The 57671-nt window shown below is 48.8% G+C and carries 55 protein-coding genes and 1 pseudogene (1 of these 56 running past the window's edge); 32 read left to right on the top strand and 24 right to left on the bottom strand.

The features are described from left to right. The 4 genes from BMW55_RS16450 to BMW55_RS16435 form a co-directional block, all read left to right on the top strand. Positions 1–324, top strand: the 3' portion of a protein-coding gene (locus tag BMW55_RS16450; protein ID WP_089972095.1) for an ABC transporter permease. The gene continues 426 nt to the left of window position 1, outside the view; the window shows 324 of its 750 coding nt (coding positions 427–750); the start codon falls outside the window, past its left edge; it ends in the stop codon at positions 322–324. 16 nt (positions 325–340) lie between these two features. Next, positions 341–1843: a sensor histidine kinase gene (locus BMW55_RS16445; protein WP_089972093.1), complete on the top strand. Its 1503-nt coding sequence runs from the start codon at positions 341–343 to the stop codon at positions 1841–1843. Next, positions 1821–2513 carry a response regulator transcription factor gene (locus BMW55_RS16440; protein WP_089972090.1) on the top strand — a complete coding sequence of 231 codons (693 nt, stop codon included), beginning with the start codon at positions 1821–1823 and terminating at the stop codon, positions 2511–2513. Before BMW55_RS16445 ends, BMW55_RS16440 begins: the two co-directional genes overlap by 23 nt. Before the next feature lie 72 nt (positions 2514–2585). Beyond that, a complete protein-coding gene (locus BMW55_RS16435; RefSeq protein ID WP_089972086.1) occupies positions 2586–3233 on the top strand; it encodes a DUF2306 domain-containing protein in 648 nt (215 codons plus the stop codon). Positions 3234–3416: 183 nt separating this feature from the next. Here BMW55_RS16435 and BMW55_RS16430 read toward each other — a convergent pair whose 3' ends face one another. From BMW55_RS16430 to BMW55_RS16420, 3 genes are all read right to left on the bottom strand, one after another. Further along, entirely contained in the window at positions 3417–4571 is a 1155-nt protein-coding gene (locus BMW55_RS16430) for an MFS transporter (RefSeq protein ID WP_139179528.1), read from the bottom strand. A gap of 3 nt (positions 4572–4574) precedes the next feature. After that, on the bottom strand, positions 4575–4985 hold the full coding sequence (locus BMW55_RS16425) for a MerR family transcriptional regulator (RefSeq protein WP_089972082.1): 411 nt from the start codon (positions 4983–4985) through the stop codon (positions 4575–4577). A gap of 612 nt (positions 4986–5597) precedes the next feature. Next, the gene (locus BMW55_RS16420) at positions 5598–10100 is read right to left on the bottom strand and encodes a glutamate synthase-related protein (protein ID WP_244527605.1); all 4503 of its coding nucleotides are present in this window, start codon (positions 10098–10100) and stop codon (positions 5598–5600) included. Positions 10101–10558: 458 nt separating this feature from the next. On the opposite strand from BMW55_RS16420, the gene BMW55_RS16415 reads away from it, so the two are divergent. Next, complete coding sequence (locus tag BMW55_RS16415; RefSeq protein ID WP_089972079.1) at positions 10559–10876, top strand: hypothetical protein; 318 nt, start codon at positions 10559–10561, stop codon at positions 10874–10876. Positions 10877–10978: 102 nt separating this feature from the next. On the opposite strand, the gene BMW55_RS16410 is transcribed toward BMW55_RS16415, so the two are convergent. Next, positions 10979–11371 (bottom strand): globin domain-containing protein, encoded by a 393-nt coding sequence (locus tag BMW55_RS16410; protein ID WP_089972074.1) that lies wholly within the window; start codon positions 11369–11371, stop codon positions 10979–10981. Continuing rightward, positions 11364–12683 (bottom strand): glutamate-1-semialdehyde 2,1-aminomutase, encoded by a 1320-nt coding sequence (locus BMW55_RS16405; protein ID WP_089972071.1) that lies wholly within the window; start codon positions 12681–12683, stop codon positions 11364–11366. Before BMW55_RS16405 ends, BMW55_RS16410 begins: the two co-directional genes overlap by 8 nt. A 207-nt stretch (positions 12684–12890) precedes the next feature. Here BMW55_RS16405 and BMW55_RS16400 point away from each other — a divergent pair, with 207 nt between their 5' ends. The 3 genes from BMW55_RS16400 to BMW55_RS16390 all read left to right on the top strand — a co-directional run bounded on the left by BMW55_RS16400 (position 12891) and on the right by BMW55_RS16390 (position 16334). Next, positions 12891–14552, top strand: coding sequence for a CCDC34 family protein (locus BMW55_RS16400; RefSeq protein WP_089972067.1), 1662 nt, complete (start codon positions 12891–12893; stop codon positions 14550–14552). Between the two features lie 263 nt (positions 14553–14815). Then, positions 14816–15556, top strand: coding sequence for a sporulation protein (locus BMW55_RS16395; RefSeq protein WP_089972064.1), 741 nt, complete (start codon positions 14816–14818; stop codon positions 15554–15556). Between the two features lie 22 nt (positions 15557–15578). Further along, positions 15579–16334, top strand: coding sequence for a sporulation protein (locus tag BMW55_RS16390; RefSeq protein WP_170839990.1), 756 nt, complete (start codon positions 15579–15581; stop codon positions 16332–16334). A 226-nt stretch (positions 16335–16560) separates the two neighbouring features. On the opposite strand, the gene BMW55_RS16385 is transcribed toward BMW55_RS16390, so the two are convergent. Beyond that, positions 16561–18258, bottom strand: a complete 1698-nt coding sequence (locus BMW55_RS16385; protein WP_089972057.1) for a pyruvate oxidase — start codon at positions 18256–18258, stop codon at positions 16561–16563. A gap of 174 nt (positions 18259–18432) precedes the next feature. Next, positions 18433–19089 carry an FMN-dependent NADH-azoreductase gene (locus BMW55_RS16380; protein WP_089972053.1) on the bottom strand — a complete coding sequence of 219 codons (657 nt, stop codon included), beginning with the start codon at positions 19087–19089 and terminating at the stop codon, positions 18433–18435. A gap of 396 nt (positions 19090–19485) precedes the next feature. Here BMW55_RS16380 and BMW55_RS16375 point away from each other — a divergent pair, with 396 nt between their 5' ends. Then, positions 19486–19896 carry a hypothetical protein gene (locus BMW55_RS16375; protein ID WP_139179527.1) on the top strand — a complete coding sequence of 137 codons (411 nt, stop codon included), beginning with the start codon at positions 19486–19488 and terminating at the stop codon, positions 19894–19896. Positions 19897–20153: 257 nt separating this feature from the next. On the opposite strand, the gene BMW55_RS16365 is transcribed toward BMW55_RS16375, so the two are convergent. After that, complete coding sequence (locus BMW55_RS16365) at positions 20154–20549, bottom strand: hypothetical protein (RefSeq protein WP_089972046.1); 396 nt, start codon at positions 20547–20549, stop codon at positions 20154–20156. A gap of 192 nt (positions 20550–20741) precedes the next feature. Between BMW55_RS16365 and BMW55_RS16360 the strand changes: the two genes are divergently transcribed. The 4 genes from BMW55_RS16360 to BMW55_RS16345 all read left to right on the top strand — a co-directional run bounded on the left by BMW55_RS16360 (position 20742) and on the right by BMW55_RS16345 (position 24903). Beyond that, positions 20742–22241: a glycosyl hydrolase family 18 protein gene (locus BMW55_RS16360; protein ID WP_170839989.1), complete on the top strand. Its 1500-nt coding sequence runs from the start codon at positions 20742–20744 to the stop codon at positions 22239–22241. A 260-nt stretch (positions 22242–22501) separates the two neighbouring features. Further along, positions 22502–23761, top strand: coding sequence for a tyrosine--tRNA ligase (gene tyrS, locus BMW55_RS16355; RefSeq protein ID WP_089972173.1), 1260 nt, complete (start codon positions 22502–22504; stop codon positions 23759–23761). 329 nt (positions 23762–24090) lie between these two features. Continuing rightward, positions 24091–24525, top strand: coding sequence for an SRPBCC family protein (locus BMW55_RS16350; RefSeq protein ID WP_089972041.1), 435 nt, complete (start codon positions 24091–24093; stop codon positions 24523–24525). Between the two features lie 6 nt (positions 24526–24531). After that, entirely contained in the window at positions 24532–24903 is a 372-nt protein-coding gene (locus BMW55_RS16345; protein WP_089972039.1) for an ArsR/SmtB family transcription factor, read from the top strand. 74 nt (positions 24904–24977) lie between these two features. Here the strand turns inward: BMW55_RS16345 and BMW55_RS16340 are convergent, their stop codons facing one another. Further along, positions 24978–26156 carry a DUF819 family protein gene (locus BMW55_RS16340; RefSeq protein WP_170839988.1) on the bottom strand — a complete coding sequence of 393 codons (1179 nt, stop codon included), beginning with the start codon at positions 26154–26156 and terminating at the stop codon, positions 24978–24980. A gap of 311 nt (positions 26157–26467) precedes the next feature. Here BMW55_RS16340 and BMW55_RS16335 point away from each other — a divergent pair, with 311 nt between their 5' ends. The 4 genes from BMW55_RS16335 to BMW55_RS16320 all read left to right on the top strand — a co-directional run bounded on the left by BMW55_RS16335 (position 26468) and on the right by BMW55_RS16320 (position 30617). After that, positions 26468–27214 (top strand): SIS domain-containing protein, encoded by a 747-nt coding sequence (locus BMW55_RS16335; RefSeq protein ID WP_089972030.1) that lies wholly within the window; start codon positions 26468–26470, stop codon positions 27212–27214. Between the two features lie 819 nt (positions 27215–28033). Further along, on the top strand, positions 28034–29041 hold the full coding sequence (locus BMW55_RS16330) for an ABC transporter ATP-binding protein (protein WP_089972025.1): 1008 nt from the start codon (positions 28034–28036) through the stop codon (positions 29039–29041). Position 29042: 1 nt separating this feature from the next. Next, positions 29043–29828: an ABC transporter permease gene (locus BMW55_RS16325; RefSeq protein WP_089972022.1), complete on the top strand. Its 786-nt coding sequence runs from the start codon at positions 29043–29045 to the stop codon at positions 29826–29828. Positions 29829–29831: 3 nt separating this feature from the next. Next, positions 29832–30617, top strand: a complete 786-nt coding sequence (locus BMW55_RS16320) for an ABC transporter permease (RefSeq protein WP_089972018.1) — start codon at positions 29832–29834, stop codon at positions 30615–30617. Here the strand turns inward: BMW55_RS16320 and crcB are convergent. From crcB to gerPC, 3 genes are all read right to left on the bottom strand, one after another. Then, complete coding sequence (gene crcB / locus BMW55_RS16315) at positions 30614–31000, bottom strand: fluoride efflux transporter CrcB (RefSeq protein WP_089972014.1); 387 nt, start codon at positions 30998–31000, stop codon at positions 30614–30616. The genes BMW55_RS16320 and crcB overlap by 4 nt on opposite strands. Next, a complete protein-coding gene (locus tag BMW55_RS16310) occupies positions 30997–31362 on the bottom strand; it encodes a fluoride efflux transporter FluC (RefSeq protein ID WP_244527604.1) in 366 nt (121 codons plus the stop codon). The genes crcB and BMW55_RS16310 overlap by 4 nt, the downstream gene beginning before the upstream one ends. A gap of 135 nt (positions 31363–31497) precedes the next feature. Beyond that, positions 31498–31821, bottom strand: a complete 324-nt coding sequence (gerPC, locus tag BMW55_RS19530; RefSeq protein WP_170839987.1) for a spore germination protein GerPC — start codon at positions 31819–31821, stop codon at positions 31498–31500. A gap of 144 nt (positions 31822–31965) precedes the next feature. Between gerPC and BMW55_RS16300 the strand changes: the two genes are divergently transcribed. Further along, positions 31966–32394 carry an Hsp20/alpha crystallin family protein gene (locus tag BMW55_RS16300; RefSeq protein ID WP_170839986.1) on the top strand — a complete coding sequence of 143 codons (429 nt, stop codon included), beginning with the start codon at positions 31966–31968 and terminating at the stop codon, positions 32392–32394. 36 nt (positions 32395–32430) lie between these two features. Next, positions 32431–32640, top strand: coding sequence for a spore germination protein (locus BMW55_RS16295; protein WP_089972005.1), 210 nt, complete (start codon positions 32431–32433; stop codon positions 32638–32640). Positions 32641–32680: 40 nt separating this feature from the next. Here the strand turns inward: BMW55_RS16295 and BMW55_RS19525 are convergent, their stop codons facing one another. Continuing rightward, positions 32681–32896 (bottom strand): hypothetical protein, encoded by a 216-nt coding sequence (locus tag BMW55_RS19525; RefSeq protein WP_170839985.1) that lies wholly within the window; start codon positions 32894–32896, stop codon positions 32681–32683. 522 nt (positions 32897–33418) lie between these two features. Here BMW55_RS19525 and bcp point away from each other — a divergent pair. From bcp to BMW55_RS16275, 4 genes are all read left to right on the top strand, one after another. Next, the gene (gene bcp / locus BMW55_RS16290) at positions 33419–33886 is read left to right on the top strand and encodes a thioredoxin-dependent thiol peroxidase (protein WP_089972002.1); all 468 of its coding nucleotides are present in this window, start codon (positions 33419–33421) and stop codon (positions 33884–33886) included. Positions 33887–33914: 28 nt separating this feature from the next. Next, complete coding sequence (locus BMW55_RS16285) at positions 33915–34691, top strand: class I SAM-dependent DNA methyltransferase (RefSeq protein ID WP_244527603.1); 777 nt, start codon at positions 33915–33917, stop codon at positions 34689–34691. A 105-nt stretch (positions 34692–34796) separates the two neighbouring features. Beyond that, positions 34797–35450, top strand: coding sequence for an endonuclease III (nth, locus tag BMW55_RS16280; RefSeq protein ID WP_089971994.1), 654 nt, complete (start codon positions 34797–34799; stop codon positions 35448–35450). Positions 35451–36401: 951 nt separating this feature from the next. Beyond that, on the top strand, positions 36402–36686 hold the full coding sequence (locus BMW55_RS16275; protein WP_089971991.1) for a hypothetical protein: 285 nt from the start codon (positions 36402–36404) through the stop codon (positions 36684–36686). A gap of 604 nt (positions 36687–37290) precedes the next feature. Here BMW55_RS16275 and BMW55_RS16270 read toward each other — a convergent pair. Continuing rightward, positions 37291–38166 (bottom strand): cation diffusion facilitator family transporter, encoded by an 876-nt coding sequence (locus BMW55_RS16270; protein WP_089971987.1) that lies wholly within the window; start codon positions 38164–38166, stop codon positions 37291–37293. A 259-nt stretch (positions 38167–38425) separates the two neighbouring features. On the opposite strand from BMW55_RS16270, the gene BMW55_RS16265 reads away from it, so the two are divergent. Continuing rightward, positions 38426–39187 carry a HEAT repeat domain-containing protein gene (locus BMW55_RS16265; RefSeq protein WP_089971984.1) on the top strand — a complete coding sequence of 254 codons (762 nt, stop codon included), beginning with the start codon at positions 38426–38428 and terminating at the stop codon, positions 39185–39187. Positions 39188–39407: 220 nt separating this feature from the next. After that, positions 39408–40133: an immunity 26/phosphotriesterase HocA family protein gene (locus BMW55_RS16260; protein WP_089971981.1), complete on the top strand. Its 726-nt coding sequence runs from the start codon at positions 39408–39410 to the stop codon at positions 40131–40133. A gap of 488 nt (positions 40134–40621) precedes the next feature. On the opposite strand, the gene BMW55_RS16250 is transcribed toward BMW55_RS16260, so the two are convergent. The 8 genes from BMW55_RS16250 to BMW55_RS16215 all read right to left on the bottom strand — a co-directional run bounded on the left by BMW55_RS16250 (position 40622) and on the right by BMW55_RS16215 (position 49097). Further along, positions 40622–41554, bottom strand: coding sequence for a TolB family protein (locus BMW55_RS16250; protein WP_089971974.1), 933 nt, complete (start codon positions 41552–41554; stop codon positions 40622–40624). Positions 41555–41940: 386 nt separating this feature from the next. Beyond that, entirely contained in the window at positions 41941–42876 is a 936-nt protein-coding gene (locus BMW55_RS16245) for a cation diffusion facilitator family transporter (protein WP_425283877.1), read from the bottom strand. A gap of 17 nt (positions 42877–42893) precedes the next feature. Further along, the gene (locus tag BMW55_RS16240; protein ID WP_089971966.1) at positions 42894–43220 is read right to left on the bottom strand and encodes an ArsR/SmtB family transcription factor; all 327 of its coding nucleotides are present in this window, start codon (positions 43218–43220) and stop codon (positions 42894–42896) included. Positions 43221–43353: 133 nt separating this feature from the next. After that, positions 43354–43746 (bottom strand): VOC family protein, encoded by a 393-nt coding sequence (locus BMW55_RS16235; protein ID WP_089971963.1) that lies wholly within the window; start codon positions 43744–43746, stop codon positions 43354–43356. 159 nt (positions 43747–43905) lie between these two features. Next, on the bottom strand, positions 43906–45090 hold the full coding sequence (locus BMW55_RS16230) for a mannitol-1-phosphate 5-dehydrogenase (protein ID WP_089971959.1): 1185 nt from the start codon (positions 45088–45090) through the stop codon (positions 43906–43908). A gap of 1 nt (position 45091) precedes the next feature. After that, on the bottom strand, positions 45092–45523 hold the full coding sequence (locus BMW55_RS16225; RefSeq protein ID WP_170839983.1) for a PTS mannitol transporter subunit IIA: 432 nt from the start codon (positions 45521–45523) through the stop codon (positions 45092–45094). Then, a complete protein-coding gene (locus BMW55_RS16220; RefSeq protein ID WP_089971952.1) occupies positions 45523–47616 on the bottom strand; it encodes a BglG family transcription antiterminator in 2094 nt (697 codons plus the stop codon). Before BMW55_RS16220 ends, BMW55_RS16225 begins: the two co-directional genes overlap by 1 nt. Positions 47617–47678: 62 nt before the next feature. Further along, entirely contained in the window at positions 47679–49097 is a 1419-nt protein-coding gene (locus BMW55_RS16215; RefSeq protein ID WP_089971947.1) for a PTS mannitol transporter subunit IIBC, read from the bottom strand. A 350-nt stretch (positions 49098–49447) separates the two neighbouring features. On the opposite strand from BMW55_RS16215, the gene perR reads away from it, so the two are divergent. The 3 genes from perR (at position 49448) to BMW55_RS16200 (ending at position 52191) form a co-directional block, all read left to right on the top strand. Further along, a complete protein-coding gene (gene perR / locus BMW55_RS16210; protein WP_089971944.1) occupies positions 49448–49882 on the top strand; it encodes a peroxide-responsive transcriptional repressor PerR in 435 nt (144 codons plus the stop codon). A 348-nt stretch (positions 49883–50230) separates the two neighbouring features. After that, positions 50231–51292: a Gfo/Idh/MocA family protein gene (locus BMW55_RS16205; protein ID WP_089971940.1), complete on the top strand. Its 1062-nt coding sequence runs from the start codon at positions 50231–50233 to the stop codon at positions 51290–51292. A 20-nt stretch (positions 51293–51312) separates the two neighbouring features. Then, positions 51313–52191 carry a sugar phosphate isomerase/epimerase family protein gene (locus BMW55_RS16200; RefSeq protein WP_089971935.1) on the top strand — a complete coding sequence of 293 codons (879 nt, stop codon included), beginning with the start codon at positions 51313–51315 and terminating at the stop codon, positions 52189–52191. A 99-nt stretch (positions 52192–52290) separates the two neighbouring features. On the opposite strand, the gene BMW55_RS16195 is transcribed toward BMW55_RS16200, so the two are convergent. Then, on the bottom strand, positions 52291–53700 hold the full coding sequence (locus tag BMW55_RS16195) for an AMP-dependent synthetase/ligase (protein ID WP_089971931.1): 1410 nt from the start codon (positions 53698–53700) through the stop codon (positions 52291–52293). A 149-nt stretch (positions 53701–53849) separates the two neighbouring features. Further along, positions 53850–54170: a DUF2614 family zinc ribbon-containing protein gene (locus tag BMW55_RS16190; protein WP_089971927.1), complete on the bottom strand. Its 321-nt coding sequence runs from the start codon at positions 54168–54170 to the stop codon at positions 53850–53852. 222 nt (positions 54171–54392) lie between these two features. Here BMW55_RS16190 and BMW55_RS16185 point away from each other — a divergent pair, with 222 nt between their 5' ends. The 4 genes and pseudogenes from BMW55_RS16185 to BMW55_RS16170 all read left to right on the top strand — a co-directional run bounded on the left by BMW55_RS16185 (position 54393) and on the right by BMW55_RS16170 (position 57493). Next, positions 54393–54872 carry a glutathione peroxidase gene (locus BMW55_RS16185; protein WP_089971922.1) on the top strand — a complete coding sequence of 160 codons (480 nt, stop codon included), beginning with the start codon at positions 54393–54395 and terminating at the stop codon, positions 54870–54872. A gap of 10 nt (positions 54873–54882) precedes the next feature. Next, positions 54883–55335, top strand: a complete 453-nt coding sequence (locus BMW55_RS16180) for a MarR family winged helix-turn-helix transcriptional regulator (RefSeq protein ID WP_089971917.1) — start codon at positions 54883–54885, stop codon at positions 55333–55335. Between the two features lie 26 nt (positions 55336–55361). Continuing rightward, positions 55362–55782: pseudogene (locus tag BMW55_RS16175) on the top strand (organic hydroperoxide resistance protein). A 202-nt stretch (positions 55783–55984) separates the two neighbouring features. Further along, positions 55985–57493, top strand: a complete 1509-nt coding sequence (locus tag BMW55_RS16170; RefSeq protein WP_089971914.1) for an MDR family MFS transporter — start codon at positions 55985–55987, stop codon at positions 57491–57493. Positions 57494–57671: the final 178 nt, after the last annotated feature.

Raw genomic sequence — 57671 nt, 5'->3', positions numbered from 1 at the left:
TTGCAAGTATTGCTGGCATATGCGATCGACTTTATACCGATGTTGACGCTGGGAATATTTGCTGTATTTATCGGGCAGTACTTGAATCATACCGGCAGTGCATTTGCCTTGTGTACGATGTTGTTTTTTATTGCTAAAATTGCCGTCATGTTCTTTCCCTCACTTGAGGCTTTCTTATTCACCTCGTATACAGACTGGCATTCGTTATGGATCAACAGCTCAGTGCCCGTAAACGATTTGATCCATATCACTCTCGTCATCTTATCAAGCCTGGTCCTGTTTTTTACAATAGGGCTGTATCAATTTGAGATCAAAGAAGTTTGAACGGCAGGGGATGTATTTGTCGATTCGTGTGAGATTGTTGATTTCTTATATCGCCATGTTGATCGTTCCGGTATTCTTGTTTTTGTTCGCCTTATTTATCATCGGTCTGGCATTTATCGGCGACATAGAAAATATTACCGAAGATTATCAAGTGGATTTTAAGGGGCCCCAATCGATCAAAAACTTGATGAACGCGGATGAGGCTTATTTTACCGAGTTAACGTATGTTGCAAAGTATGCGCCGCAGAAGTTGGAAGATCCTGAGTTTTTGAGGGAGATGGACCGGAAGTTAAGCAGAATCCGATCCGGGCTGATCATCCGCAAAGAAGACCGGTTGGTTTATACATCCCCCTCTTTGAAAGATCCTTCGATCATCCGTGCTCTGTTAGCCGGCAAGAATAACCATGATCGTGAACAGATCAAAATCGGCCAGCGCCGGTATTCTTATAAACAATATCACTTTTTGACGGAAAATCATAAAGAGATGAGCATTTATATTTTACGGGATTTGAGCCCGTTTGCTCATATAGCGAGAAGGTTTTTTCCTGTTATTATTGTCGTTTTACTTCTTGTGTTAGCCTTTACCAACGGATTGCTCACTTATTTGGTCTCCAGAAGTATTCTTAAACCTCTCAACACCTTGAAACGTGCAACCGAACGGATAAAAGAGGGAAATTTAGACTTTCAAATCACCCCCACATCCAACGATGAACTGGGAGAACTGAGCCTGGCCTTTGAAAAAATGCGGCAAAAGCTAAAAGAGTCCATTGATCTGCAACTTCAATACGAAGAGAATCGAAAAGAATTGCTTTCCAATATCTCTCATGATTTAAAAACCCCTATTACTGCGATTAAAGGATATGTAGAGGGAATTAGGGACGGAGTGGCGGATACAGATGAAAAGAGAGAGAAATACCTCTCGATCATCGCCAGAAAAGCGGAGGATATGGATCGATTAATTGATGAGCTGTTCTTGTTTTCCAAGCTGGATTTGAAAAAATTGCCGTTTACCTTTGAACATGTGGAAATCATGGAATATCTGAGCGATAGTATTGAAGAGCTTAAATTTGATTTGGAAAAGCACGGGATTGAGATTCGCCTGACAAAGAACATCGGGCCTGCTTGTGTGATTGCCGACCGCGAAAAATTAAAAAGAGTCATCATGAACGTGATCGGAAACAGCGTCAAATATATGAACAAAACCAATGGCCGCATCTCTGTAAATGTCGCGGATCTGGATGACAAAGTAAGGATTCAGATAGAAGATAACGGGTCCGGAATTGATCCGGAAGCTTTGCCCTATATTTTCGATCGATTTTACCGGACAGACAAATCAAGAAGTACGCTTACCGGGGGAAGCGGTCTGGGGCTTGCCATCGCCAAGCAGATCATCGAAGAGCATGGTGGCGAGATATGGGCAGAAAGTGAACCAAACAAAGGAACGGTGATCTCTTTTACGCTAAAAAAGGTCATTGAATCGAAAAAGGGTGTCACGAATGAAAAAGATTCTGATTATTGAAGATGAACCCAGTATTGCAGAGCTCCAAAGGGATTATTTGGAGGTTAACGGTTTTCGTGTGGATATTGAATGCTCAGGGAAAAGAGGGTTGCAGCAGGCGCTTCAAACTCCCTATGATTTAATCATTTTGGATGTCATGCTTCCGGAAATGGACGGTTTTGAAATATGCAGACAAGTGCGCAGCCAAAAAAACATCCCCATTCTGCTGGTCACCGCCAAAAAAGAAGAGATCGATAAAATCAGGGGACTGGGTCTGGGGGCGGATGATTATATTGTCAAGCCGTTCAGTCCAAGCGAGTTAGTGGCAAGAGTGAAAGCCCACCTTACACGATATGAGCGGTTAACAGGTGTTACAGAGCAGAAGAAAAATGAAGGCCTCCGGATCAGGGGAATTTTCATTGATGTAGCTTCACGCAGAGTTTATGTCAATGACAGAGAAGTAAAGATTACCTCCAAGGAATTTGATTTACTGTACTTTTTGGCTAAAAATCCCAATCGGGTCTTTAGCAAGGAACATTTATTTGAACGCATATGGGGAATGGATGCTGCCGGCGATGTGGCTACAGTAACCGTTCATATCAGGAAATTAAGGGAAAAAATCGAGGTTGATCCGTCTAATCCCCAATATATTGAAACGATCTGGGGCGTTGGTTATCGGTTCAATGTTTAGGCAGTCGTCTTTCAATGAATATTGGAAGGCGTTTAGTCGGTTATCCATGGTAAAAGGAGAATATTTATAATCATGAAGAAGAAAATGAGTTGGTATTTCTTAGTCATGATCTGTCTGGGTGTCGGGATTTTCATCATATCCCCATATGTCACTTTAGATCCCTCAAAGAGCAGAATACAGTTAAATCCATCTTTTTCTCTGCACTATCCTTTGCTGGTTACTCATATCTTCCTGGCATTTATCGCACTCATCACCGGTTTCGTACAATTGATCGAACGTGTTCGGATCCAATATCCCCATATGCACCGATCCCTTGGAAGAATCTATTTTGTCAGCGTATTTCTAAGCGGAATGATCGCTCTGGTCATCACGATATATGCGGATAGTTTTGTTAAAGCCATGGCTTTTCTGACATTAGGATTGTTATGGTTATTTACCGGATGGAAAGGGTATCGTCTGATTCTAAAAAAGCGTTATGAAGAACACAGGATCTGGATGATCAGAAATTATGCCGTTACATTAGCAGCCATCACCGCACGTCTCATCGTTCCTGTTTGTATATTGGCTTATGTAAGCTTCCACGGCTTTACACTTGCCGGCGGACGGGAACAAATGATATCCACCATATTGGAAGTGAATATCTGGATCGGTCTGCTTCTCAATCTGTTATTTGCCGAATGGCTGATCCTCAAAAAGCAGACGAACAGCTCTCCTTCATAAACGTAATCAACGAACCGGGAGAGGATCCGTTTGGGCAAGCTCCGGGCCATCCCGCCAACAATCATAAAAATGACCCCATAAGCTTCCTTCCCTTATACTTGATCGTTCGTACGGAAGCTTATGGGGTCATTCCAGTAGAAGTCAGCTCAAATTTGGAAGGGGGAAGTGTTTGGCTTCAATCTGTTATTTCAGCTCAGAAGCGGGCTGTTTGACGGGAATCAGGATGAACAGAAAGGCGAACAGTCCCACTACAGCGGCAATGAGAAAGGGCATGTGCGGTGACAGGGCATGACCGATCAATCCCGACAGGATCGGAGCGACGGCCGCGCCGATCCAGCGCACAAAATTATATACCCCGGAGGTGACTCCGCGGTCATAGGGGGATACCTCCATCATGTAGCTGGTAAACAGCGCGTTATTCAACCCGGAAATCAAACCGGACAGGACGATTAATGTGATTTGCACCCAGATGACAGAAATCAGGAAAAACAGCACAAGTAAGACGGCAAATGCCAACAGTCCGTAAGGAATCAGGGTTTTGGGCGGATATGCTTTCTCCAGGCGATGCGACAGAACCGCCGAACCGTAGGCGAGCAGAAGTCCCCAACCAAAGAACACCAATCCGATCTGGATCGCGGTTAAATGGATGACCAGCGGGGAATAGGCCAGAACGACAAAGAATCCATAAAAGTAAAGCATGGAAGAGACAGCCCCTTGCAAAAAGGGACGGTAAGAAAGCAGATGCACCAGCTCTCTCCATCCCGCCGTTTTCCGCTGTATTTTTTTTTCCGGACGGGGAACCAGGAAGATCACCAGCAGAAAAGCCGTGAAGATCAAAAGACCGGTGGCAAAAAAGGGATATCGCCAGGAGAAACCTCCCAAAATGCCGCCGACCAGCGGCCCGCCGGCCATTCCAAGCCCGATTGCGGCCTCGTACAGACCGACCGCTTGACTCACTTCACCCGAGAGGGCGATCAGCAGGGTCATGGTTGTGGAGAAAAACATGGAGTTGCCAAGTCCCCAACCCGAACGGAACAGGGAGAGCTGGAAGATGGTATCAGAACTCCCGCACAGAAGGGCGAATACGGTCACAATCCCCAAACCGGCCACCATCAATTTTTTGTCGCCAAATTTTACGGCGGCCAGTCCGGACGGAATCATCATCAGGGCCATCGTGAATATATAGGCCGTAAAAAGCATCTCCACTTCCCAGTGAGAGGCGCCGATCTGTTCTGAAATCACGGGCAGGATGGGATCGACGACACCGATGCCCATGAACGCCAAAAATGTGGCAAAAACCGTGATGTTGCGGCCCCGGCGCATGACCTGATCCGTCATGGGTTATTCCTCCTTTGTTGGGATCGTTTCATGTAAATGGGTTAACAGCTCGTTCAGCTCATTTTTAAACGACTGCATTCGATTGATTTTTTTTTCCAGCATAAGGATTTGTTCTTCCAGACTGCGGGCGATCTCAGTCAATTGACCCGGAGGGATTTCATCCTTGCTTTCGGTATGTTTCCGGATCGTCTCTTTTAAAGCCAGAAATTGTTGCAGCTCTTGCAGGGAGAAACCCAGTACCTCTCTTGCCAGTATGACATTGTGAATCTGGTTGATATCCTCTTCCGAATACAGGCGGAACTTTCCTTCACTCCGCTCCGGGGGTTTGATCAGGCCGATTTCTTCATAAAAGCGGAGAGTGCGTTTGGTCAGCCCTGTCTCCCTGGCTACTTCATCAATCTTGTACCATTTCAAATCCTGTCCCCTCCTGTACTTCATCTCTAGCATAAATAAAGTTTACGTTAACGTCAACGTTTATGTTGGATTGTCTTCCCGTAAAAACGGAAATGGCAGCTTGTCACCACCTTGGATTTAAGCCCGCTCCGGAATTTGTTTTCCGTCTCCGCGTGGGTGCTGTGGCAGAGTCGCTCCACCGGAAAACAAATTCCTTCGCTTACTCGTCGATCCGGCTGAGAAATCGGGCTGACTTGATACATCACTGAAAGAGAAAGGTAAAATCGTGCAGGGAGGCCATGATTGGCCGAAGTGCCTTTGAGGCTGTATTCAGCGGAGGCCTCAAACGGAGGGGAGGGGATCACATGTCCTTAGTGACAGCGAGTTTGATCCGCGCCCGTAGTGAGAGTCCGGAGCGGACAGTTTTTTATTTCTCTGCCGGCCTATAGAGCACGGAGCCCAACACGGCCGACCGCCCCGAAGCACAATCACAAAAACTCTTACTTAATCATCACACATCCACAAGATCCGTCATGGCCTGACGTCCATCACCATGGATGAAAATACGGATTTTGTCATTTTCGTATAAAAAGAATCCCCCTTCTTTGAGTGAGAAGAGGGATTCGGCTAACATTATTCGGTGGCGATGGATTGATCGGCCTGTTGTTTGTTCGGGATGATCTGGATAAAATGTTGATCCGGATGTTGCAAGAGTTTTTCCACCTTATCCGCTTCTTCCAACTGGCCGGAACGAATCAGCTCCTGCAGGTAAGCGCCGAGCAACTCGTTCAGGTCCTGAACGCCTTTTTGGTCCAGCGGCTCCAGCGATACTTTTGCTGCCTTGGCGATCCGGCGCATGATGGCCGCTTCATCCAGACCCATGTCGGGTTGCAGCCGCAGGTAGACGACACCGCCCGTCATGCCGGAACAAATCCACGGGCCGGGATCTCCGAGGACAACGGCACGGCCGTCTGTCATATATTCAAAGGCAAAACCTTTGATATTGGCCCGGTTGGCAATCATGCCCAGTTCGTCGCAGAGCGGCTCTGTTATTTCGCCGGCAATGATCACGTCGGCTCCGGAGAGACGGATTCCCGCGCGGGAATCCGCATTGCCTTGAACGATGAACAGCCCTTTTTGCGCGCCGTAGCAGAATCCTTTTCCAACTGAACCGTTGATGAATTGTCTGTTTCTGCCTGGCGACTTGAGGATGGCGACCCGTCCGCCAAAGGCTGTTTTTCCGACACCGTCCTGCGCTCCGCCATGAACGGTTACGTGGATGCCGTCGGCATGGAAAGCGGCAAACCCGTTACCCGGTACAGAACCTTCCGTGATCGAAAAGTTCATTTCCGGTAATGAGCGGTAGCTGCCATCGAGGCGGTTCCGCACCCGGGCGCCGGAGATATCGCTCAACATGACGCGGTTGGCGCTGTTGATGCCTGAATACGACCGGGAAACCGGCTGGTTAAAGCTGAACGTGTCCGTGGCGTGTTCAGCTCCGGCGGCCACCAGAACGGGAGTGGAATACGCTTCTTGCGAGGCTTCAACCGGCACTTGCGCCCAGTCTGCCGAGGTGACGCGCAGCAGGTCGGTCAGGTCCAATTTCTCCAGTTCCCTCGTTTGTACAAGGAGATCGGAACGGCCGACAAGGTCTTGCGCACGTGTGAAGCCCAGTTTGGCGGTGAGTCGTTTGATCTCTTCGCCGAAGGCGGTAAAGAGCCGCATCAAGCCATCGACAGCCAGATCGAAATCGCGGGGCACGAAGCGGCGTAAACCGTGCTCTTCCGCTTCCTCCACCGATTCGATCTGCGTCGCGATTCCGACGTGACAGGTATCCAGATGGCACCCGCGGCAGGTGGTACAGCCGATTGCGAGCATAGCCAGGGTTCCAAAACCGACCCGGTTGGCCCCGAGCAGCATCAGCTTTACCACGTCGAGACTGCTTCTCACCCCGCCGTCTGCCCAGAGCTCCACCTGATGGCGGATGCCTGCCTCGATCAGAGCGTTATGAGCCGCTTTTACCCCGATTTCCGCTGGCAGGCCGACATGCTGGAGGGCATGGATGCGCGCTGCGCCGGTTCCGCCGTCAAATCCGCTCAAGGTGATGATGTCCGCCCCCGCTTTGGCGATGCCGACCGCGATGGTCCCGATGTTGGGAACGACAGGCACTTTGACGATCACTTTGGCCCGGTTGTTGGCCGTTTTCAATTCCGTGATGATCTGCGCCAGGTCTTCGATCGAGTAAATATCATGGTTATTGGATGGCGAAATCAAATCGCTGCCGGGAGTCGCATTTCTCGCTGCCGCCACTTTAGGGGAAACTTTTTTGCCGGGCAGATGGCCCCCTTCGCCCGGCTTGGCCCCTTGGCCAATTTTGATTTCCAGAATGTTGGCCGAGTTGGCCAGTTCCACATTGACTCCGAAACGGCCGGAAGCCACTTGATGTCCGCGGGTTCTCGGGTATTTGCCAAGCATATCCTTTATTTCGCCGCCTTCGCCGTTCAGGCTGATCATATTGAGGCGATCCGCCGCTTCCGCATACGCCCTGAAGGCCACTTCATTTTGCGATCCGAACGACATGGAACTGATCACCATCGGCAGGTCGTGATCTCCCACACGCAAATCAACTTCGGATGGATCGATCTCAGAGCGGTCGTCCAATCGCAGATCGGCTACATGGCGGATGCTGACCGGGTTTTCCTTTTCGAGACTGTCCAATTTCTCGGCGAACTCTTCGTAACGGATCGAGCCGGCCGCCACTTGCCCGATCGACTTCCAAATCCGCGGCCAGAGATGAAAGAGGCGGGCCGGTTTGGCTTTGGAATCTGAAAAATCCCGATAACGCTCTTCCGCATCTTTTTCAAGGTGCTCCCATGACAAGCCCGCCTTTTCGGAGCCGCAGTAGTTGACAATTCCCAATACATCAGCCACTTCCGGGCTGAGGCCGATTGAGGAAAACAGGCGGGCATAGCCTCGCAGTTCATGGATCCCGATCGTGGAAATGATTTTTTCCAGCCCTTTATTGATGGCAGCGTACAGGTTGACGGCGGTTTTGTTCTCCTTTTCCACGATCGTGCCAAACATCAGATAAGGGGAAACGGCATCGGCTCCAAGTCCCACTGCGACGGCGAGATCGTGCAGGTTTCGCATGGCCCCTGAGCGCACCACGATGCTCGCCTGGCGGCGCAGGTTTTGTCCACTGGAGAAGGACGCCTTTTTCAGTCCCTGGTCCACCATGGAAATGGCCAGATGCGGATCGAGATAGAGCCGGTCGTTTTGGTGACACTCGGAGTCGTCCAGCAACAGCAGGACCTTTCCGTTTTTCACGGCTTCCACGGCTTTGGCTTGCAGCTCGTCAAGAGCGTCAGCCCACCGGATGCCTCTTGCACATGAGAGGGACAGCCGGGTGACTAAACCTTGTTCGGCATAGAGCTGGATCAGCTCCTCCAGCGACAGGGTGGAGAATTCCGCGCAAACATCGGGGGCCAGATGGCCTTCGACCAGAATGGGGGAAGGGAGTTCCACCCGCAGCGGATCCGGGTCGGTCGCCTCACCAGGGGCCGGACGCTTCCCGATCACCACGCGTGTGGAGAAATGCTCCATTTCCCGTTCGCGGTCAATTGCCGGGTTTGTGACAACAGCGACGCTTTCTTTGATGTAATCGGAAATATTTTGCCGCACTTTGGCGAGAGCGGCCAACGGACCGTCATGCCCGAGCGAACGGATGGGATCGGCGCCTGTATCCGCCATTTGCTCTACCATCTGAACTTGTTCCCGTTCCCAGCCAAAAGCGGCATAGGCCTGGTCTGTGGCCGGTTCGGTTTTGACCCCCGGCACGCCGCATCCTTTGGGGGTGGACAAATATTTCCGGTAATCGCTGAAGCAGGTGCGCTCACGCGTCCTTTCCAGAACCAGTTGTTGCAGTTCGTGGTGGGCGAGCACCCGGGCGTGAGGGAGGAGCTGCACACCGATCGTCTCTCCCGGCGCCAGTGGCTTGGGTTCGCTCACCATTTCATGAACGGGCAAAATTCCCTGTTCGGATGAGAAGAAGAGAGCGCGTTCGCTTTCCACCATCCACAGAGGGCGGAGTCCCAATGCATCTACGCTGAAGGCGCACTCATCCCCGTAGCGGGAGACGATTCCGGCAGGCCCCTGGGCAAATGGTCCCCATGTTTGCCGGTAATACATATAGAGGTCCCGGAGTTCCGCAGGAAGGTGCTTGATTTCATGAATAATAGGCGGAAAGACGATTTCAATCGCTTCAAACAAGCTGAAGCCATAATGATGAATCAAGGTTTCGATCAGCCGGTTCAAATCTTGTGAGTCGCTGCTGCCTTCCGCAAGCGGGACGCCGATCATTTCCGCTTCGTCACGCAATTTGCGTATCGTGTTGATTTCCCCGTTATGCCCCAACAACGAGAAAGGCTGGACACGGAAAAAGTTGGACAGGGTATTGGTCGAGTAACGGTTATGTCCAATGGTGACCAGCGATTGAAATGCGGGGTGATTCAAATCGCGGAAATACTTTGGCAACAGGTTGGCGGCTCCCATCAGTTTGTATACGGCGGTCCGATCAGAAAAAGATGCGATCTGTACCGGAAACCGTTTTTCCACTTCAACGACCATATCGAATAAACGCCTTGGTAAATCTTCGGCCGTGTCGGCCAAACAGGCGACCTGCCAGAAGTGGGGTTCATCGGCCCGGCCGTTTTTACCAAGCACGGAACTGTTTACCTGGTCAAGCTTTTCACATAATACTTGCAGCCCGTTTTTCTTGAAACAGGTGATGATCTCAGCCTTGACTCTATCCGCTGCTTCGGAATTTCGTTTCGGCAAAAACACATGAGCGACAACAAAGCGGGGATCAAAAGCCAACTCAGCGGAAACACCTTCACGGGACAATGTTTCTGCCCACAGCTCACGGGGGAGATCCGTCAGGATTCCGCAACCGTCCCCTTCACCGTTGATAAATCCCGAACGATGCTCCATTTTGATCAGCGCTTCAATCGTATCCAACATATTTTGGCGCTTCGGGGTGCCGTCTTTTTCGATCACAGCGATAATACCGCAGCTGTCATGTTCATCGGCTGTGAGATGTTGAAAGCGGCCCAAGTGGTTTTTCATAGGAACGGTCATCGTTGACCTTTCACCTCCGGCAAAGAATTAGAACAGTCGCAAAAGAGGTTTCTTTAAAAAGAAGAAAGATGGGGGCAAGAGCAAATGAATTCATGCGCGGGGAAAAGAAAATGAATCCGAAATAGGAAGTAATAAAAGAATAACACGAATATTGCCAGCAAACAAGGATTGAATAACATGTTTATTCAATTTGTCACGTAATTATGCGGTTTTGTAATGTTGAAGAATCACTTTGTTGATGGAAGAATGCTTAAGAGATAGGAGTTGATTCGTTTCGGATACTGGAAAACGCTTACACAATGAAATGCATATTTATAAATTGCTTTCCGGAGTGAATGAAGAAACACAATGGAAATGATTTTTGTTTTAAATGAAAAATGGACCCTTCTTGACAGAGGAAATCCTACCGCTCCGATCGAAATAATCCTTACAGACAATTTCATCAGGGGTTAAGAGAAATGGAAGAATGGCCGGGGATGCCAAATCATAAAGATGAGCTGGTTCAAAAGTTGGCAGATGAGATTGAAGAGGAATTGAGAGATTTGATCATGAAGGGGCCCCATCCCAGCTTGACAAGTCTGATTGCATTTTGCTCATGCTGTTGGGATTTTAAGCACCGCAAAGAGATCTGCCTGGTACAGGTGGAAGGGGATGAACTTCCCTTTTGCCGCGATTGTATGAAGAAGAAAGGGCGGAAAGAGTCGGATTCGATGGAGGCGATGGAGTACCAGGCGAGGACGATCGCCATCATGAGAATTCGCGGACTCATCAAGTAGTTTCTCCGGGGCGGGATGGCCGGAATGGTCTTGTGGTTGAGTTTGAAATAAATCAATAAGAGAAAGCTTCCCCCACAAGCAGAGAAGGGGGAAGCTTTTTGTTTATTCCGATGCCGGCTCAGGTTGGTTGATCATATGATGGGCAGCGATAACCAGACGGGAAAAGAATTCTTCGCGTTCCTGTCCGGTGATGCCCGCTTCGTCCATCGCCTGATCCATGCACTCCAGCCAGGCGTTGGCGCGGGACGGAGTGATCGGAAAGGGCAGATGTCTGGCGCGCAGCATCGGATGCCCGTATTTCTCCGTATACAGCGGAGGCCCGCCCAGAAACTGGGTGAGAAACATGTACTGTTTTTCCATGACCGGCCGGATCTGTTCCGGAAAAAGGGGCTTTAACAGGGGATGGGCCTGGACTTTTGGATAAAAAGCCTCCACCAGTTGACGTACCTTTTCCGCACCCCCGATTTTTTCGTACAATGTTGTCATTTCATGCATGCGATTCACCTGACTTGTGATGGGGCTTCATCTTTTTAAAAGCTCTTTCCACCGCGCGGATGGTAAACTGGATATCTTCGTCCGTATGGGCGGTGGTGAGGAACCACGCCTCATATTTGGACGGGGCCAAATAGACGCCTTCTTCCAGCAAAAGGCGGAAAAATTGAGCGAACAACTCACCGTCGGCGGCTTGAGCTCCCTGGTAGTCCACCACGGGCTGATCGGTGAAGTAAACGGTAAATGCTCCGCCCACCCGGTTGATGGTAACGGGGATGCCGTATTTTTCAGCCAGCATTGAGATGGCATCGCATAATTCTTTTCCCATTTGATCCAACCGCTCGTAAGTCCCAGGCAGCGAGAGAGTCTGAATGCAAGCCATTCCGGCGGAGATGGAGAGCGGATTTCCCGCCATGGTTCCCGCCTGGTACATCGGACCTGTGGGAGCGACCTTTTCCATGATCTCCCGTTTGCCGCCGTAAGCGCCGATGGGCAGTCCGCCCCCGATAATTTTGCCAAGTGCCGTTATATCGGGTTCCACGTTAAACAATGTTTGGACACCGCCATAGTGGAAGCGGAACGCGGTGATCACCTCATCATAGATGACCAGGGCCCCTGCCTGATGAGCCCATTCATTCACTTGCTCCAGGAAACCGGGAGCAGGCGGAACGATGCCGAAGTTACCGACCAGCGGTTCCACCAGAACGGCAGCAACCTGATCACCCCAGGCGTCGATGGCCTCTTTCAACGCATCCGGATGATTGTAAGGAACGGTGATTACTTCCTGGGCGATGCTGGCCGGAATTCCTGCGCTGTCCGGGATGCCCAGGGTCGACGGCCCTGATCCTGCCGCCACCAGGACGAGGTCGGAATGGCCGTGGTAACACCCGGCAAATTTAATGATTTTGTCGCGTCCTGTGTAGGCACGGGCCAATCGGATCGCGGTCATGACAGCTTCTGTTCCGCTGTTTGTAAAGCGGATTTGCTCCATGGAGGGGATTAACCGGCGAAGCAGTTGGGCAAAGCGTACTTCTTTCTCTGTCGGCGTTCCATACAGAACACCGTTCACCGCCGTCTCCATGATGGCGGAAGTCACAGCCGGATGGGCATGGCCTAAAATGATGGGACCGAATGCGGCGAGATAGTCGATATATCTGTTGCCGTCTTCGTCCCAGAAATAGGCTCCCCGGGCTTTTTTCATAAATATGGGGGCGCCTCCTCCGACAGCGCGGAAAGAACGCGAAGGGCTGTTTACGCCCCCGACGATCACATCTAACGCTTCTTTATACAAGTGTTCCGATCGATGAATATTCAACAGGAATCCTCCCTCTACTTACTCTATACAATTTTACCTTTGGCGCGGAGAAATGCCTAGGGAATTTGCATGGTTTGTCTGTTGTCGGTTTATTTCGGATTGTGATATTCTGAAACTGGCAACTTCTGCGTTTTCCTGGATACGATGAAAGTAACAGATGAAATAGAAACGGCGATCTGGAAGTGAAACATTTGGAGGCGAGGAACTTTGGCTTTTTTTCATGTGGGTGAACGTTACAGGGACTCTTATTATATTGAACATGCAGTGCCGTTTTTTGACGGCGAACTGGCGATCGCACAGTCTGACTCGCAGCGGTACTATCTCCAATCTGCCCACTTGCAGAAGCAAGCCCCTGCGCGGGCGATCCAACAATACCGTTCATTGAACCATCCATTGGTCATTCCGTTTCTGGAGGTATATACCGAAGAGCGCTCACTCGTGTTTATCCGTCCTTATGTATCGATTCAGCCTTTGAGTGAGGCGATTTCCACCGGGCAGGTGGATGAAGATCAGGTTGTGGAGTGGGGAAAACAATTGCTCCAATTGGCCTCGCAACTCCAGTCCATGCCGATTCCCATGTATTTGCTCTTAGATCCCCGCAATATCGGGCTTACCGATGACGGGGACTTAAAAGTGTTTTTTTGTGGGTTGCAGAGAATCACTTCCCAGAAACTCACATTGGATTGGGGGACCTTTTTTTACTGCCTTTTATCCGGACAATATCTGGAAGAGCCGATTGACAAGGTGCCCGAAGATTTACCCGTGTCCAAGCATATGATCCGTTTAATCCAAAAAAGCTTGAAGAACAGCTCAGTCGACTCGGTCCGGTCACAAATTGACGCGTATGAAAAAAGAAAACATGGGAAAAGTTTGTTCAGCCGCCTTTTTGGCGGAGAGAAGAAAGAAGAGCCTCGACCCCAGAGTTCGTCATCCGGACAAAAGGTAATTCCACCCGTGCAAAGGTCTGAATCTCCCTCCGATCGCATTCAAGCAGCCCAGCCGACCGTCTCCAAAGAAGAAACACCAAACGAGTTGGAACAGCAGCATCTGGAACAAATACGCTTGGAATATGAACGCCGTCAACAAGAATTGCTGGAGCAACTAAGAAGGCAACAGGAAGAACTGGAGCGACTGGAAAGAGAACGACGCGAAAAGGAGCGTTTAGAGAAGGAATTGCAGCGGGCGCGTGAAGAGCGCGAACGGCTGGAACGCGAGCGCCGGGAACAGGAAGAACGAGAACGGCTGGAACGCGAGCGCCGGGAACAGGAAGAACGAGAACGGCTGGAACGCGAGCGCCGGGAACAGGAAGAACGAGAACGGCTGGAGCGTGAGCGCCGGGAACAGGAAGAACGTGAACGGCTGGAACGCGAGCGCCGGGAACGAGAAGAGCGTGAACGGCTGGAGCGTGAGCGCCGGGAACAGGAAGAACGAGAACGGCTGGAACGCGAGCGCCGGGAACGAGAAGAGCGTGAACGTGCCCTTCAGGAGCTGGAAAGGCTGAAACGGGAGCGCATGGAGTGGGAACGGAAAGAACGCGAACGCCTGGAGAAAGAACGGCAAGAGTTTGAACGCAAGGAACGTGAATTGCGTAAAAAATTGCAAGAAGACCTCAAGCAGCTCGAGTTACAGAACAGCGATCAGGATAGGAATCGCGGCCGATCCGCCGGTCCGGACGATCCGCAACCCGAACGGGTCGATTCGAAATCCATCGAGAGACAACGTCAGGAACTGGAACGTGTGCAGAAAGAAAAGGAAGAGCGTGAGCGACTGCTGAGGGAAAGGATTTACCGGGAAAGCGAGGAGCATGCCCAACTGGCCAGACAATTTGAGGAATACATGAAACAAATGTTGAACAAGAAAAAAATTTGATATGAGAGCCGGCCATCATCACTCTGACATGAGTGAGAAATCATGCCGCAACGAACGAAGCTGCTTCACCCTCTCGCCACTCCGGCCGCTTCGTGTTAAACTGATTGCGGACAGTTCTTCGGGTCGGATGTGGCCGGCTGTTCGCCTTAAAGTTATACGTGAAGCAGTCAAAGAGTGTAAACCGCACAGGTGGACGAGCGGTTTGCACTTCTGTTGTCTTTTCGGGTAGACAAAGGGTTTTTAGTGGTGAGGAGAGGATACATATGGTGCTATTTAAATCGTTGGCGAGTTTAGGTGTGGGTGCCGCCCGGGTGGATACCCGGCTTACGGAAAGCCAGTTTTACCCGGGGGATGTGGTTCGGGGAGAAGTTCTTGTCCGGGGCGGAAACAGCGAACAACACATCGATGATATCTACCTTTATTTGGTTGTGGATGTATCCAGTAACGGCAAAAAAAGCCCTTGTGTGATCAAAAAATACCAGTTGTCAGAATCCTTCACCATCCAGCCCGGGGAAGCGAAACAAATTCCGTTTCAGGTGAAGTTGCCGATGTCCTTGCCCATGTCCAGCGGAAGTTTCCCCATCTACTTGAAAACAGGTTTGGATATCAAATTGGGGATCGACCCGACCGATACCGATAAAATCGAGGTATTTCCCACCCCGCTGGTACAAAAAGTTCTGAAGGAAATTGAAGATGCCGGCTTTATTCTCTATAAAATTCACAATGAACATGATCCGGACCAAAAGCCGTATCCATTTTTTCAAATGTTTCAGTTTCGTCCCACCGGCCGCTATCACGGGTATCTGGATGCACTTAACGTGATTTTTCACGTTTCGGAGGAAGATATTTCAATGGATGTGGAGCTGGTCCGCTCCGAAAAGGTGTTAACCAGCAGTTTCCACTGGCGGTATGACGACCCGAACGGAACCCTGTCCGTCAATGATCAGAAGATGTCTGCAGATCCGATTCTCAAAATCCAAGAGATGTTAAACAGAAAAATATGATATGAAAAGAGGAGTGCAAAAAATGTCAGTCTTCGGAAAAGCCTTGGCCAGTTTTGGAGTCGGCGCGGCGAAAGTGGATACCCGCTTGGAGAAAGCAACCTACCGTCAAGGAGAAACCGTTCGCGGGGAAGTGTTCATTCAAGGCGGACAAACCGAACAATGGATCGACGAGATTTATCTCTTTTTAGTGGTTGCATATCATCATGAGGGAACCCAGGATGAGTACGTGATCAGTGAGTTCCGAATCACGGACGCTTTTGAGATTACGCCGAGAGAGACCAAAGTGATCCCGTTTGAGTTCCAGCTCCCTTACGACACACCCGTCACCACCGCCGGATGCCCGGTCTATCTCAAGACGGGACTGGACATCAAGATGGCTGTCGATCCCAGCGACACCGACGGAATCGAGGTATTGCCCCATCCTTTGATTGATGAGGTTCTCCATGTTGTGGAGAAAATCGGTTTCCAGCTCTACCGGGTAGAGTACGAATTTGACAAATTTTATTCCCGTCACCCGTTCGTTCAGGAGTATAAGTTTCGGCCGATGGGGCGTTTCGAAGGTGTTTTGGATGAGCTGAAACTAATCTTTTTCCCGCAGGCTCGCGAACTGGATGCGATCCTGCTCGTGGACCGCAAGGCCGTTGATCTGATGAGCTCCATGGAAGAAGCGCTCGATCTGGATGAACGGATGGCGCGTTTTCACGTTTCCGCCAAAGAAGCAGAGCACGGTTCACAACTTGCAAAGAAGATCGAACAGCTCATCGAAGCGCAAATCTAATCGGCGAAACGACGGACCGGGGACGAATCCCGGTCCGTCGTTGTTATCAAGGTTTGCAGGAAAAATAAATCCCCATCGTTCCTGTATTACTTACGGCTGCTCCATTCAAATACGTGTCTTAGCTTGTTCCTGAAAGATCACGGTATCTATCCAAGCCACTCAAGAAAAAAGCCGATTCCCTGTCCTTTGGCCCAAGGGAATTGGCTTTTTTTCAACAGAGCCATTTTCAACGGGGCAAATCCACTTTTCCTTCCTCAAACAGCTCTTTCAGCATGTGTTTGGCATATCCCGCAGCCTGGGCAAACGTGATCTTCGGCGGCATGGGAGCTTCATCGGCATCGACAACTACGTCGATGATGCAGGGTTTGTTTTGAGCGACCGCTTTTTCGAAAGCCGGCATCAATTCATCAGGGTGCTCCACCCGGTAACCCACTCCGCCGCAAGTTTCCGCGTATTGAGCAAAATTGGGATTGGTGAGATCGGTGCCAAATTCCACATTGCCCATGACCTCCTGTTCAAACTTGATCATGGCGATTTTATGATTGTTCAAGACGACCACCACGATGGGCAGGCGATATTTGACGGCAGTCACAAAATCATTCATGGTCATTCCAAATCCGCCATCTCCGCAGATGGCGAAAACCTGTTGTTCGGGAAAGGCGATTTTCCCGGCAATCGCCCCGGGCAATCCGCAGCCGAGCGTGGCCAGCCAGCTGGAAATGATAAACTGCTGATCCGTCATGCGGAAATGGCGGGCCATCCAGACCGTCACATTTCCCACATCGACAGACAGGATGGCATCATCGCGGGCGATCTTTTGCAGGGCTTGAATCACCCGCTGCGGCTTGATCGGAATGGACTCGTCCGCTTCTTGTCTGTTGAGACGTTCCCACCACTGGTTCATTCGCTCCTGCTGGCGTTCCAGGAAGGAACGGTCTTTTTTCTTCTCCAGCCGATCTGTCAGCAGGCGGAGGGTTTGACCGGCGTCCCCCGCCAGTCCGACATCGACCCGGTTGCGTTTTCCGATTTGTGATGCGTCGGTATCGATATGGATCGTTTTCGCTTCTTCCGGTAAAAATCCGGTAAATGGGTAGGATGTACCGACCATGATCAGTGTATCTGCTTCTCTCATCGCTTCATAGGCCGGTTTGGTGCCGATCAACCCCAAGCCTCCCAGGCAAAGAGGATGCTCATCGGGAATGACGCCTTTTCCGGGCAGGGTCAGCACGATGGGAGCAGCGATTTTCTCGGCAAAGGAGATCAGGGATGCCCTGGCAGCTTTCGCCCCCTTACCGGCGAGAATAACCGGTCTGTGGGCTTGCTCCAGCAATTGCCGGGCTCTTTCCACATCCGATTCCCGGGGGAGGATTTCGGGAACGGCAAACAACGAACTGGTCAGACGGGCTTCTTTGTTCACTTCAAATTTAGGAATATCATCCGGAATCGTGAGCACTGATACCCCTTTTTTGGTATAGGCTTCCCGGATCGCCTGGTTCACCACGGCCGGCAATTGTTCCGCCGACATGATCCGCTGATTGTAGACGGCGACGTCATCAAACATTCGCTCCAAATTGACCTCTTGGAAAAAATCAGTCCCCAACAAATCGGATTCCACTTGTCCGGTGATGGCCAAAACGGGCACTTTGTCCAGTTTGGCATCGTAAAGTCCGTTTAGCAAATGGATCGCCCCCGGACCGGCGATGGACATGCAGACCCCGATCTTTCCGGTTAATTTGGCATAGGCTGCGGCGGCCAGAGCCCCGGCCTCTTCATGGCGTACCTGGATAAACTTGATTTTGTCCTGAGCTTTCCGCAGAGGTTCGATAATCGAGTTGATCGAATCCCCCGGCATCCCGTAAATATGGTCGACTCCCCATTCGATTAACAAGTCGATCAGCACTTCACCTGCTGTTTTACCAAACATCGTTTCCTTCTCTCCTTTAGCCCGTCATTGCCATCATTATTTTGTGCAGGTTTGAAAAAATAAAACGTGTGCTGATTGGACTTGAAACAGATAAAAAGGAGCCCTTTTTAGAGGCTCCCACATCATGTTGCACAAAACAGGTGATATCGGTTTTCTGCGAATGGCCGGGAAGGGTTAAACGGTAACTTCTGTTTGGGCAAACTTTTCAGCGACTTGACGGGCACGCTCGATGGCTTTTGCTTTAATATTTTCCGCCTCCGTCGGCATTTGGGCCATCCCTTCGACAATGACCGACTCAATGGACGGAACGCCAAGGAAAGTTAAGACAGCCCTGATGTAACGATCGCCAAATTCAAACTCCCGGGAGGGTCCTTCCGAATACACCCCGCCGCGTGCCTGAATGTGAACGGCGGCTTTGTCGGTCAACAGACCGACCGGACCTTGTTCGGTATATTTAAATGTTTTACCCGCGATACAAATGGTATCGATATAAGCTTTCATTTTGGGCGGGAAGCTGAAGTTCCACATGGGAGTGACAAAGATATATTTGTCCGCAGCGATGAATTGATCGGTCAATTCGTTGATGCGTCCCACTTTTGCTCTTTCTTCCGCAGTCAGCTCTTCGAATGCCGTCCCCTGCTGCAATTTGCCCCATCCGTTGAATACATCCGTATCGATATAGGGAATGTCGATTTTATACAGGTCGAGTTCGATAATTTCATCCTCCGGCTTCACTTGCCGGTAAGTATTTAAAAATTCCCTTGCAACCGACAAACTGTAGGAATCTGCTTCCGCTTTGGGATTTGCCGTGATATAAAGTACTTTTGCCACGTTGGATCGTTCCTTTCCGGTTTTAGATGATGTTCCTTAAACAAGCACAAGCCTGCTACCTTATATGCTGTTTGACAAAATCCGTTGTTATTCGGGGTGATCCATCAGATCGATTCTGCTCACCACCATTCAAGATGTAATGAACTAATCCTTGTATAGTATATTATGTTAGTCGCTTACTTTTGTCAAGTTTATTACACTAATAAATGATTCAGCGACAGATACCGGCTTTATGCAGACTCCCCGTTTCACACTGAAATAACAAACAGCTTTATAACTCTTTGATATCTGAAATCTGACGTCCGATTCATGTTTTTCAGATAAAAAATTCTTGGCTGCTGCATGAAAAACAGACATAATGAAAAAGGTTTCAACACTGCACAGGAGCCGGAAGGAGTGAAGAAAATGATCGTCATCACCCAACAAGCGCAGGAAGTATTGCAGGGGCATGGTTTAGTCATCGGGGAATTTGTCAACCGCCGAGTGCTGATTCAACAGTGGATGGAAATGGTGTACTGGATGGGAGCCAACTTTCACTATTTTCCTCAGCACCAGCGGTTTGCAGGGGAGATCGTGGCTAAGCTTTGTCAGGAAATAACTCGCGGGGATTGGGGCGAACAAGAAATATATCTTTTTTTGGAAAACGTTCATGAGTTTGAAAGAGTGGATGAATTGGCCGAACTGATTCGAAAAGGCAAGAAAAAAAGCGTTCATGTGATTGGTCTGACACAGGATTTGGAATGGCTTCATCCAACCGTTCGCCGGGCGTTCGAAGAACATGCGCGGATTGTTCGGCTGGATCAATGAATGGGAAACCGGAAGATAAAGAACCGGCGGTGGCTTTCCCGTCCTTCCGGGCGGAAGCGGATCGCCGGTTTTCATTGCCCCGCTGCGGATTCCTTCCCTCTCCTCCCTGGTCATCAAATTGGCCTGAAAAAGAAATTTATCTGCTATGCAATTATTTGATTTTTATCATCATGAACCGATTTTTTGAACCGATCGCCAGCCGCTATTTATCCTCGTAACGCTGTCAACAAGTCCGCCGGAAAGGGCCCGTGCCCGGATTATTCATCAACCTCAAAACCGGCTTTGCTGAGATAGTCGTCCAATTTTTCCGATCCCCGGTTCAGATTGCGAGCGATCCAGTAATCCGGAAGCGCAATCTTTCCTGAAAATTGAGGGTGCGGGGTGGGCAGGTAGACGTCCCCCACCTGATAGCACTTTAATTCTTCAATCGCTATCCCCCGGTATAGAAACAAAAACCGAGTCTCCCAGGCAGATTCTTGAAACGCCTCCAACCAAGGGTGGTGGACACGGCTGAGCTCTTTTCTCGCCGTCGGATCTTCTTCCACCGTTATGGAGATGTCCGGGGCGTAGATGAACTTTCTTAAATGGGAAGAGTAGATCCAGTCTTGAGGTTGCGATTCATAGAGTGCTTGCTGAAACTTTTCAAATTCCATGAACGGTTCCCCTCCTCTGTTTTAATTATTCGAAAGGACTGGCAATTTTTTGGTCACTCCGGGGCTTGTCCGTTTCATTTAGAATTTATAATTGAATTCCGAAGTTTTTATTTTATGTATTTACACATTTATTTATATAATGTAAGATTTATTCTGTATTTTCCTCCATTTTTTACGAAAAGGGGTCTTTTGATGAAACCTTCGCGGCTTCTTGGGTTCAGAACTTTTTCTGTTATTCTCTCAAGTTTCCTGTTTATTGCTGTCTTGAGCGGCTGTACGGATTCTTCTTCCCCGGCTGAAGCGGGACAGAACAAACCGCCGGTGGTTGAAGACGGTTCCTCCAACACGGTAGAAGATCAATTTTCCTCCATTGAAACGGATGAAACACCGATCGATGACCCCACAGAGGATGAAGCACGTACTCCGGCAGAAAAAAAGAAGCAACAATACGTGGAACGTCTGATCGCGGCACATAACAAAAACACACCCCGGAGGGTAAGGTCCACTCCGCCGGTCAAGCCTTCCACCCCGCCGATAAAACCGCCTGCCAAGGAAAAGCCTGATTCGGAATCAGGTAAAAACACAAAACCGGCGACTCCGCCATCCGATCAACCTAAACCAAGCCCGACACCATCGCCCAACCAGCCGGATCGGCCAAAGCAACCGCCATCTCAGCCCGAAACACCCAAGCCGGTGCCTCAACCCAAACCTCCGTCTCCCGCCCCGGACCAAGGGTTCAAATTTAACGCCTGGCTGCCGTTCTGGCAACAAGAGAAAGCCATTCAGGCCATGGAACAGCATCCGTCTACTCTCTCGTCCGTCAACCTTTTCTGGTATCAATTGAAGGCCGACGGGCAAGTGGGACTGATGCAATATGCTGAACACAACGCGAAAGTGATCAGCACGGCAGGGAAAAAGGGAATCGATGTGATGGCCACTGTCGCCAATACAGACGACTGGGCGGATTACGACAAAGGAGCCCAGGCCTTCCATCAGCTGATTGATACCAAAGCAGACCGGGCAAAACTGTCGGACGATCTGGTCAAGTGGGTAGTCCAAAATAAATTTGCCGGTATCGATATCAATATTGAAGTGATTTACGGCAGTGACCGTGAGAACTTCTCTTTGTTCATGGAAGAGTTATCCGGAAAACTGCATCGCCAAAACAAGAAACTGTCCGTGTCCGTCTATCCCAAGACCTCAGAACCGGGCGGCTGGGACGGACCGATGGCGCAAGATTGGAAGCGATTGGGACAAGCCGTAGATGAGTTTAAAATCATGGCCTACAATTACAGCATGCCATCGCCGGGCCCCGGAGCCCCGCTCCACTGGATTGACGAGATCACCCGCTTCGCCAAGTCGCAAATGCCCGCGCACAAAGTGTTTATCGGATTGCCTTCGTACGGATATCTGTGGTCCCAGGAGGGCAGGGTTTCTTCCCTGACCTATGCAAAAGCGATGGATCTCATTAAAACGAACCAAGCGAAAGTAAACAGGGACCCCAATGGGGAACCTTTCTTCACCTATGAAAAAGACGGCAAAAAGTATACCGGCTACTATCAAGACAGTTCCAGCTGGCAGAAGAAATTGGAGCTGCTGAAGAAAAACCACCCCGACATCGGCGGTGTCACAGAGTGGTATTTGGGCAGTGAAGACCCGGCCGTTTGGAGCGAACTGGATAAGTTGAAATAAGATGAAAGAAGCCTGTTGGACCTTCCTGATGGAGAAGGAAACAGGCTTCTTTCATTGGACGTGCCCGTTCCCGATTTGATGTTATGAGCGGATACGAAAATTTGAACCGGACATCAGGAACCGTTTGCTTGGGATGGCCGGTCGAGGATCTGTTGAACGGAATGCGGCCGATGGACATCATGCTGTCCAAATCTGTTTTGATAACCGCCGCAATTTGTGTTAAATTTAATGCCAATGATATGCAAGAAGGAGATTTGCGTATGGATATCATACAGGATCTGGAAAAGAGAGGCCTTATCTATCAACATACGGATCTGGATGCGTTGCGTGAGAGACTGAGCCGGGGGCCGATCACTTTATATTGCGGGTTTGACCCGACGGCTGACAGTTTGCACATTGGCAGCCTGGTTCCCATCCTGACGCTGAGAAGATTTCAATTGGCCGGCCATCAGCCGATCGCCCTGGTAGGCGGGGGAACGGGCTTAATCGGAGACCCCAGCGGGCGTTCGACGGAAAGAACGCTGAACTCCCGGGAAGTGGTGGAGGAGTGGTCCCAAAAGCTGAGAAAACAACTGGAACGTTTCCTCGATTTTGATACCAAGGAAAACTCGGCTCTCCTTGTCAATAACTATGATTGGCTTTCCGCTTTAAGTGCGATTGAATTTTTGCGGGATATCGGGAAAAGTTTTTCCGTCAACAGCATGCTCGCCAAAGAATCCGTCAGCTCCCGCCTGGAAAAAGGGATTTCGTTTACCGAGTTCAGCTACATGATTTTGCAGGCCTATGATTTCATGAAGCTGCATGAACTGTACAAGTGTGAACTCCAAATTGGCGGAAGCGACCAGTGGGGAAATATCACCGCGGGCACGGACTTGATCCGCAGAAACTACGGGGAGAAAGCGGAGGTTCATGGTTTAACCCTGCCGCTCGTCACCAAAAGCGACGGCAGCAAGTTTGGCAAAACAGAATCGGGAGCCATCTGGCTTGATGCCGATAAAACTTCGCCTTACCAGTTCTATCAATTCTGGATTAACACCGATGATGCCGATGTGATCCGCTTTATGAAATATTTTACTTTCCTGAGTCTGGAAGAAATCGACGAATACGCGGCACTGGTTGAAACCGAACCGGAAAAACGGGAAGCACAGCGCCGGCTGGCTGAGGAAGTGACCACACTGGTTCACGGGAAAGAAGCTTGTGAGAGGGCGGTCCGGATCTCGCAAGCGCTGTTCCGGGGTGATTTGAAATCTCTGTCTGCGGATGAGATCGCCGAAGGCTTCCAGGATGTCCCGTCAGCCAAAATCGAAGGTCCCGAGGTTCCCTTGGTGGATGCCCTGGTACAAGTTGGCGCGGCCAAATCCAAACGCGAAGCGCGTGAATTTATCACCAACGGAGCCATTACGGTCAATGACGAAAAAGTGACCTGCCTTGACACCAAAGCAGGCGAGATTCCGGCTTTGGACGGAAAATATCTGGTCATCCGCCGGGGCAAGAAAAAGTACTATCTGTGTGAAGTATAAATCAGCGAAAAAAGACGCAGGGATCATCCACAGCATGAAACGCGTAGGGATGATCCTTTTTCTTTTTTCTTCCATCAAGATCGGAAACATGGGTCAGCGGAACAGATGATTTGGGAGTTGCCATGCATCTCCCCGAACATAAATGTGGGCTGGAATCTATTGCAGGAAGGCTTTTGCCCGCTTTTCATCCCATCTTCAAGAATCCTCCTATGTTGAATAAGAACAGCAGGATGGAGAGAAACTAGGATTGACATGAAACCAAAAGGTGTTATATTATCGAAATGAAACCAAATGGTTTTATATTTATCCGATGAAAGAGGTAAAAACAGATGGAAACGAATCATAAAAACACACTGGAAGATATCAGGCAGACAGTGATTTTGAACGCACCCATTCAAAAAGTATGGGAAGTCGTATCCACTTCGGAAGGCATCGCTTCGTGGTTCATGCCCAATGATTTTCAGGCGAAATTAGGGCATGAATTCCATTTGCAAACTCCTTTTGGTCCATCTCCGTGCAAGGTCTTGGAAATGGATCCGCCGCACCGGCTTTCCTTTTCATGGGATACAGATGGCTGGGTGGTTACGTTTATTTTAAAAGAGTCAGGTGACAAAACGGAGTTTACGCTCATCCATGGAGGATGGAAACAAGCGGATGTGGTCCTTCCGAAAGCCAACGAGAAAAGTTCCGTTATTCGCGACAGAATGGACCATGGTTGGGCAGGGATTGTCAAAGAACGGCTGAAAAAGGTTGTTGAGGGGTAGGGGTACATGTCATCATCAGCGGAAAAGCATGATGTATTTCAAGCCATTGCTGATCCGACCCGCAGAAAAATCCTTCGATTACTGGCCGAAAAAGAATTGCCCATTTCTGAAATCACTTCTCACTTTTCGATCAGTCGGACAGCCATTGCCAAACATCTTCATATTCTTTCTGAAGCGGAATTAGTGCGTGGGCGAAAGGCTGGCAGAGAAAAACTTTATCGGCTGCAACCGGAGCCGTTAACAGAATTAAAACGATGGCTTTCGTTTTATGAACGCTTTTGGAATAACAAGTTGTCAAAGCTTAAGCATGTGGTTGAACATAATGGGGAAGTGGAGATAAAAGTCATTGAAACAGATGTTGAGGAACGGGATCCATAAGGGTTGAACCGATACTCCCTGTTGAGAATGGCAATCCCCCCGCCCGTTTATGAGCGGGATCGGGGGGATTGCTGTTAAGAAAGCAGCAGCTTCGTCAAGTGTCCCACCAGGATGCCAACGTAGTTGCCGATGGCATACCCGAGCACTCCCATCAACACCCCGGGAGTAATCAGCGAAAACCACCGCTTGGAAGAAGCCAGCGCCAAAGCGGTTGAAGGCCCGCCTACCGTAGCCTGGCTGGCGACTGCCAGAATCTCCACATCAATTTGAAACCATTTGCCAAATCCAAACACAATGAGAGCGTGAACACCAACCAGGATAACCAAAAACATGAAGACAACCGGCCCTTTATCGACCAAGGTGCTGAGGATCGTGCCCGCCCCCATCGTGGCAAAGAAAAAGTGCAATAAAAGATTGCCCCACTCTGCGCCGCCATTCAACTTGTGAACCGGTGTGAACAAAGCGAGCAAAATAGCAAAGGTCGTATACCAGACCACGGCGGGGATCTGAAAACCGGTAACATCGTTGATGACGGGGGCCAACAGATCCGACACGGCCACCACCGCGAATGCGACAGCAGCCAGGGTAACCATGTCGTAAATGGAAATTCCCTTTTTCGCCCAAAAGTCCTCGTCCGCTTTTTTCACCAGGCGGTCGGACTGCTGGATGGACGGATAATATTTCACCAGCAAGCTTGGCAAGATCGCTGTCGCCACCATCCACAAGTTGGTCATAATATTATCCGCCGCAGCCCCGGTGGCAAACATCGACTGGGAAGTTTGAAACGCCGCACCCACGGCCGCATAGTTGACTCCTCCGCCAATATAACTGGCTGCAAACTGTCCCGCGATTTTCCACGCTTCCGTCCCGATTCCATCCGCTGTCAACCAGACGCCGATGATCGACCCGATCAGTGTTCCCGCCGATGCCAGGCAGAACGAAAGAAGCGCCGGCTTCCCCAGATAGCGCAAACTTTTAAAATCGGTCGAGATCAACAGCAAAACGATCGACAGCGGAACACAATAGTCATTGGCAAACTGGTAAATCGGATGTAAGTCGTCCGGATTTTCGACAATGGAGGGAGGAATGATCCCCGCATTCACCAAAACCGCGCCACCGGTGATCACCAAAATGGCCGTCCCCAGATAGGAAAAAAACCGAAAGCGCCGATCCAGCCAAAATGAAATGGCGATTAATCCCGCGATGACCGCCGCAACCCCGGTCGGATTTGTAATGAGTGCTTCTGTTGTCACGCGATTCCTCCTCAGTACGGCATTTTTTCTAAAATTCTATAATAAAATTACCGTTATTACAATTATTTTGACAAGTGCTGCAAAGAGATTCTAAATATACTGCAATCACTTTTTCCTTTGCGGACTTCGCGGGATCAGGGTTACATATCATTTCTTTTGGTTTCCTAAAAATGGGCACATTCTTTTTGCATGGATTTAGGATTACAATGTGGGCATAAGAGGATTGGTTTTAAGGTGAAAGATTTATCCGACGCATATGAAGGTACCGGCAACCTGCCGGGAGTGATGCGAGCGATGAAGGAGGAACAGACATGCTGGAAAGTTATTTTCAAAAAGTACAGGAACTGTTGGACCGGGTTCAGTCTCAACAAAGCGGCCGGATGAGAGTAGCGGCGGAAAAAGTGGCTGAGTCGATTCAAAAGGGCGGGATTGTGCAATTGTTTGGCTGCGGCCACTCTCACTTGATGACGGAAGAAGTATTTTACCGGGCGGGCGGGCTTGTCCCCGTCAAACCGATCCTGCACGAGCCGCTGATGCTGCATGAGGGAGCCGTCCGCTCTTCCCGGCTGGAACGAAAAAATCATTATGCGGAAGGTTTTCTCGCTGATCAAGAGGTGCGCGAAGAAGACGTTTGTTTTGTCTTCTCCACTTCAGGAAGAAATCCCGTTCCCGTCGATGCGGCCGAGTATTTCAAGGCGAAAGGAGCTTATGTCATCGGGGTGACCTCCATGCGTTATGCCAGCAGTCAACCCTCCAGGCACCACAGTGGAAAACATCTGTATGAAGCCGTCGATCTGGTGATCGATAATTTTTCCCCTGTCGGCGATGCGGTCTTAACCCACGAACAGGTCAAAGTCCCCTTTGCACCGACATCCACAGTGGTTGGAGCTGCCATCATCAATGCCATATTTGCTGAAGCGATTCAAATCCTGGCCGAAAATGGAGCCGACGTACCGGTTTTTTTGAGCGGCAATATAGACGGGGCGGACGAGCACAATCAGAAGATGATCCACAAGTATGGGAGGCGCATCCCCATGTTGACGTCCGGTCTGGAATGACGCTTCTCACTCCCGTCACAAGTATTCAATGGACTGGATGCTTTTTCGGTCGGGCCGGGTCTCCTTGCAAACGTTGGAAATCGAAATAAGAAGCTCCTTTAGAGAGTTTCTTCAATTTTGTATGGGATCTTCTGTCATCCTATATTTCTTTTTCCTTGGTGCATTGGAACCACTGTTTTAAAGAAAACGGAGTTTTTTATGGGTGCTTTATTTATGCGACTTTTTCGACTTCAACCCTAATGTTCGCCCCAACGCAAAAGCCATCAACGCCGGAAAAACGCCCGCGATCAAAAAGCCTGCAGCATATTGCGGGATGTTTTTCACCGGAAGCGGTCATTGATTTCAAACCCTAAAAAGGAAACTCCGATCCCTTCACCATCAACATCTGTGCCCAGAGTCAGCAGATGTACACCATGAACAAGAAGTAAACCCGCTAAGATTCCCAATACCATAACACTGATTCAACGCATTCATTTACCTCCTTATTAAGGGAAGTCACGGTTCCTCTGAATTTTTCAATCATACTCTATTCTTATTATTTCTTCTATTTTAACGTCTGTTTCAAACAGCTCCAATGTTCCAGACTAAGATCCTCTCGCGTCTGATCTTGACCTGGTTTCATTTCCGAATTTTCATGTACACAGATGGCAATAAAAACAGGATTTAACTTTTTTCCTGCGGGTATTACAATGATAGTGTAAATACGGGTATTCCGAAAATGGGAATACCTTTTTTCTTGAGAAAATGAATTGCGTTTCGAGTCGAATCGTGAAGAGAACAGAGAAATCTGTTTTAAACGGCAGAGGAGATGAAGTCAAGGTGCTGTCGATCGAAGCACATGGTTTGACCAAAGAGTTTAAAGTATATCAAAGCCGGCCCGGTTTAACGGGGGCTTTTCGCGATCTGTTTTCCAGGCAATACCGGATCATCCGGGCAGTGGATTCGATCAACCTGGAGATCAGCGAAGGGGAGATGGTGGGCTATATCGGTGAAAACGGCGCGGGCAAGTCCACCACGATCAAAATGTTGACCGGCATTTTGCAACCGACTGCCGGGCAACTGAAAGTGAACGGATTTGATCCCCATCGGGAGCGGGAGAAATTTGTGAAGACGATCGGAGTGGTGTTCGGACAGCGGAGCCAGCTCTGGTGGGATATCGCCGTTCAGGAATCGTTCCGCTTGTTGCAGAAAGTGTATCAGATTCCGGCAGACCAGTATAAAAAGCATCTGGATCGGATGATCGAGGTGCTGGACATTGGCAGCTTGCTGGATCAGCCAGTGCGCAAATTGAGCCTGGGCCAGCGCATGCGCTGTGAATTGGCCGCATCGCTGATCCATCGTCCGTCACTTTTGTTTCTCGATGAGCCGACGATCGGTCTGGATGTGCTGGTCAAAGAAAACATCCGCCAGTTTTTGAAGGAGATCAACCGCGAATTTGGCACGACGATTCTCTTGACTACCCATGACCTCTCGGATATCGAAGCGCTCTGTTCGCGGGTGGTCATGCTGGACCAGGGAAAAATCATCTATGACGGCAGCCTGACACAACTGCGCACGATGTGGGGCGGGAACAAAAAGGTTCATCTGGAAATGGAACAGGAAGTGATGTTAATCGATCTGGAAGCACGGACAGACGGACTTGGGGTCAGCTGGGAAAAAAGAGGTCCCCGGCAGTATACCGCCCACCTGCGGAATGGTGAGACCACCGTGTCGGAAGTGTTGTCCAGGCTGGTGCAGCATGTCCCCATTCAGGAAATGCAGATCGAAGAAGCATCGACGGAAGAAATCGTGCGCAAGATCTATTCGGAGGGGATGACGGTTGCTTAGTATGTATTGGGAAGTCATCCGCATCCGTTTTTTGATGATGCTGGCTTATCGGGTCAACTATTACAGCGGGATTGTGATCTACAGTTTAAATATCGGTGTTTACTATTTTCTGTGGATGGCCATCTACGGCGGAGAATCCAGTCTGCAAGGTTTAACTTCCCTGCAGATGGCCACTTATATCGCGGTTTCCTGGATGGCCCGCGCTTTCTACTTCAACAATCTGGACCGGGAAATCGCACAGGAAATCCGTGACGGAACGGTGGCGATCCAGTTGATCCGCCCGTACCCGTATTTGTTGGTGAAAGTGTTTCAGGGATTTGGAGAAGGTTTGTTCCGGCTGTTGTTGTTCAGTGTGCCGGGAATGATCGTCGTCTCTTTCATCTTTCCGATTCATTTGCCCGGCTTTTCGGATGTCTGGCTGAAGTTCGCCCTCAGTTTGCTGCTCGGTTTTATCGTCAACGTGCAGGTGAACATCCTGACCGGCGTGTGCGCCTTCTTTATCCTGAACAACCAGGGCTTGATCCGGGCGAAACGGGTGGCAGTCGACCTTTTGTCGGGTCTCATTATCCCCATTCCGTTTTATCCGGAGTGGGCGCAGCTTCTCCTGTCCTATCTGCCGTTTCAAGCGATCAGCTACCTGCCCAGCCTGGTGCTGGTGAAAGGGCTGGCAGGGGAGGAATTTGTCCATGCCATTCTCATTCAGGCAGCCTGGTGTGTGCTGCTCTGGATTCCCATCCGGGTCATTTGGAAAAAAGCGAGAAAAACGTTAATCGTTCAGGGTGGTTAAACTATGTTCCATCTTCGCTTGTTTATCGAGTATTTCAAGCAATATATGAAAACGCGTCTGGAGTATCGCTGGGACTTTGTCGCCCAGTTTGCCACCGACTTTTTGTTTCAGGCGGTAAACCTGGTATTTATTTTGGTTGTGTTTCAACATACCAAAAGTTTAAACGGATGGAATCAGAGTGAAGTGATCTTTATCTACGGATATTTTTTAATTCCGTGGGCAGTTTTCTCAGCCTTTTTCAACCTGTGGGATTTTAATGAGCGATATATTATCAGGGGAGAGCTGGACCGGGTGTTGACGAGACCTGTCCACAGCCTGGTGCAGGTGATCATGGAAACGATGAGCCCTGAATCGCTGCTCGGCGTACTGACCGGACTGATCGTGATGGGTTATGCCATGACCGACCTCCATCTCCACTGGAGCTGGACCGATCCCCTGCTGTTTTTGCTGTTTACGCTGGGGGGAGTGGCCGTCTATGCGGGAATCTATATCGCCCTCACCAGCATCAGCCTGTATACCGATTCCAAAACGGACATTCAGCCGATCATCTTCAATATCGGGTCGTATGGGCGCTATCCGGTCAATATTTATCATCGCGTGATTCAATTCGCATTGACATGGGTGTTGCCGTTTGCTTTTGTCGGCTTTTATCCGGCCAGCTTTCTGTTGGATCAGGAGCAGTGGAAGGGTTACGCTTTGATCACGCCGCTTGTGGGAGCCGTTTATCTGGCGATCGGCATCACCTGTTGGAACAGGGGCATCCGGCATTATCGCGGTGCCGGAAACTAGCGGACGATCCGCCAGCCGAGAAAAGTGGCACCGAGACTGAGGGATACGCTGAGCAAGATGTAAAGCATAGCGGTCCCCCAGTCTTTTTTTTGTATCAGCCCTGCACATTCAACCCCGAAGGTGGAAAACGTCGTGTAACCGCCCAAAAAACCGGTGGTGAGCAGGACGATCGCGTGAGGCCAGGATTCCTGAAACGGAGCGGGCGGGTTCCACCCCCAAACGATTCCGAACAAAAAGCTGCCGGAACCATTAATAAGAAAGGTAGCCAAAGGAAACGTGCGCGTGGTGAGCGATCGGACCCACTCACTCAGCATATATCTGGCCACTGCTCCCAAACTTCCGGCGAATCCGGTCATGGCCCAAATCCAAACGTCCGGCTTCATGCGGTTCCTTTCTCCTTTCCAAGAACGTCTCCAAGCATCGCGAGCAAGATCCCGCCAATCACCGATGCCGTAACATAGAGGGCTTGCAGACTCCAACCTTCGAGGCGGAGAGTTTCTGCGCTAAAGGTGGAAAATGTGGTGTAAGAGCCGATCAGCCCGGTTCCGAGGCCGGTCCTCCATTCGGGCGGGAATCGCTTGCTTCCGGAGGCGAAAGAGAACAACCACCCCAGAAAAAAGCAGCCTGTCCAATTGACCAAAAGTGTTCCCCAAGGGAAACCCTGGCCATTCAACAGAGATGAAACGGAAAATCTGAGGAGAGTCCCCGCAAATCCTCCGACTGCCACATACCAGATCTGCTTCAAGCGCCGGTCTGCCTCCTTCGTCATACGGTTTTAAGATAGAAGAAAGCCCTGTCTCATTTTCGGGATAGGGCTGTTTTCATCAGGATAGCCTATTTTGCTGATATTTTCATCCTGTACCCGGCATACCGCTCCTGCTTATGGGGAAACGCCGGAAGATTCTGCATCTGCTTCCGGGCGATCCTCTTCTGTTATGATGTTGGAACGATGTTCTTCCACGATCTTTTCGATCACTTCTCCCATACAAGTATCTTCCCCGTTGGCAGTCAACCCTACATTTAATGTTCCGCTCAGTGTTTGAATCTGAAGTTCATGGATTTTATATTCAATCTTGTCGATTTGAACCGGACGCATTTGGGCGATTTTATCTCTCAATTCCGCATTTTCTTGTTTGAGTGTGTCGATTTGCTGTTGCAACTGTTGCAGTTGTTCATACAAATAATGGTAGGGATGAATATACACAAATGACTCCTCCCCTTTGCTTAGGTTGCTAAAGTATATGGAAATGCCGCCTGTTTTCATTCCATGGGTAACCAAACAAGCCCACACGGAATAAACTATGGGCACTTGGGTGTATGCCCTGGTTTTTGTAAGGAGGTTTTCCCCTTGAAAAACCACATTCCTGATAATAAAAAATGGAATCAACTGGCACGCCAGTTTTTGGGAGAAGATTTTTTTGCCGACGTCCTGGAGGCTGCCCGGGGCACGTATCCTTGTATAGATGTGTATCATGGGAAAAATGAAGTAATCGTGGTCATTGATCTGCCCGGCATCGAAGACATCAACTCGCTGGATCTGGGGGTAGACGGGGATACATTTTACATTAAAGGGTATTTTTCTACTCCTTACCAGGCTTATTCATCGGCGATGATCGAAAGAAAAAGAGGCGAATTTCAAAGGACCGTTTCCCTTGGGGTCCAGGTATCCCCCAAATGTACCAGTGCCCGCTACCGGAAAGGAGTGCTGGAGCTCCGCTTTCCGAAAGCGGGAACTCGAAAAAACCTGAAAAAAATCCGGATTCATTCGGAAGATTAGAGAGAGACAAGAGCGAAAAAAGCGAGGAGGGGAATTGTGGCTACCATTAACAACATTTTTAGTATCAAGATCAACAACGTGTCCAGTGCCTCTTCGATCAATTTTGGAAATACGATCAATATCGGACCTGAAGCCAATACCAAATCCCTGGGCGGCTCTTCGCCGATCGGTGATTTTCCGCGGAACATAGACTTTGAGCGCAATGTTTACCTGGACCCCGATATTGTTGATTCTCAGGGTAGGTGATGATGGTTATGATGAAGGTGACGATCCGCTGCATCCGCATTCAGGCGGTGTACAATGCGGCTTCCGTAAATATTGGTTCCACGCTCAACCTTACCCTGGGCAGACCCGCTGAAGAGCCTTCTCCGGAAACTCCTCCTGCCCAGCCGCCTCCTGTTCCGCCCCCAGCCCCGGCTCCGGCACCAGCACCTGCACCGGCTCCCACACCGGGGCAGCCGTCACCACCGTCACCACCATAACCACGGTAAGAACCGGACATCGGGCAAAAAAACTCCTTGGATCCATTCAGCAACAAATAGACGAGCCTTAAAAAAAGTGGTAAATTATAGATACACAGCATGTGCTTCTCTTATGAACGTACATCCATCAACAGAAAATACTGAAGTAAAGGACGAAGCCCACTGATCCGTGAAAAAGGGGTTGAGTCAGATGAAACTGTTGGCTGAGGCCGTTCTGCTGGTTGTGGTGGTACCCGTGTGGGGATTGAAAGCAATCTGCTCGATCCAAAGCTTAAGTGGGTTTTTCAAATCTTTACTTTAAGTAAAAGGAACGTTTTTGGAGCTCAGGGAAGCAACCTGGGCTTTCTTGTTATATACATAAGACCACCGGATTTTATCGGTCCCATGCTGCTACCCAATGCCGCTTCATACGGGTGTATTCGAATTGGGGGTTTGCCGAAGTTTTCATCGAGTGGTTGATTTCCCGGCAGTGGTGAATCAAACCAAGGGGGACGTGTTAGAATGGGAGTAACCCCTTTTAACTTATACGGAGGTGTTTGGTGATGGTAAAAGAAGGCGATATGGCCATTGACTTCACCCTGGAAGCGTCAAATGGAGAAAAGGTTTCTTTGTCCGATTTTCGCGGCAAAAATGTAGTCTTGTATTTTTATCCGAAAGATAATACCCCGGGATGTACACAACAAGCGTGTGATTTCCGTGACCGCGCCGGTGAATTTAAAGATTTGGACACGGTGATTCTGGGTGTCAGCCGGGACTCCGTCGCATCCCATCAAAAATTTATCGACAAATATGAGCTTCCTTTTTTGCTTTTAAGCGATCCCGATGCGGAAGTATGCAAAAAGTACGATGTCTTTAAAGAGAAAACGATGTTCGGCAAGAAAGCGATGGGCATCGAGCGATCCACGTTCATCATCGACCGCGAGGGAAAAATCGCCAAAGTATACCGGAAAGTGAAAGTAAAAGATCATGTGGAAGAAGCGCTGAAATATATCCGGGAACAATTGCAATAAATGAATCGATCCATGAGGAGGGATGAATTTGTCCGATCGCTCCCTTTACGATTGGCCGGAATACTATGACTGGACTTCGACGGGGCTGGATCGTGATGTCACTTATTACTCGGAATTGGCCAAGCAGTCGGGCGGCCCTGTCCTGGAGCTGGGATGCGGGACGGGACGCTGCAGTCTGGCGATTGCAAGGCTTGGGATTCCGGTTGTCGGGCTGGATCTCTCCTCCTCCATGTTGCAGAGGGCCAGACAAAAGGGGGAGGAAATGGGTTTAACGGATTATGTCCGCTGGATTGAAGCCGATATGACCCAGTTCACCCTGAACGAAAAATTTCCGCTTATCATCATTCCGTACCGTTCATTTTTGCATCTGCTCTCGGTTCGTGAACAAATCGCGGCTTTGAAGCGGGTCCGGCAGCACCTGACGGAGGATGGTTTGTTCGCTTTTAATATTTTTGTCCCGCATATCCGGGATTTTTGTGAGTTGGACGGCAAATACTCGTTCCGTGGCACGTTTCCGGTTCCCGGCACCGATGAACGGGTGGATTTGTATGACCTGACCGAGTTTGACCACTTTAATCAGGTGGCTCATGTCATTCGATATGTGGAGCGTTTTGACGGAGCGGGTCGTTCAGTTGATCGCATCCGCACGTTTTTCCGGCTTCGTTACATATATCCTACTGAACTTTACCATCTGTTAACCTTGTGCGGGTTTAAAATCGTCAACCGGTATGGTTCTTTTCACCGGACGCCGTTTGACGGACGCAGCAAGGAATTGATCATTGAAGCGGTGAAGCGCCCGGTTTAATGAGAAAAGTTTCCGGAGGCTGGCAAAAATGTACGGGTTTTCTTTCATCCAAAACAGCGTTATAAATAGAAGGATGGGATGGTCAGTGAATGGGAGTGAAAGAAGTTGAAGTCCAAACCGAAACGCGTTCCTACCCGCAAAATTCTGGACACGCTTCGGGAGATGTACCCGGATGCTCACTGCGAGCTGGAATTTCGCAATCCTTTTGAATTGTTGATTGCCACGATTTTGTCTGCCCAGTCCACCGACCGCCAGGTAAACAAGGTGACCAAGAACCTGTTTGCCCGGTATCCGACTCCGGAAGCTTTTCTCCAACTGACGGAAGATGAGCTGGCTGAACACATCCGCGGGTTAGGTCTGTTTCGCAACAAAAGCAAGAACATCCTGCAGACCTGCCGCATTCTGGTCGAAAAGTATGGCGGGCAGGTTCCGGACAAAAGGGAGGATTTGGAGCAGCTGCCGGGAGTCGGCAGGAAAACTGCCAATGTCGTCCTCAGCAATGCTTTCGGAATTCCGGCCCTTGCGGTGGATACCCACGTCCAGCGGGTTTCCAACCGTTTGGCTCTGGCTGATAGCGACAATCCGCTCGAAACGGAACGACAATTGATGAGAAAAGTGCCGCGCCAAGAGTGGAGCGATACTCACCATCGCATTATCTGGCATGGCCGGCGGGTATGCAGCGCCAGAAATCCCAAGTGTTCGGTCTGTGACCTGCTTTCGTACTGTTGGTACGGGAAAACGATGCTGAGAGAAAAATAACCGGGTTTTTATCGACATGGTGGATCGATCCGCATGTTGAAACGTAAAGATCAAATGGATTCCCTGCCGGATCAAAAAGGCTGTCTCTTAACGAGGCAGCCTTTTGTATGTCTTGTTCCGGTTCTTGCGGTCGTTTTAATCTGAATCATACAAAAAACCTAGCGAATCAAGCTTGTTGACTCACTAGGTTGATAATCTCACTGTCTCGCCGAATGTGGAGACATCATGCAAAGAATTAGCAACCGTAACCAAATCCAACGCCTGCAAAGACGAAGATGGTGGCGATAACGAGCAGGAAGATCAGGAGACGACGCAGGCCGATGCCGAAGCCGTAACCACCGTAACCACTCATTGATCTCACCTCCTTTCAGGATCGCTTGATGAAAGGAGAGAATGAATCAGCAACCAAATCCTACGCCTGCAAAGACGAAGATGGTTGCAATCACCAGCAAAAAGATCAGCAGGCGCCTCCACCAACCAAAGTAGCCGTAGTAGTCTTTATGACTCATGTTACGCCCTCCTTGTGAGTGTCACTGGGATGAAAGAAGCCGTTTCGGTTTGGGGATCGGATAGAAGCTGATCGGCTTCTCTCATCATCCGCCTGCTTTACTGTATGCCTTGGGTGCATGGATGGTACAGGCGAATACCTGTATCTCAAAAAATAGGTCAAAGACTAGATGCTTAGGACCATCCGGTTCACCATCAAGAAGAGAAAAAATCCCTTCCCATGGATGTAAAAAATGTGATGACCGGAATGAATCAGTGAGTGAGCTTTTCTCCTACTCATTCCCATCCCTGACTCTTTATTCATATTCATGACAAGGTACGGAAAGTGATAGGCCGGTTCCCCAATTCCCGCTATTTAGACGGACGATCTGGGCATCTGATACTGACATTTGTTTTTTATTTACATAAGGTATAAAGAGTTTTTTCGAAGAAGGAGGGAGTTGCATGTCCGGAACCGGTCCGTCCATGAGGGATTTAGCCCAGATGATCAATAGCGTGATGGGACATAAGGTTCTTACAGAACAACAATTAGAGCAAATCATGCGGGGTGCCAAAAGAGCTCACGATCAAGGGGGCATGAATGCCGTTTTAGCATATTTGATGAAGGTGACACAGGCAGATGTGGATCTCAAAGAGCTCAAACAATTTGCAAACAATGTGAAATCCAATCCTGATCTCGGGAAGGATATATTGCAAGGGAAAAAAGGAATCCCGCGAAAGAGAAAATAAAGCTAGTTCTCAAAAAAGGGTATGAAAAAAGGGTTGACGGCTGCCAACCCTTTTTTATCTCATCCCTTATCATCTTGACTCTCGGTTAAAGTTCCTGCTCCAATATCGTCATGATACGATCCGAACCCTAATATTTGACTCAGTATAAAGCACATTTTTGGTAAAGCTAGATCGCTGACTATCACCATTGGAAATAACCATGAATAGGATAATAGTGATTTAGGGCAAAGGAGGTTACACGAATGTCCGGAATCGGAGGTTCAGGTGGTTATGTCGGAATCGGTTTTCGCCGTCTTCTCATCTTCCTGCTAGTCATCGCAACGATTTTCGTATTTGCAGGCGTGGGATTTGGCTGTTAAGCGCTATTTTTAGAGAAGCGGGCCGGGAATTCCCCGTTTCAAGGGTGATGAACCTTACCATTGCCTTGAAACTTCATAAAGGTCAGCCAAAAATCCCAGGTACCAGGCTTCCATGCGCCCCTCTGGGGGCCCATGGAAGTTGGAATAGAGCGGGGTCGGCTTTTTTTTGTGAAACCCAAGAGTTGGCCGTTTACGGATGGTATGCTTGCTACTCAACCCCATTCCTCCGGGCGATTCGGTTGTGTTCAGCGGATTTCAAGTTCGTCGGGTTCTACATGGACTTGAACATGCATAATATTAAATTCTTTCCGCACTTTCTCTTCGATCTCCTCAGTAATCGAGTGACTCTCTGCCACATTCAGCTGAGGGTTCACTTTGATATCCACATCCACCAATATCTCGTTTCCGTGAAACCGGCCTTTTAGATCGGCAATCCTTTTGACGCCATTCACTTCTTCAATGGATCGGCCCAACCGCGACAGCAAGTCGGCATCGATCCCATCCGTCAGCTTGTGGGTGGCTTCCCGAAAAATATCCCAGGCTGTTTTGCAAATCATGATTCCCACAATGACAGCGGCTGCGGGGTCCAACCAGGCCAACTGAATTTGAGCACCCGCAATTCCGATCGCCGCTCCCATGCTGACCCAGGCATCGGATCGATTGTCTTTGGCGGCAGCCATCACTGCATGGCTGCCGGTTTTCTTCGCAACGGCCAAATTAAACCGGTACACCAGGTACATAACCACCGCGCAAAACAGGGAAACCCCGGCAGCCTTCCAGTCCGGCTTCTCCGCTTGCCCGGTCCATAAGACGGTTCCCGCATTGGCAAAGACTTCCAAACCCACAGCCATCATGATAAAAGAAGCCACCAGCGAGGCGATCGTTTCCGCCCGGCGATGTCCGTAAGGATGATCCGAATCGGCCGGCTTTCTGGAAAGTCTCAGTCCGATGAGAACCGCCACCGATGCCAGGATATCCGTGCCGTTGTTTAATCCGTCTGCGGTCAACGCTTTGGAATGGGCAATAGATCCCGCCAGGAGCTTCAATATCGATAAAGCGATATAGGCGGCAATGCTGACCCATGCCGCTTTCTCGCTGAGCTTTGTCAGGTCTTTCTCCATCGTGCACAAGATCCCCCTCCGTCGGACTCTGCCTAACAAAGCTTAACAGCTGAAGGTCGTGTGGGTCTAGAGAAACGTTTTTGGTCCCCGCCTACAATCAAGTGCCAGGCAAAAAGTATAACGTTTGTCTAAATAAATTGGGCTGTATCAACAACTTTGCCGGAATGAAATCCTTGCGGGCATAACCCATCCTATTCCCTACAATATTCAATTGAAAGATAATATAGTAAACGCAACGATCAAACAGAGAGGTAGTCATATGGAAAAATATAATACTTTCATTCAACGATTGATCGATAATGATTCAGATGGAAATGAAGCAAAAGAAACTATACGGGCACTATCACCATACAGAAAGGAAATTATTCCTTTGATTATTGAAAATTATAATAAAGCCGGTCCTTCTGGAAAATGCGGACTGATTGAAGCTCTTATTTATATCAGTGATCCATCTGCAATCCCATTTTTGGAAAAGATTGTCGAAGATGATCGTGAAATCTTTTTTGTGAAGGCTTATGCCGAAGGAGCACTGGAAAAACTGGAATCAAACAAGAAGCGGTTGGTTCGTATCATTAAAAGATTGCCTAAGCAAAGAGGAATCGATCTTCGTTTGGATATTGCTACATTGGGAGCATATGGAGACTCATCTGTTTTATCTGTGTTGGATCAAGTTCAAACGACGAATAAAAAAGTACGTGAGCAAATAGAAGTAGCTAAACTTCAAATTCATTCAGGAATACAAGCCGTTATTGACGAATATAAAAAAGAAAAGCCTGAATATAGCGAAGACGTACTCGCTGAGGCTATATATAACTCCCCACCTGGTAAATATTTAGAACAGATTATCGTTCAAGATCTCTTTTCATCCAAATTTTTAAGGTTACATGCCGCCATAAATCATGTAGATCTACTATCTCACGTAGATGAAAAAATAATAGAAAGACTATTTGAGATTCTGGAAGGGAATTTCCCGTTTCTATGTAGGATGGGAGCCTCTCTGAAGCGCTTGGAAAAGTATTGACAAAAGATGATTATCAACACATCCAGAGGCTACAGCAATTTCTGGATCGAAAACTTTACAGACGCCCCATCTGGAAGTTTTGGCATTGGATGGCCGGATTATCTGAAGACGTAGAAGAGACAATAAAAAAAGATCAAAAATAAAAAGGTGTAAAAAACCTATTGGCAAATAGAAACTTCTGGGATTGATATTTAAGCCCATCTTGAATAGGTGATTGTTAATGGGATTTTGGGAAGAAGAAAGACAGGGTGAAAAAATACTGATTGGGGATGAACCCCTGGATATCCTAACAGATGCATTTCAGCAAATCGCAAATCATTATCAAACAGATGTGGGAAGAAAGCCAACTATATTAGAATTGGAAAAATTGATAGAGCTGGCACTCGAAGGCCAAGAAGGTTACCAGGCTGACATGGGCGGATTCCTAATTAGTGAATGTAAGCTAAAGAAAAAGAAAAAGTCTAAAAGAATCCAGTGGAAACCTGGAGATGTGTTTGCGATTCCTCTAAATGAAGGTGAAGTGTACGGATATGGTATGGTTGTAAAAGGAAAAAGTCAAACGGATGATCTTTACATAGAATATTATCGGCTGTTTACTGAAAATGTGTTATCGATCACGGAAATTAAAAGAAAAGAGAAGCCTTATTTATTTACTGCCAATACAGGATTTACTTATATCCTTTCAGGTCTATGGAAAAAGATTGGTACTCTGCCTTTTAATGAAGGTGAGTATCAGCTTCCTGATTTTTATGGAGTTGATGAAACACCTTTCAGTAACAAGAAGGTATATTATATCGTTAAAGGAAGTTCAGATGACCCAGATGCTAGAGTTTATGGGGTTTCTAAAGCAGAAGCTGAAGCTGTTAAAAATCCTGCTGGGATTATAGGAACTGGAATTATCGCAGAGTGGTTATATGAAGAATATATCAAAACAAAGAAGGATTAAATTTTAGTGTGAAAATGGTTCAACTTTTTTGTTGCCTGATCCATACTTCTCAATACTTTGTGGTTTCTGATATCAAATGAAAACCATAATAATTGAGGATCGGAAATCACCCTATTAGACAGAGATACTGAACACGAAGGACTATGCAAACACACAGATAAAAAACCCATAGATACCCTTTTTATCAAATATACTTACGCGTTTAATTGTTATCGTACCAAGTGTTGGGAGGGTCAGGAGGAGGATCGCTTAAACGATGGGTTCCATCAGAAGTTCCCGTATATTTGGCATCGTGACTCTTCTCAAAGCCGGATCTCTTGTCTTTCTTATGCGAACGGAGTGCGGAAATCGACATCCACTGATATACCGATACGTCGGCAAAGCAGTCATTATACTCAAGACTCGTCATGTTGCCATACACGTGAGAAACCTTGGCACGGAAGCAAAGAAGCCTGACTCCTAATGATGGAATCAGACTTTTTTTTCATTTATCGGATCATCGCCCTGGACCAGTTCCCGACGTAACTGGTTTGATTGGTGATTTTCTGTAAATTGGTTCCATCGCTATTGATGGTGTAGACGTTATATGGAGCGTTGAAGGCGATTCTTTTCCCATCTGGAGACCAAGTCGGATCGGACAGATTAATCAAATTACCTACAGAGATTTTCTGTACATTTTGACCGTCAGCATCCATCGTAATGACCGCGCCTTCATAGTAGCTGTCCAAAGTTACAACGAGACGGTTACCAATTGGTGAAAATTCAGGGTCACGGCCGCCCGTATAAATCTGTTTCACCTCTTTGGTATTCATGTCCATCACATAAACGTGACCCCAGTTTTCAAAGGCGAGCTTGCTTCCATCTGGTGAGAGTGTTGCATGAGTGGCCCGACCTTCATATCGATCCGTCAAGTTGACCCGATTTGATCCATCCTCTTCCATCAGGAAAATGTCGGTTCCGTTGTCATAAAGAATTTTTCCGTCTTTGGTCCAGCTTGCATTATTCTCTACTTCATCCGATTGATAGGGAATGAGTTTTTCTTCTCCTGTCAGGATGTTTACTATGTAAAGATCACGCTCTATACGGTACATCACTTTCATTCCCATTGGATGAATCCGGGGTTCAACTGCGTATTCTCCATATCTGTTCGTAAGTTGCTTCTCATCGGTCCCGTCCGGCTTGGAAATGTAGATATTGTATCCTTCATCCCATTTTGCATAAACAATGCTGTTGACAAATTGTCGATGCCATCGAACAATGCGGCTGAGACTTTCGCGATTCCATTCAACTATGGCATTGAAACCTGCTCGGTCTAATCCAGATCCCCTGGTACTTGCATCGGCACTTGCATAGGTGAATGGGGGAAGGGATAGAGAGAAAATAATAGCGAGCGCCCCCATGGCAGCTTTCCATCGAATCATGTATGAACTTCACCTCTTGATCAGAACCTGCGTCCTGTGATGGTAACAATCAATAATTCGTACCCAAAAATATATTTTGAGTCCCCATACTGGCTCCGTGCGCAAAAATTAAATTCGAAAAACCATCTTGACAACGTTCTTTTTCCTTCTCTCTACCTTGAAAATCCGATAAATAATTATAACTGGCCATAATAAATGACAAGGATCATGGCATCACGGTAGGGTCGATAATTCGGCCCTTTCGGTAGCCGCCGAAAGTCATTCCTTATCCCTGCTCTACGATTGATTGGTTTGATTGGAGAAGATAGCGATAAACAGGGCTTGCCATCTTCCTGCCAAGAAAAAGAAGACCGGCTCTCCATGGGAAGAAAGCCGGTCGTTCATTTTTAATGCAATACTTGATGCTCATGGTGTTGGAAGTCGGAGGTCTCCACTTGGATGGTCGTATGCTGGATGGAGAAATGGTCTTCGATCGCTTGAATGGCGGTTTGCAAGATTTGCTGGGTGTCGGCTTCATCCTTGACGAGCAAGTGGCAGGATAAGGAATCGAGCCCGGAGGTTATGGTCCAGATATGCAAGTCATGGACATTGATCACGCCGGGAATATTCAACAGGACTTTTTCCACTTGAAAGCGGTCGATGGTAACCGGTGTGCCTTCCATCAAAATATGGATTGAATGGGAAACCACTCCCCAGGCGCTCTTTAAAATCAGCAGAGCCACGATGACACTGATGATCGGATCAGCCACATACCAGGAGAATAAAAACATGAGCAGACCGGCGAGGATCGCTCCCACCGATCCCAGGGCGTCTCCCAGCACATGCAGATACGCGCTCCGCAAGTTTACGTTTTCCTTGACATCACCTTTGCGGATTAAAACCCAGGCGCTGACAAGATTGGCGAGAAGACCGATGGCAGCAATCATCATCATCGTTCCGCCGGAAACAGCCGGCGGATTCATGAAGCGTTCGACCGCTTCCCAGATGATCAATCCGGCAATGGCAAACAAGGTGACTCCGTTAAATAAAGCAGCCAGGATTTCAAACCGGTAATATCCGTAAGTTTTGCGGGGAGAAGGAGGTCGCACCGCGAACCACATGGCGATCAGGCTGAGTGCCAGGGAGCCTGCATCGCTTAACATATGACCTGAATCGGATAATAGCGCCAGACTTCCGGTGATCCATCCGCCGATCCATTCAAACAGCATAATCCCTGTAGTGATCAGTAAAGCAATGGTTAAACTTTTTTTATTATTGGTTCTCTGGTGGCTGTGACCCTGATGTTCATGGCAATGGCCGTGATGGTGATGATGGGAATGCACACTAATCCCCCTTTTCATTAATCATGTTGAACATGATCCATCGTTTGGTGCAACAACCTGACCACATGTTCGTCCTGGCAGGTGTAAAAGACGGTCCGTCCTTGCCGGCGGGCTTTAACCAGGCGCAGCGAGCGAAGCAACGCCAGTTGGTGGGAGACGGCTGATTGAGACAGTTCCAATACTTCAGCGATGTGCCCGACTGAACACTCTTCTTCAGCCAATAAATACAGGATGCGGAGCCGGGTGGGATCGGCAAGGGCTTTAAAGATGGAAACCGCTTCTTCCACCACGCGATCCGGTAAATGGATATGTTTGTCTTTATTCAAAACTGAAACCTCCGTCATTATTTTATTGGCTCATATGATCAATTATTCATATATATGGTACTCCTTTTTCCGCCCCTAAGCAAGTTCAACGGCCCGGATCAGCAGCCCGGGCCGTTGGAAAATCAGAGTGGATTTTTTCATTTGAAGGATTTTATCCCTGCTTCACCGGCTGGAAAAATTCGATCCATTCCCGATCCGGTCCGTAAAAGAAAAAGTATTTGCTTCCGTTGGGAAGGGTGGTGATCTCTTCGTCGATGAACGAGATATCGAGCTGTTTCAACCGTTTCCATTCGGCTTCAATGTCAACCGTAAAAGCGAGATGGTGCACTTTCCCCTCTTCCGGAAGCTGGTCATTATATCCCTGGATCAATTCAACCTGGGTTTCTGTTGCACCCGGAAAAGTTAAAAAAGCCAGTTGGATGACTCCGTTGGTGTGGGTTAAGGTTCCTGCCAATTCCAATCCGATGACTTCACGGTAAAAAGCGATCGATCTGTCCAGATCTTTCACCATGACACCGACATGTTCCAACTTGTGAACCGCCATCCCCCGCTGCCTCCTTCATACCGGTAAAGACCGATGTAGATGGTTCATTGTTTCCATTTTTTCATAGAACATGGGCGGAGTCTACATTTTTCATCTCAACCTGAGACCGGGTTATCCCTTCCTCTTTCCCGGTCATCCGGAGCATCAATCAGCTGAGGGTCAGAGACGGCCGGATGGTTTGGATGATGGGGAGGATTTCATTTCTTTTAACAGTTCCAGCTTTTCGCTGATGAATTGAAACAACGAAGAATGGGGTTCAATGTTCGTGTAATGGCGAATGGTTTCTGCCAGTCCTCTTTCCCGGATCTCCGCCTGAATCTTGACAGCTTCGGCGTCCTGATCGTAATCAAACAGAAAAGCCGCAGCAATCCCGGTACACAGATGTTCCGGAATGATCCCGTATTGTTCGGCTTGCACGGCTGGGCCGACCAGACGATCGTTGGGTCCGAGTTTTCGTATCGGTGAACGGCCGATTCTCGTCACCTCATCCGAAAGATAGGGGTTGGAAAAGCGTTCCATAATCTGATGGATATATTGTTCCTGCCGGTCAGGATCGAATCGGTGTTTGGCAACAAGCAACCGGCCGGTTTCCATGATGGCTTGTCCGGTTACATGCCGGATATATTCGTCCCGCAGAGCTTCGTCAATGGTTTTGTATCCAAAATGATAGCCAAGATAAGCGGCGGTCGCGTGACCGGTGTTCACGGTGTATAATTTTCGCTCGATATAAGGTTGCAGATTCCGGACATAAGTGATTCCTTCGATTCGAGGAAGTTCTCCCACGATCTTATCCTGATCCACCACCCACTCGTAGAAAGGCTCCACGGTGACCCGAAGTTTGTCTTCATGATTTTGCAGCGGAACGATCCGGTCCACTGCCGCATCCGGAAAGCCGGCGATTTGCGCCGCTTTTTGCCGGTCCGCTTCGTTTAAATGGGAGTGGATGTATTCTTTTAGCAGAGTGCTTCCTCCCACGACATTTTCACAGGCAATGATATTGAGCGGCTGTGCATGCTGGTTGATCCGTTCGGCCAGGCCATTGGCGATGGCAGGGGCAATCTGCTTTAAAACGTTGGGGCCGACTGCCGTAGTAACCAGGTCGGCTTCTATCATTTCTTTTGTCACGGCATCCTGATCCAGACCGTTGATGGCTCTGACTCCGCTCACCTTGATGTTTTCATGGCCGGGGCCGGCAATTTCTACGATATATTCTCCCCTCTGATTGATCTCATCTACCAACTCCTGAACCACATCGACAAAACAAACTTCATATCCCGCCTGATTCAGCAGCGCGCCGATAAAACCTCTGCCGATATTCCCTGCGCCGAAGTGTAGGGCCTTCATCTTACATTCCCCCTTGCAAAATGGCGATCAATTCTTCGGCTGAGTTGGATTGCACCATTTTCTTCACGTTTTCTTCCTCGGAGCAGATCACGGCAAGATTGGATAGGATCCCCAAATGTTCATCGCCTAGTGCGGCAATCCCGAACAGCAGGTAAGCTCTGTTGCCGTCCCCAAAATCGACGCCGCCGGGGATTTGGACGATGGAGATTCCGGTTGAGCGAATCCATTGTTTGGAGTCGTTCGTGCCGTGGGGGATGGCAACTCCATTGCCGATATACGTGGTCAGCGATTCTTCGCGCTCGAGCATTTTGCCAATATATTCTTTTGTCACATGATTTCCTTGAACCAACAATGTTCCTGCCAATTGGATGGCTTCTTTTTTGTCTGCTACTTTTGCGTTGATCATGACTTTATCTTTCGATAAGATGCTCATCACAATCTCTCCCTGTGATTGATCTTTTCTGAACAGAATCGGTATAAATGCTGAATGAAATATTGCCGGATGTCGGACGGATCGTCGGAAGCAAGAATCCTGGCCGTTTCCGGTTCAATGAATAAGGCGCTGATCTCGCTCAGTATTTCGGCGGCTTCACGAGGGATGGAAACCGGAGTTAACATCAGCAGAATTTTGTCGATCTCGACGGTTCCTTCATCCATCGATCGGATCGGAAGCGGATCACGGAGCGCATACATGGTAAAAGAGGGCTTGGTCACTTGCTCGCTCCGGCAATGAAACAATCCCGCTTTCGCTTCCGGGATCCCCAAGCCTCCCTGCTTCTCCCTTTCGAGCAACTGGTGTACCACCGGTTCACTTTGTTTTACAATCCCTTGGTTTACAAGCGTTTCACAGGCTTGGAAAAGGATTTCGGGTAAGTTCATGTCCTGATTTTCGATGGTTACCAAATGAAAGTTTTTCATCAAATCAACCGCATACCCCAGCGAAGCGTGCAGGGATTCAAGCTGCCCCAGGCTGGATGCTTCAGGTGGCTGCCCCGTTTTGACTGTGGAAGAAGGTTGATTTTTTCTTAAAACAGAGCGGATCTTCTCTATCTCTTTTTCAGTCAGCATCGGGCTGACGACAATATAATCTTCAGGGTTTTTGGAGGGAATGGGGATCGTCGACACAATCAAGTCGTATTCCTTGTCATCGATGTCGTTGATTTCAAACACGGATGCATTCCGCAGCACCCGGATTTCGGGAACTGCACTTTTCAAACGGGCCGCCAACATTTTTGAAGAGCCGATTCCGCTTGAACAGACGATCAAGACCCGAAAATGCTTCCTTCCTCTGTCCGTTTTCTCCAAGGATGAGCCGATATGCATCACCAGATATCCGATTTCTTCATCCGGTACCCGCAAGCGGGGGAAAACTTCGCTCACCGCTTCCTGAACCACTTGGAACAGTTCGGAGTAATCCGCTTTTATTTTTTTGAGCAGGGGATTCCGTATTTTCAGGTTCCGTTTCAATCTGTGAACGGCCGGCTCCAGGTGGGTAATGAGACCTTGCAGCAATGAGCGGTCATCGCTTAAATCGGCTCCCAACTTTTCTTCACAGATGCGAATCAGTTTTTTCGCGCTCGCCGTCAATTCTGCGCGGGGATCTTCCAGGAACTGCGAACCCCTCAGCTTGGCTCCTCTTAAATGCATGGTGACATATCCGATCTCATCCACGGGAAACGGAAGGCGGAAATAAGATTCCAATCGCTCAACGATTTGTTTTGCCGCTTGAAACTCCGGTGTACCCTCAAGTTCATGTAAATAGACGGGATCGATCTCGATCTGTTCCCCTTTGGCAATCCGTTCAATGACCAGGGACAGGTGAACGACCAGACCGATATAGGCACTGTCGGCCAGGGGATAAGGAAGAAGCCCGCTCAGATCCGCGAGCGCATGTTCAACGGCGACCAGCCTTTCTTTCGGGATCAGATGGAACAATCTCTGTGAGGCGGTATCCAAGGCTTGGACAGGCTTATGTTGAATATTGTCTTTCAACAGCCTGATGAATTCGGATTCGTCCACATTCTCGGCGATTAACGCGCTGATGGCTTTTCTTTTGGACTCTTCGGTTCCGGTGATTTCCACTCCGTACCCGCGCCGCCGAATGATTTGAAGATTAAATTGCGCAGCCCAGTCGCTGATTTCATCGAGGTCGTGGCTGATGGTAGCGGGCGTAACTTTTAAATCATAGGCTAAGCCAATGAGTTTGACCGGCTCCGTTGCTTCCAGCAAGGTGCACAAAATAAAGGTTTTTCGTTCATCCGGTGTGTATTCATTTGGGATCATCCGGAGCAGCGCCTGCTTCAGCTCTTCCAATTTTTCCTGGTCTCCCTGAATCAGAAGCCCTGTTCCGGCCTTTTTCTTCAGTTTCAATTCATACCTGTTTAACAGCTTTTCAACATCGTTCAATTCGCGGTGAACGGTGCGGGAGCTGATTTGAACTTCTTCTGCAATCTCACGGACGGTGATTCCGTCCCGCTCTCTGAGCAAAATTTCAAGGATTTGACGCTGTCTGGAAGAAATATTCATCTTCTCACCTTCATGCTGCAAAAGAGATAAACACTAGCTTGCACTAGTGTTTATCCCGTAGTTTACTCGCTCAGGCGTCTGGTCAATTCGTCGTATTTGAGGCTGTTGAGGAAATTGTCCACGGAAATGTGTTCGGCTTGGGGAGCTTTCGCTCTGGCGCGGTCGGTCAATGTTTTCTGAGTGACCACAATATCCGCGTCTTCGGGAATATCATTAATCGCGGTGTTGATGACTTCAACGTGAAGATTGGCGTCTTTGAATTTCTTCCTTAAAATCGAAGCCCCCATTGCACTGGATCCCATTCCTGCATCACACGCAAACACAACTTTTTGAACAGCGGTACGATCTTTTTGACCGACAATGCCCGGATCGGCCACGGTTTTGTTTCCTTTCATTTCTTGCAACTTCTCAGTCGCTTTTGCCATGTCTTTTTCATCAACCTGCCGGGTTCGGAGGAAAAGGGCAGAGATCAGGAAAGAAACAACCGTACTTACGGCAACACCAGCCAGTACCGGCAACTGGACACCTTTGGGAGCCATCGCGATCAGGGCGAAGATGCTTCCCGGAGACGGAACGGCCACGAGCCCGGCATTCAGCGTTTGGAAGATGAAGACACCGCTCATTCCGCCTGCGATCACTGCAATGAGCAAGCGTGGATTCATCAGGATATACGGGAAATATATCTCGTGAATCCCTCCCAGGAAGTGAATAATGGCGGCTCCGGGAGCGGATTGTTTTACCGATCCTTTTCCGAATAACCAGTAGGCGAGCAGAATGCCCAGTCCGGGCCCCGGGTTCGGTTCGAGCAGGAAAAAGATGGACTTGCCCGCTTCAGACGCTTCTTTTAATCCAAGCGGGCTCAGGACTCCATGGTTGATCGCGTTATTGAGGAACAATACTTTCCCCGGCTCGATCAATATGCTTGCCAGTGGCAGCAAGCCCGCCTGTACGATCCACTCCACACCCGCTGCCAATCCTTGAGTTAAAGCAGCCACTACCGGACCGACGCCAATGAAACCCAAAATGGTTAAAAGCGCACCGACAATTCCCGCCGAAAAGTTGTTGACCAGCATTTCAAAACCCGCAGGGATTCGTCCTTTAAAAATTCCGTCCACCCACTTGATCACAAAGCCGGCCAGAGGGCCCATGATCATGGCTCCCAAAAACATGGGGATGTCCGTGCCGATGATAATTCCCATTGTCGCCAGGGCGCCGGTCACTCCTCCCCGGACATCGTAAACCATCTTGCCGCCGGTATACCCGATCAGCAGGGGCAATAAGTATTTGATGATCGGACCGACCAACTCAGCCAGCTGTTCATTGGGAATCCATCCGGTGGGAATAAACAATGCGGTAATCAATCCCCATGCGATAAAAGCTCCTATATTCGGCATAACCATGCCGCTTAAAAATCTCCCGAATCTTTGAATGCCAACCCGGAGATTGGAGTTCTTATCCACCTGTTCAATCGGGTGCTCCATCATAAATCTCCTTTCTGCATGTATTTGATAAAAACAGGAAATCAGTCCTTTGTTCATATAGTAAAGCGGTATCATACGCGGTTCAACAAAATGAAAATGCAGCTTCGTCAAGGTGAATGTTGACAAAATTAAAATGGGGTTGAACACGCTGGTTTTCAGTACCATAGACTGATAATAAACCAAAAAATTCCAAATAAAGATGTTTTTACTGAGGATCATACGGGCGGATGGGTCGGGAAAGCTTAAAGATACATTGACAAACAATAGAGGAGAGCAGTAGACTATTTATATATATTATTAACTGATAATCAGTTTTTGTTAGATGGCGGACTTCAGTGAGGTGGAAGACAATGGCTAACAACCGCCTGACCGAGGCTGTTGAGACATTGAAAGCAATCGGCGTTCGCATGACACCGCAACGACATGCCATTCTCAACTATTTGCTTTCAGCTATGAATCACCCGACAGCCGATGAAATATATAAAGCTTTGGAAGGCAGCTTTCCCAACATGAGTGTGGCAACCGTATATAATAATTTGCGTGTGTTTAAAGAGGCGGGGTTAGTCCGGGAACTGACCTACGGTGACGCATCCAGCCGATTTGATGCCAACATGGATGAACATTACCACGTGATCTGCCGCAAGTGCGGGAAAATCACGGATTTTGAATACCCGTCTCTGGTTGATGTGGAACGGGAAGCATCCCGTGCAACCGGCTATCACGTCGATTCGCATCGGATGGAAATCTACGGCACTTGTCCAACATGCCAACAACGCAAACAATAATCAGACTCTGCAAAAGATCGGCAGAGTCATTTTTATTTATGCGGATCTGTTGTTTGATCCGAAAGGAGTGCTTATAATAGAAAATGAATGTTTAAACTAGTGGGAAAATACATTTCATCCAGCCTTGTTATCTAAAAGGGGAAGATAAACCGTTTATGCTGAAATAGCCCTCCAAATTTACAAATATTACGGAAAATACCGGCTTGCAAAAGCAAACATCTCCCCAACTAAGCTTCACCCATTGAAAGAACGAAATGTGAAGGACACTCCGAATTTTTGGTTCACTCATTTTCCGACTGGCTTCCGTAATCCCGGATGACGATTCCATCATCAACAAGAGGTGTAAAAATGGAAAGATTAAAAATTGGTGTCATCGGCACTGGTTCCATCTCCGATCTGCATCTTGGGGCTTACCAGAAAAATGAACATGCGACGATTCTCGCCGTCTGTGATCTCAATGAACAAAGAGCCAAAGAAAAAGCCGAAAAATACGGGGCAAGCCGCGTTTACACCGATTACCGGGCGCTCTTGGCCGATCCCGAGATTGATGCCGTAAGCATTTGTACTTGGAATCACTCTCACGCCGAGATTTCCATCGCCGCACTCAACGCGGGCAAACACGTTCTGGTGGAAAAACCGCTGAGTGTGACGGTGGAGGAAGCCATACGGGTGGAAGAAGCTGTGGAGAAAACAGGCAGGCTGCTCCAAGTGGGCTTTGTCCGCCGCTATGCCGCCAATACCCGGATCTTGAAACAATTCATCGATGCCGGTGATTTGGGTGAAATCTATTATGCCAAAGCTTCCTGTTTGCGCCGGCTGGGAAATCCGGGAGGCTGGTTTGCCGACAAAGTGCGTTCCGGCGGAGGGCCGGTTCTGGACTTGGGCGTTCACATGATCGATATCTGCTGGTACCTGATGGGTTGCCCGAAAGTGAAATCGGTTACAGGAAACACTTATCACAAGCTGGGGAACCGGGCGAATGTGCAAAACCTGTCTTTCTACAGGGCGGCTGATTATGATGCGTCGAAGAATACGGTGGAGGACCTGGCCAATGCCCTGATCCGGTTTGACAACGGAGCTTCCCTCATGGTGGATGTCAGCTTTACGTTACATGCCAAGCAAGATGAAATTTCGGTCAAGCTGTACGGTGAGAAGGGCGGGGCGGAAATCGAACCGGAACTCTTTCTCGTATCGGAAAAGCACAATACCATCCTGAATATGACCCCGCAAGTGGACAATCTCAAATTTGATTTTGTCGAAGCGTTCGAAAGTGAAATCGATCATTTTGTCGACTGTTGTCTGAACGGACGTGAACCGCTGAGCCCGGTCCAACATGGCGTTGAATTGATGAAAATGCTGTGCGGAATCTACGAATCGAGCGAAAAAGGCAAGGAAATCTGCTTTGATTGATGATAAAGGGGAGAAGCGGCATGGTAAAAATCCAAAATAAAATCGGCGTCATTGTGGACAGTTTTGGGGTCGGCATCCGGGAAGGCTTAAAAAAAGCAAAGGATGTGGGCGCGGATGGGGTACAGATTTGGGCTGTCAGAGGCGAGATGGACCCCGTCAACCTCACCCCCGCCGCGCGCAGAGAATTGAATGATATCATCGATTCTCTGGGGCTTGAAATTTCGGCGCTTTGCGGGGATTTGGGCGGTCATGGTTTTCAGGATAAAGAGGCGAATCCGGAAAAACTGGAGAAATCAAAGAGGATTCTGGAGTTGGCGAAAGATCTGGGAACCAGGATTGTGACGACCCATATCGGAATTGTGCCTGAGGATGAGCACAACCCCGTCTATGAAGAAATGCTCAGGGCTTGTTCGGAGCTGGGCCGCTTTGCGGAGAGCATGGATGCTTATTTTGCCATCGAGACGGGACCCGAAACCGCCAGCCATCTGAAAAGCTTTTTGGATCAGCTTGGAACCAAAGGGGTTGCCGTCAATTTCGACCCTGCCAACATGGTGATGGTGACCGGGGATGATCCCGTCCAAGGCGTATACACCTTAAAGGATTATATTGTGCATACGCATGTCAAGGATGGAATCCGCTTCCGTGAGGTCGATCCGCGGGCGGTTTATGGTGCGGTCGGTTATGAACCGATGGATCACGACCATATTAAGCAAATGGTAGCAAATGGCGAGATATTTAAAGAAGTGCCCCTCGGAGAAGGCAACGTCGACTTTGATGCCTATTTTGCGGCATTAAATGAGATCGGTTATACCGGCTACCTGACGATTGAGCGCGAAGCGGGTGACCGGCCCGAGGAAGACATCCGAAAAGCGGTGGAGTTCATTCAACGTTACAGATAAAAAGGGATCGTCCGGACAATCTGTTCATCGGATTGTCCGTTTTTTGCTTGTGAGCGGCCCATTTTGTTGAAATGAGTATGCAGAATATCATTGTCCGGGTTATTGGGATGTAGCGGCCGCCGCATCGGGTTCAGCGATGACGTTTTTCTTGCGATCGATGATGCGAATATGGCCGTTCTCGTCGATCTCGGCGATATCCCCGGTATGAAGCCAGCCGTTGATTACCGTTTTCGCCGTCAGGTCCGGTTGTTTGTAATATCCCAACATCACACTCGGACTTTTGACCAGGAGTTCCCCGTCGGACAATAACCTGATTTCCGTGCCGGGCAACGGTTTTCCCGCCGTGCCCGGCCGGACCTGATCCGGCCGGTTGGAGCTGACGAGGGAAGAACATTCGGTCAATCCATATGTTTCGACGACAGGAATGCCCAGGGTATGAAAAAAACGATGGATTTCCGGGGCGAGAGCCCCTCCGCCCGCAATCATAAACCGAAGGTGTCCGCCTAATCTTTCGCGAATGCTGGAAAAAACGAGCACATGACTCAGCGCATGCTTCAGCAGGAGATGGTTAGGGACCGGCCAATTGAAACCCCTGGAAGAAATTTGTGCATATTCGTTCAGAAGCTTCGCCGCCAGGTCAAACAAGTACTTTTTCATCCGGGAGCCGTTCATTTCCGACCGGATTTGCCTGTAGATGTTTTCGAAGCTTCGCGGCACCCCGACGAGAATGGTAGGACGCACTTCGCGGATGTTTTCCGTGACGGTCTCTTCATTTTCCGCATAAGCGATGGCAGCGCCGAAGTACAGCGGCAACATCTGTCCGGCCATGCGTTCAAAGATCCCGGACGACGGGAAGACGGACAGAAAACGGTCGAAAGAGGTGCAGGGAACAGAGTGTTGAGCAGCATCCAGGCTGCTCAGGAGATTTCCGTGTGACAACAGGACACCCTTGGGGTCTCCGGTTGTTCCGGAAGTATGTACGATGGTTGCCGGATCGGACGATTGGATGGCCGGATAGGCCCAGTCAGAATCCTCCATGCCGACGGATTGCCCGATTTGCATCACCGTTTCAAATTGAAGAGCTTTCATGTCACCTGCGGCTGTTCCATACATCAGGATCGAATGCCTGACGCAGCCGGGAAGCTCCGGCACACGGGCGAGGGTTTCGCTGTCCTTGGCAATCATGGCCTCCACATCGGCATGTTGCAGGATCTGCGTGATTTGTTCGTCCTCCAATTTTGGCGGGATGGGGACAGAGACAGCCCCCAGGCTCAAAACGGCAAAGTCACTGATCAACCAGCGCGGGTTATGTTCGGCAAGAATAGCCACTTTTGTCCCCTGGTGAATTCCCAACCGCTCCAGCCCAAAGGCGAAGTCACGGATCATGCTCCACAGTTTTTGATAACTCATTTGTTGATATTTTCCGTCTTCTTTCCACATGAGAGCCGTTTTGTCCGGAGCCCGCTTCACCGTCCGTGAAAGCATCTCCACCAGATTGTGAGGCTTCATCTCAGCATCGGTGCCTCCTTCAAGACGTCAGTTTGCGGATGGTTCAATCAGGATGGAATAATTAACCATATTATATAGACAATTCAAAAAAAAGGGAATACGCCCGGTGCGGACAAAAAAACGCCTTCCATCCGGAAAGGCGCAAGATCTCATGCGTTTGTTTGTTGCCCGGCATCTTTGGGGTCGAGCGATAGAATGGCTTTGCAATACATACATTCATCTCTCTTGCCCAGCAATTTCGTTTCTTTCTTGCACACAGGACAGACCACTTTGGCTGCTTGGGTGGAGAGCATTCCGATCCAGAAATAGATGCCGACACTGGCCAGAACGAACAACATTCCCAAAATAAAGAACAATGCCATCCAGCTCGGCCAGACAAAACCGATATACATAATCCCCATGCCGATGAAAATCAGGAGCAGGGCGAATGTACGAATCTTGTTTAACTTTCCGGAAAGCAGCATACGCATGCTCCTCCTTATTGAAATAAGTGATATCCACAATTCCCCGAAAGTCCGGAAATCAGGTTGATTGTATCACGAACGGCGGGAGACAGGCAATTGATGATTTGTGTACAACTTCCCGTGGCGAACCGGACACAAAAGTGATTGACATCCAGGTGGCTGCGGCGCTATATTTATTTTAGGAAATTAAATTGTACACAATTAAATTTGACAAAATGGAGGGTGCGGATGAGTATTTATACTTTTTCGGCGAGAACCATTTCAGGGGAAGAAAAATCGCTATCCGACTACAAAGGAAAAGTTGTTCTGGTTGTAAATACTGCCAGCAAATGCGGCTTTACTCCACAGTACAAAGAACTGCAAAAACTCTATGAAACTTATCATGCACAGGGGTTTGAGGTTTTAGGATTTCCCTGTGACCAGTTTGCCAATCAAGAGTTTGAAAGCAATGAGGAAATCCAACACTTCTGCAAGCTCAATTATGGTGTGACTTTTCCCTTATTCAGTAAGGTGGATGTGAAGGGGGAAAATGCACATCCTCTGTTCAAGTATCTCACCGCAAATGCGCCGGGTTTTCTCTCTAAGGAGATTAAGTGGAACTTTACGAAATTCCTGGTGAATAAACAGGGAGAAGTTGTTAAACGCTATTCTCCGACTACGAAACCGGAGAAACTGCAAAAGGAGATTGAAAAATTATTAGCAGAATAGGTGTTTGCCAATGGATGAACAAACGCTGCTTAAACTGGATAATCAGCTTTGTTTCACGATCTATGCCTGTTCAAGGGAAATCTCCCGCTTGTATCGCCCTTTGCTCGATAAACTGGGACTCACGTATCCGCAATATCTGGTTCTTCTCATCTTATGGGAGCAGCAGGAAAGTACAGTCAAAGAGTTGGGAGAACTTTTGTACCTGGATTCCGGTACCTTAACCCCCATGCTCAAACGGATGGAAGCAGCCGGTCTCATCATCCGCGAGCGGTCCTCTGAGGATGAGCGAAAGGTGATCATCCGCCTGACTGAACAGGGACGTGACCTGAGAGAGAAGGCCACCTGTATTCCCAAAGCCCTGCTGACACAAAGCGGAATTTCAAGAGAAGAGTTTATTCGTCTTTTGAACCAGTGCAAGCAACTGTTGGAACGCGTCCATCAGTTGAACGAGAAGTTTAGATAAATGAATCAAGCGGGAGGAGATCATCTATGCAACCTTTATATACAGCGACTGCAACGGCCCGAGGCGGGAGAAATGGAAAAGTCGTTTCTGATGATGGTACCTTGAATCTGGATGTTAGAATGCCTAAAGCGTTAGGCGGTGCGGGCGGAAATGCGACCAATCCGGAACAGCTTTTTGCCGCAGGATATGCGGCCTGCTTTGACAGTGCATTAAACCTGATGATCAGAATGAAACGGATCCAGGTTACAAGGGACGGAAGTAACGGCACATGTATCCATTGGAAAAGGGGAAGACGGGGGCTATCAGCTGGCGGCAAAACTGGATGTAAAAGTACATGGTGCAGAATCAGCCGTTGCAAGAGAGCTGGCTGAGGCTGCCCATCAAGTTTGTCCTTATTCCAAAGCAACCAGAGGAAATATGGAAGTCATCCTTAACGTCGTGGAGTAAGTACGGAACGAATTTTCAACATAAAAAAGAAAAAGCCGTATCAGGGAATCCATTGTGGAGGAGTAACTCATTCAATGGGTTTCTTTTTTTGTATGAGAAGGGGCTCCTTATTTCACTCACTAAGCTGCGCAAGATCATGATAAGATATATTTGATATGCAAAAATTTAATAAGGTGAAATAGGCGTTGCGGAGGACGAAATCATGCAGACCAATCGAAAACAAGTCACGCTTGCGACGATGATTGCCACTTTTTTGGCGGCGATTGAAGTGACGATCGTAAGTACGGCCATGCCCCGGATTGTGAGTGAATTGGGCGGATTGCAATTGATCAGCTGGGTATTTGCCGTTTATCTGCTTACATCAACTGTCACCACCCCCATCTACGGGAAGCTGGCCGACCTTTTCGGAAGAAAAGTGGTTTTTACATTTGGAGCCGTTTTATTTCTCCTGGGCTCCATGTTATCCGGCTTGTCACAAAATATGCATCAATTGATCTGGTTTCGCGCACTGCAAGGGATCGGAGCCGGAGCGATAATGCCCGTCACATTTACGATCATCGGGGATATCTATCCCTATGAAGAGCGGGCAAAAGTACAGGGATTATTCAGCTCCATCTGGGGCTTGTCTGGGATCATCGGGCCGCTGGTAGGTGGTTTTCTGGTCGATTATGTGTCCTGGAGATGGATTTTTTACTTGAATGTTCCGTTCGGATTGGTTTCTGTCGCCCTGTTGTGGATGTTTTTAAAAGAAGAAAATGCCTCTCGTGAGAAGCGCAACATTGATTACTGGGGTGCCCTGACCTTTACCATCGCTGTCACCTCGATCCTGTATGCTTTGTTGACCGGCGGTACGGCTCATCCCTGGAACTCGCCTTTCATCCTCGGTCTGTTTACGGTCGGATTCGTATTTCTGGCCTCTTTCTGGATCATTGAATCTAAATGTGCCGAGCCGATCTTGCCTCCTTCCTTATTGAAAAACCCGGTCATTTTTATTTCCAATGCAGCAGGATTTTTAGCCAGTGCCATCCTGATCGGGATCAATGCTTATCTTCCTTTGTGGGTACAGGGGGTTGAGGGAAAGGGGGCTACCGGTTCAGGCTTGGCTTTGCTGCCCATGTCGATCGGCTGGCCGATCGGAGCGACTTTAGGAGGACGGGTCATGCTTAAGATCGGCCCGCGCAAGACCGCAGCCGCCGGCTTCCTCTTGATTCTGCTTGGCACTGTATGGCTGGCGGTTTTGCAGCCCGCTTCGCCTCATTGGTTCCTGATTGCCATCATGTTCATCATAGGCTTTGGGTTTGGTTTTGCCATGACCGTGATGACTGTGATGGTTCAATCTTCTGTAGGCTGGCAAATGAGGGGAGTGGCGACGGCATCTAATACTTTTTTGCGATCGCTCGGACAAACGATCGGAGTGGCTTTCTTTGGCACCTTGTTCAACCATCTGGTTATGAGCTATGCGATGAGGCATAACCAGGGACACGGCCCGATCGCGTCTTCTGACTTCAATCAGTTGCTCAACCCGCATGGCCTGTCAGATCTATCCGCTTCTGCCATGCAGATGATGCGGGAGGCATTAGTCTACGGGCTGCACAACATTTATCTGGTGTTTGTTATCCTGTCCGTCTGCGCTTGGATTACCACGTTCTGGTTTCCGAAACAGAAACCCGAGACAAGCATGGCGCCCCAAGGAGGTTTAAAACAGGCATAAAAAATATAATCCATCGCTTTAGTTATCTTGATGGTTCTCTGGAAACGGAGAACCATTTTTTATCCGTCTTTATTATTTTTTATAAAAAAGTGTTGACAGCTAAAATAAATGGTGTTAATATCTTATTTGTCGCCGCGAGATGCAAGGCGGCAACGAAACAGAAGAAAGTGTTCCTTGA

This window comes from Lihuaxuella thermophila, assembly GCF_900110165.1.
Classification (GTDB): Bacteria; Bacillota; Bacilli; order Thermoactinomycetales; family Thermoactinomycetaceae; genus Lihuaxuella; species Lihuaxuella thermophila.
Note: the sequence above shows the minus strand (reverse complement) of the source record. Positions and strands in the feature narration are given on the sequence as shown.

Excerpts from the sequence above, each read along its gene's own strand:
- BMW55_RS16440 (WP_089972090.1), top strand. The coding sequence starts at position 1,821 with ATGAAAAAGATTCTGATTATTGAAGATGAACCCAGTATTGCAGAGCTC.
- BMW55_RS16435 (WP_089972086.1), top strand. The coding sequence starts at position 2,586 with ATGAAGAAGAAAATGAGTTGGTATTTCTTAGTCATGATCTGTCTGGGT.
- BMW55_RS16430 (WP_139179528.1), bottom strand. The coding sequence starts at position 4,571 with ATGACGGATCAGGTCATGCGCCGGGGCCGCAACATCACGGTTTTTGCC.
- BMW55_RS16420 (WP_244527605.1), bottom strand. The coding sequence starts at position 10,100 with ATGACCGTTCCTATGAAAAACCACTTGGGCCGCTTTCAACATCTCACA.
- BMW55_RS16415 (WP_089972079.1), top strand. The coding sequence starts at position 10,559 with ATGGAAGAATGGCCGGGGATGCCAAATCATAAAGATGAGCTGGTTCAA.
- BMW55_RS16410 (WP_089972074.1), bottom strand. The coding sequence starts at position 11,371 with ATGCATGAAATGACAACATTGTACGAAAAAATCGGGGGTGCGGAAAAG.
- BMW55_RS16395 (WP_089972064.1), top strand. The coding sequence starts at position 14,816 with ATGGTGCTATTTAAATCGTTGGCGAGTTTAGGTGTGGGTGCCGCCCGG.
- BMW55_RS16390 (WP_170839990.1), top strand. The coding sequence starts at position 15,579 with ATGTCAGTCTTCGGAAAAGCCTTGGCCAGTTTTGGAGTCGGCGCGGCG.
- BMW55_RS16385 (WP_089972057.1), bottom strand. The coding sequence starts at position 18,258 with ATGTTTGGTAAAACAGCAGGTGAAGTGCTGATCGACTTGTTAATCGAA.
- BMW55_RS16365 (WP_089972046.1), bottom strand. The coding sequence starts at position 20,549 with ATGGAATTTGAAAAGTTTCAGCAAGCACTCTATGAATCGCAACCTCAA.
- BMW55_RS16360 (WP_170839989.1), top strand. The coding sequence starts at position 20,742 with ATGAAACCTTCGCGGCTTCTTGGGTTCAGAACTTTTTCTGTTATTCTC.
- tyrS (WP_089972173.1), top strand. The coding sequence starts at position 22,502 with ATGGATATCATACAGGATCTGGAAAAGAGAGGCCTTATCTATCAACAT.
- BMW55_RS16350 (WP_089972041.1), top strand. The coding sequence starts at position 24,091 with ATGGAAACGAATCATAAAAACACACTGGAAGATATCAGGCAGACAGTG.
- BMW55_RS16345 (WP_089972039.1), top strand. The coding sequence starts at position 24,532 with ATGTCATCATCAGCGGAAAAGCATGATGTATTTCAAGCCATTGCTGAT.
- BMW55_RS16335 (WP_089972030.1), top strand. The coding sequence starts at position 26,468 with ATGCTGGAAAGTTATTTTCAAAAAGTACAGGAACTGTTGGACCGGGTT.
- BMW55_RS16325 (WP_089972022.1), top strand. The coding sequence starts at position 29,043 with ATGTATTGGGAAGTCATCCGCATCCGTTTTTTGATGATGCTGGCTTAT.
- BMW55_RS16320 (WP_089972018.1), top strand. The coding sequence starts at position 29,832 with ATGTTCCATCTTCGCTTGTTTATCGAGTATTTCAAGCAATATATGAAA.
- crcB (WP_089972014.1), bottom strand. The coding sequence starts at position 31,000 with ATGAAGCCGGACGTTTGGATTTGGGCCATGACCGGATTCGCCGGAAGT.
- BMW55_RS19525 (WP_170839985.1), bottom strand. The coding sequence starts at position 32,896 with ATGTCCGGTTCTTACCGTGGTTATGGTGGTGACGGTGGTGACGGCTGC.
- bcp (WP_089972002.1), top strand. The coding sequence starts at position 33,419 with ATGGTAAAAGAAGGCGATATGGCCATTGACTTCACCCTGGAAGCGTCA.
- BMW55_RS16275 (WP_089971991.1), top strand. The coding sequence starts at position 36,402 with ATGTCCGGAACCGGTCCGTCCATGAGGGATTTAGCCCAGATGATCAAT.
- BMW55_RS16270 (WP_089971987.1), bottom strand. The coding sequence starts at position 38,166 with ATGGAGAAAGACCTGACAAAGCTCAGCGAGAAAGCGGCATGGGTCAGC.
- BMW55_RS16265 (WP_089971984.1), top strand. The coding sequence starts at position 38,426 with ATGGAAAAATATAATACTTTCATTCAACGATTGATCGATAATGATTCA.
- BMW55_RS16260 (WP_089971981.1), top strand. The coding sequence starts at position 39,408 with ATGGGATTTTGGGAAGAAGAAAGACAGGGTGAAAAAATACTGATTGGG.
- BMW55_RS16250 (WP_089971974.1), bottom strand. The coding sequence starts at position 41,554 with ATGATTCGATGGAAAGCTGCCATGGGGGCGCTCGCTATTATTTTCTCT.
- BMW55_RS16240 (WP_089971966.1), bottom strand. The coding sequence starts at position 43,220 with ATGACGGAGGTTTCAGTTTTGAATAAAGACAAACATATCCATTTACCG.
- BMW55_RS16235 (WP_089971963.1), bottom strand. The coding sequence starts at position 43,746 with ATGGCGGTTCACAAGTTGGAACATGTCGGTGTCATGGTGAAAGATCTG.
- BMW55_RS16230 (WP_089971959.1), bottom strand. The coding sequence starts at position 45,090 with ATGAAGGCCCTACACTTCGGCGCAGGGAATATCGGCAGAGGTTTTATC.
- BMW55_RS16225 (WP_170839983.1), bottom strand. The coding sequence starts at position 45,523 with ATGAGCATCTTATCGAAAGATAAAGTCATGATCAACGCAAAAGTAGCA.
- BMW55_RS16220 (WP_089971952.1), bottom strand. The coding sequence starts at position 47,616 with ATGAATATTTCTTCCAGACAGCGTCAAATCCTTGAAATTTTGCTCAGA.
- BMW55_RS16215 (WP_089971947.1), bottom strand. The coding sequence starts at position 49,097 with ATGGAGCACCCGATTGAACAGGTGGATAAGAACTCCAATCTCCGGGTT.
- perR (WP_089971944.1), top strand. The coding sequence starts at position 49,448 with ATGGCTAACAACCGCCTGACCGAGGCTGTTGAGACATTGAAAGCAATC.
- BMW55_RS16205 (WP_089971940.1), top strand. The coding sequence starts at position 50,231 with ATGGAAAGATTAAAAATTGGTGTCATCGGCACTGGTTCCATCTCCGAT.
- BMW55_RS16200 (WP_089971935.1), top strand. The coding sequence starts at position 51,313 with ATGGTAAAAATCCAAAATAAAATCGGCGTCATTGTGGACAGTTTTGGG.
- BMW55_RS16195 (WP_089971931.1), bottom strand. The coding sequence starts at position 53,700 with ATGAAGCCTCACAATCTGGTGGAGATGCTTTCACGGACGGTGAAGCGG.
- BMW55_RS16190 (WP_089971927.1), bottom strand. The coding sequence starts at position 54,170 with ATGCGTATGCTGCTTTCCGGAAAGTTAAACAAGATTCGTACATTCGCC.
- BMW55_RS16185 (WP_089971922.1), top strand. The coding sequence starts at position 54,393 with ATGAGTATTTATACTTTTTCGGCGAGAACCATTTCAGGGGAAGAAAAA.
- BMW55_RS16180 (WP_089971917.1), top strand. The coding sequence starts at position 54,883 with ATGGATGAACAAACGCTGCTTAAACTGGATAATCAGCTTTGTTTCACG.
- BMW55_RS16170 (WP_089971914.1), top strand. The coding sequence starts at position 55,985 with ATGCAGACCAATCGAAAACAAGTCACGCTTGCGACGATGATTGCCACT.